This is a genomic window from Clostridium thailandense (genome assembly GCF_019207025.1).
GTDB classification, from domain to species: domain Bacteria; phylum Bacillota; class Clostridia; order Clostridiales; family Clostridiaceae; genus Clostridium_AM; species Clostridium_AM thailandense.
The window spans coordinates 57,672-115,342 of the sequence record NZ_JAEEGC010000037.1 but is presented as its reverse complement, the minus strand read 5'-3'; the positions used below and the strand labels follow the sequence as shown (position 1 = coordinate 115,342).

Sequence of the window (57,671 nt, the reverse complement as noted above, 5' to 3'; positions counted from 1 at the left end):
AGGAGAAGGTTGTGGAGTGTGTTCGAGTTTAAAGGGAGATTTTGAGATAGTTGAGGAATTAAATGCAGTTAATAATAAGGATACCTCCTTGTTATTAGCCGCGGGAGCAGAGAAGGTTTACTGGTTAAAAACCTTAAAGAATAGAATGTATGAAGCATTTGAAGCATTTGCTGCGCAAATACCTGAAAATGCTCTTATAGTATGTGAATCAAATAGCTTGCGTAAAGTTGTTAATCCAGGTGTTTTTGTTATGGTGAAAAACTCCAAAGATAGTCAAATAAAAAAATCGGCAAGTGAGGTTATAGAGAAAGCTGATATAATTATAGAAAATAAATTTTGTGATAACTTTGAAAAAGAAATAGAAGAAATAGTTAATAGGGCAAGTTTAACAGTAGTGTAAAAATTTTTGTATAAATATTTGAATTATTCTCTAGTGCATTTTTGGTTCAGAATAGAATTTTACAAATTTAGTTTAAGAAATATATATATAATTTAAGTTAATATATACTAATTTTAAAGGAATCTATAAATTCATGACGAATAATATAAATAATTACATTAAGATTAAGTAATTTATAGAAGGTTCTACAAATTATGGAGTTTTTACAAAAAAACTAGAAATATCAAAAGGTGTTACAATTTGACTATAAAACGTCATAAGCTTACAATAACTGTATATGGGTATTCATGTATGATAATAGATTTAATATAGGTTATTTGATATAGATAAACAACCTATATTCTAGATTTATACATTGTTAGCAGGTATGCAATCACTTCATTGTATGGATCTAACATTCGAATTGGATATCTATATGTACATTTGTTAATAACTTAACGTAGAATGAATTTTTATGTTAAGTTATTCTTCAAAAAGAAGAAGGGGGGAAATTATCAATGGAAAAAAAGGTATTAACAGTATGCCCTTATTGCGGCGGGGGATGTCAGTTATATTTAGTTGTTGAGGATGACAAAATAGTAAGAGCTGAGCCAGCTGATGGAAGAACTAATCAGGGAAACTTATGTCTTAAGGGACTCTATGGATGGGATTATTTAAATGATCCACAACTTCTAACGGCTAGGTTGAAGAAACCTATGATAAGAAAGAATGGAGAATTGGAAGAGGTTTCTTGGAACGAGGCTATTGGATTTGTTGCCGACAAACTAACAGCTATAAAAGAAAAGTATGGTCCAGATGCTATTATGGGAACTGGTTCTGCAAGAGGACCAGGAAATGAAGCTAATTATATAATGCAAAAATTTATGAGGGCAGTAATTGGAACTAATAATGTAGACCACTGTGCTAGAGTTTGACATGCTCCTTCAGTAGCCGGTCTGGCTTACTCATTAGGAAATGGTGCTATGTCTAATTCTATACCAGAAATAGAGGATACAGATTTATTATTCATATTTGGATACAATGGTGCGGATTCTCATCCAATTGTTGCAAGAAGAATAGTTAGAGCTAAAGAAAAAGGTGCTAAAATTATTACAACTGACCCGAGAGTAACAGAAACAGTAAGAATTTCTGATTTATGGTTACAATTAAAAGGTGGTACAAATATGGCATTAGTTAATGCTTGTGCTAATGTTTTGATAAATGAAGACCTTTACAATAAAGAATATGTTGAGAAATATACTGAAGGATTTGAGGAATATAAGGCTTTAGTGGAAAAATATACTCCAGAGTATGCAGAAAAAATAACTGGAGTTAGTGCAGCGAATATTAGAAAAGCTATGAGAGAATATGCTGCAGCTAAAAACGCTTTTATTCTTTACGGAATGGGTGTTTGTCAGTTCGGACAAGCTGTTGATGTAGTAAAAGGATTAGCTTCTTTGGCATTGTTAACTGGCAATTTTGGAAGGCCTAGTGTAGGTATTGGTCCTGTACGTGGTCAAAATAATGTTCAGGGTGCTTGTGATATGGGTGCACTTCCAAATGTATTCCCAGGATATCAAGATGTTACTAAGCCTGAAATAAGAACGAAATTTGAAAAAGCATGGGGGGTTAAACTTCCTGATAAGCCAGGATATAAGTTAACAGAAGTTCCTCATGCAGTATTACACGAAGACAAGATTAAAGCTTATTACATCTTCGGAGAGGATCCTGTTCAAAGTGATCCGAATGCTTCAGAAGTAAGAGAAACTTTAGATAAATTAGAATTTGTAGTGGTTCAGGATATTTTTATGAATAAAACTGCTCTTCATGCGGATGTAATTTTACCGGCTACTGCATGGGGGGAACATGATGGTGTTTATTCAGCTGCTGATCGTGGATTTGCAAGAATTAGAAAAGCAGTAGAACCAAAGGGAGATGTGAAACCTGATTGGCAGATTATATGTGAAGTAGCTACTGCTATGGGTTACCCAATGAGCTATAATAATACAGAAGAAATTTGGGATGAAATGAGAAGTCTTACTCCAAACTTTGCTGGAGCAAGTTATGAAATGATTGATAAGTACGGAAGCATTCAATGGCCTTGTCCTACAGAAGGCCATCTAGGAACACCATACTTATATAAAGGGAATGTGTTTAGTACCCCAAATAAAAAAGGTATCTTATTTGCTGCAGATTGGAGAGCTCCTCAAGAATTAGAAGATGAAGAGTATCCACTTAGCTTATCAACGGTAAGAGAAGTTGGACATTATTCTGTAAGAACGATGACTGGAAACTGTCGTGCTCTTCAACAATTAGCAGATGAACCAGGATATGTACAAATGAGCATAGAAGATGCTGAAGACCTTGGAATAGAAGATCAAGAATTAGTAAGAATAAGTTCGCGTAGAGGAAGTGTAATAGCAAGAGCATTAGTTACAGACAGAGTTAAAAAAGGTGCTACTTATATGACTTATCAATGGTGGATAGGTGCATGTAATGAGCTTACTCTTGATAACTTAGATCCTATTTCAAAAACACCTGAATATAAATATTGTGCTGTAAAAGTTGAAAAAATTCAGGATCAGCAATGGGCAGAACAATATGTAAAAGATGAATATGATAGAATAAGAAAGCAGATGGGTGTAAAGTTTAACAAAAAACATAAAGACAAGGCTTTAATTTAATAATTTACAATCAATATTAATTCTGTATTATTAGCTATTTGTAGAGATTCATTAAGATTGGTATATAAAGTTAGGCAAAACTTGAATCAGCTGTAAGTGAAAAATTTGGCGGGTTCAAGTCTTGCTTATAAAACAATCTAAAAATATAATGTATAGGAAATAAGAAAGGAAATAAAAATGGTTGACGTAGATAATGCACTAAATATAATTTATGAAAATACAAAGGAAGCTGATTTAGAAAAAAAGGATATATTGTCTTGCCTTAATAAAGTTTTAGCAGAGAATATATATTCTCAAGACAATCTACCTCCTTTTGATAAGTCTGCAATGGATGGATATGCTATCAAAAGTGAATATACAAGAGGCTGTGGTACAGAAAAGAGTGTGAAGCTTGAAATTAGAGGAATAATAAGAGCAGGATATTATTGTGAAGATGAGTTGGAGGTTGGCCAAGCTTTTAAAATTATGACTGGAGCACCGTTACCTAAAGGAGCAGATGCTGTTATAGAAATTGAAAAGGTAAAAGTAGAAGGCAATATATTAATTATATCTGAAGAAGTAGATAAAGGTAATAATGTTATTAAGCTTGGGGAAGAAATTAAAGTTGGTGAGTTAGCACTAACTAAAGGAAGTAACATTAGACCAGTAGAAATAGGATTACTAGCATCTCTAGGATATAGTTCTATAAAAGTCTATAAAAGCCCTACAGTTGCTTTAATTATTACTGGAGATGAATTGGTTGACATAGATAGTGAACTTGAAAAGGGGAAAATTAGGAATAGTAATGAATATTCGTTAAAGGCTCTAATTAAAAATTCAGGTGCAGAGGCTTTATCCTTAGGAGTGGTTTCTGACGACAAAGATAATCTAAAAGAAAAAGTTAAGTATGCCTTAGAAAATGCAGATATAGTAATTACTTCAGGAGGAGCATCTGTTGGAGACTATGATTTTGTAGATGATGTGTTAAAGGAAATAGGCGCAGATGTAAAGTTTACTTCAGTAGCAATTAAACCTGGAAAACCGATAACTTTTGCCACTTATAAAGAAAAATTGTTTTTTGCTTTACCAGGTAATCCATCATCAATAATAACAGTTTTTGAAGGATTTGTTAAACCTGCAATTAGAAAAATTATGGGTAAGCAAGAGGAGGATATGGAAGAATTTCCTGTTATATTGGCAGAGGACTTTGAAGCCAAAATAGGAAGAAGAAAGTATGTTTATGTTGAAATTAAAGTGGATAATGGAAAATATTATGCTTATAAAGTAGGGTCTCAATGCTCTAATCATTTAATGACTATGAGCCGAGCTAATGGAATTGTTATTATACCTGAGGAATGTGGGAATGTTAAAGTTGGAGATGTTTTAAATGGAAAATTTATATTTAGATAGAAAACAAAAAACAACTATCATTTCTGTAATTGCAACTAAATCTGGTATGGGAAAGACAACTTTGATTGAAGCATTAATTAAGATTTTTAAAAGCAGAAATTATACTGTAGGGATATTAAAATATGATGTAAAAAAATTTGAAATAGATAAAGAGGGAAAGGACAGCTATAAGTTTAGTAAAGCTGGAGCTGATAATGTAATTATTGCTTCTGCTGAAAAATTAGCAATGATTCAAGTATTAAAAGAGAAAAAGACTATAGAAGAAATTGTTGATATCTTTGGAAATTTAGACATAGTGTTAATTGAGGGATTTAAAAATAATGTTTATCCTAAGATAGAAGTTCACAGAAAAGATATAGACAATAATTTGCTTTGTAGAAGGCCTGATTTTAGTGCTTTTAATTTTAAAGCTGTAGCTAGTGACGAAAAGCTAGCCGTAGATATTCCTGTTTTAAATTTGAATGATGTAGTTTCTATAGCAGATTTTATAGAAGATAACTTAATAAAAAGCAATAGTTTTTCAAGCACGGATATACATAGAAAATGATATTTTGAGGAAAAGATAACTTTTGATAAAAGATTTCCATTATGAATTAACTTTTAGAAATAGGCAGAGCAAAAATGTTCTGCCTATATAAATTATCAACAAATAGGTAGATGTCAAAATTAAGATTAATGGGGGGAGTAGAATGAAATTTAAAAAGTTATCCAAGATTCTTAAAAGCAAATCAGTGATATTAGGCAGCCATAAACTCAGGAAAGAAAAGTTTTGTGGTTCATGTAAGCTTTGCGTAAAAATTTGTGAGGAAATGAGTATAGGTGCAATAATAATGAAAAATATAGGTGTTTTTAATAAAGCAGATATAGTAAATGATCCATCGCGACAATGCATAGGTTGTATGATGTGTGTGGATGTATGTCCTAAAAATATAATTAAAAATATAGATAATGCTGGAGAAAGAGAAATATGGAACAAAAAATTTAAATTAGCAAGATGTGAAGAATGTGGAGAATACTATGCTGCAGAAGAATATATTAGATACGTATATAATAGAGCTGGAATAATTCCAGATAAATTCATATGTAAAAAGTGCAAGAGGAAATATAGTGCGAAAAATACTAAGAAGTATGTTTGTAAATTGTAATTAGCAGTTATAGATGAATGTAGCAAGCACTTAACTTATACTATAGGAATTATTAGTAATGTTTTGAATATACAAATATATTTTATAAGTTAAGTGTTGGCCTTAGTTATCTATAACTGCTAATTGGAAGCGCCTATTGACTAAAGCTATCTAAGTCTATATTGAATTTAGCTATCTTTCTGTAGATTGTGGCTTTCCCTATTTTTAGTAGACTAGCTGCTTGGATTGCATTACCATTACAATGTAGAAGGGCATCTCTTATGCACTGTTCTTCAATAACTTCTAATGGGAGAACTTCTTTTGTGGAATCAGACTTAGGAAGTGCTTTATGTGATGAGCTCTTTGTCTGTAAGTGTTTAGAAGTTATCATAGTTTCTTCACATAAATAATAAGATCTGTCAACAATATTTCTTAATTCCCTAAGGTTTCCTGCGAAACTATAGTTTTTAAGTTTTTCTATATAGGATGGATCAATATATTTTGGATTACAAGGATTTTTAGCGTTGAGTTTATTTATAAAGTATTGAGCAAAAAGTTCTATATCTTCTTTACGTTCTTCAAGAGGAATGAGTTGAAGGCTCATCACATTAAGTCTATAATACAAGTCTCCCCTAAAATTTTTATTTTCTATTTCTTCAGTTAATGTCCTGTTAGTGGCGGCTATTACTCTAACATCTATTGATTTTTCATATGTTCCACCTACGCGAGTAATCTTAAGATTATCAAGGACTCTAAGAAGTTTAGATTGTATATCTAATGGAAGTTCGCCAATTTCATCTAAAAATATTGTTCCACCTTCAGCAAGTTCAAATTTTCCGGCATAACCACCTTTAGATGCTCCAGTGAAGGCACCTTTTTCATATCCAAAAAGCTCACTTTCAACAAGTTCTCTAGGAATTGCAGCACAGTTAACCGCTACAAAGGGACCGCTTTGTCTGGAACTAAAGTTATGAATAGATTGAGCAAATACTTCCTTTCCGGTACCACTTTTTCCCTCTATAAGTATGTTACAGTTAGTTTTGGATGCTTTTTTAGCAAGTTCTATTATGCTTTTCATTTTTTCAGTTCTTGTGAGTATATCATCAAAAGTAAAGGAAGCCTTATATCCAACAACGTTATTGACCATTTTGTGAAGGTTTTTTGTATCCCTTATAGATAGAACTAAGCCTATATTTTTTCCGCGCAATCTCACCGGTATTATGTTTGTGGTGCATCTTATTTTAGTTCCATTAATTTCAAACATACATTCTTCGTTAAATTGTTTTTCACCTGTTAATAGAACTGAATTTAAAATTTCTTCTTTAAATATGGAATTTAAGTGCGTTTCGTACAATGTGTCTTCTTTTACTTCTAGTATTTTAAGTGCAGTAATATTAACTTTTTTAATCAAAAGATTTTCATCTGTAACAATTAGGCCCTCATAAACGGAATCAAAAATAGCCTGAAGTATAAAGGCAGATATGTCATATTCTAGTATGCTGTCCATATCAATTCTACACATATCACTAACTTCATCGAAGTAATCTGTCATCATATCCATAAGTAATTCCTCCTTAAAATAGTTATTATAAGATTAAATGATAAACGAAATTAACAATATCAGCTAAAATATTTAATGTATCTAAAGTATATCATTTTTTGAGAAAAAATTAAATACAATGAGTTTCAAAGTGAAAAAAATAATTTTAGTATCATTTTGAAACTAATTCGATTATCATTATGATAAAATAAATTCAAAAATTTTGATGAAATTAAATTAATATAAATATTTAGTTAAAATAGGAAAAATATTTTTAGAAGAGTCAACTTTTTATGAAAATAGTGTTATAATAATATATGTTTTAACATATATTGTTAATTTGATATAAATTATGTGGTTAGAACTCCTCGATTAAATAAGAGTTTTAGAATTGGTCTAAGGTATATAAAGTATTACTTTAGGCTAATTTTTTTGTAAAATCAATTTCTTTCTATTGAAAGTATAAAATTATTCAATACGAAAAAGTGAATGATACTATGCAGTATTTCTATCTAAGCTGCTTGAAAACTTGAGATTTACAGTAAATTGTGTTAATATTATGGTATTACATTTATATAATTTAATATGTTATTTAGTTTTAATAATTCTATGGGAGGGAATTATGAATAATAAATACTTAATAATTGATACGATGATACTTCCAGAAGTATTTGAAAAGGTTGTAAAAGTTAAAGAATTGATTAGAACTGGAAAAGTAAAAGATATATCTGAAGGTGTAAAACTAATAGGAATAAGTAGAAGTACTTACTATAAGTATAAAGATTCTGTATTTACTCTATCGGAAGGAATAGTTGGGCATAAAGTTACGCTAGGGCTAATTTTAGCGCATGAAGCAGGTACTTTATCTAAAATATTAGACAGGATAGCCTTAGATAAAGGAAATATACTAACCATTAACCAAGATATTCCAATAAATAATGCTGCAAGTGTTACTATAACATTTGATGCATCAAAGTTGGAGACAGAAATTAATACACTTGTTGAAGAATTAAAGTCTACAGAAAATGTAATTAAGGTAGATTTAATAGCAGTGGAATAAATTATTTTAGGCATAGAACCACACTTAAGTAATGATTTACTACTTAAGTGTGGTTTTATATCTACTTTAAATTTTATATTTCAAAGTAAAAATATAGGGAGTTGCTTAAAATAAAAGGAATTTATAATTTAATGTAGAATTTAAATGTTAACATGCTTTTAGAGGTGAGGTTATGTTAGAGGTTGAACTAAGGTTTGACGACATTTATATTTCGAGTATTAAAAAAGAAAATTTACTACAAATACAAAAATGGATGACAATGCAGAAGCAATTTGTAGATGATGACATGGGGTTAAAAGAATTGGAGGAAAGGTTTTTAGAAAGCTATATAAGTGAGTGTGAATTTTTTCTGAAAATAGACAAGAAAAATGAATTAATAGGTATTATAAAAGGACGAATGGAATTCAAAAATCCTAATGAGGTATGGATATGGTCTTTTTATATTGATGATAAGTATAAAAATACTACTATTAATAGTGAAACTATAAAGCAACTTTTAAACTATTTTTCGAAAGGGTATGGAATAGACATTTTTTATACAAGAATAATAAAAAATGATAGGGATAGTTTGCTCTTTTGGAAAATTATGGGATACAAACCCGTAAGAGTAGTAAAAGATTTTTATAGTATTAATGATAAATATATGGACATGTTAATTATGAAAAAACAGTAATATATAATTAATAGTAATAAATTAACCTTCAAGTAAATATTAATATATAGTAAAACATAACTTTTACAAATTAAATTTACAATTGTGAAGGTGAGGGGAAAAATTGAAATACACACGATATGATTTAAAAAGAGGTAAGGATAACAAAACCTTTTTTACTGTTATATTTTTAGTATTGATATTAGCATTTGTTTTTGGCACTATTATTTTTAAATTATTCATAAAAAGTCCCATTTCTTCAAATGCTAATACCACCGATGTAACACAAATATCAAATAGTAAAGACAAAAGTGAACCTTCAAATTCCATGTCAAATAGTCAAAGTACAAATTTTATAGCAGTACAAGGAGGTATATACAAAAGTAAAGAAAATGCTGATGCAGAAAAGGCTCTTTTATCACAATATGGCACTCCTTTTGCAGTAACTGATGGTGATAAGGTAAGGATGTTTTTAGGAATATATGCTGAGGAACAAGGGGAGAGGATTATAAAATCTCTTACAGAACAAAAAGTTGATAATTCAAAGATGTTATTTTCAGTAAATAATAAGGATTTATGTGATGCTGAAATATTAGAAATTATAAATGCAAACGTACAAATACTAAATAAGCTTGCAGAAAAAAATGTTAAAGCGATACAAACAGAAGAATTGAAAAAGTGGTGTTCAGCTTTGAAAAAAGTTGATAAGAATAGTAAAAATATTTCAGTGTTGAATGATATTAAGGAGCATGTAAATAAGTTGCCTAAAGAATTAACTAAGGAAAATGTGGAAGAAAATTATATATATATTTATGGTATATTAAAAAAGTTGAGCTCATAATAACAAAAATAAACAGTCAAAATTCTGACTGTTTATTTTCTTGCGCCAAAAACTATGTTATAAAAAATAAAATATGTAAATTATTTTAAAAAATTTTTAAACTATATTGCTACATACTTGTTTATAATTTTATTAAATGTTAAACTATATAGGATATATTATTAAGGTAGGGGATGCTTATGAGAGGGGCAGAGAAAAGCATAAGTTTCTTGTGGTTTGTTATATTTCTTGGGGCAGTATTTGGAAGCCTTATAGGTGACATACTTGGCAGTAGCTTAGGCATTTTAAGCTTTTTGAGGAATTCCTATTCTATAGGTATGTCAACGCCTATTGTACTAAATCTAAAAATTATGGTGTTAACATTAGGTTTAAACTTTAACATCAATATAATGACTATAATTGGTATAATTATGGCTATAATACTATACAGAAGATGTTAAAGATTTATACAACTAATTTAGGAAGTGATTTGATGAAGGTTATTTTAGCGTCAGCTTCAGCTAGAAGACAGGAGCTGTTAAAAAGATTGACAAACGAGTTTGAAATAATTGTAAGTAAATTCGATGAAGGTAAGATAGCTTTTGATGGAAACTGTGGTTCTTATGTAATGAAACTTGCAGAAGGAAAGGCATTAGATGTGTATAAAGACATAAAGAATGAATCAGTTATAATAGGCTGCGATACTATTGTATCTTTTCAAGATAGAATATTAGGAAAACCTAAAGATGAAATGGAAGCTTTTAACATGTTAAGGATTTTAAGCGGCAATTGTCATCAAGTTTATTCTGGTATAGCTTTAGTAAATTCTTTATCAGGTAAAATAATAAGAGATTATGTATGCACTGACGTGAAATTTGACAAACTTTCTAATGATACAATAAAAAAATACATAGAAAAAGGGGAATATAAGGATAAAGCAGGAGCCTATGGAATACAAGGATATGGTGGAACTTTTGTTGAAGAAATTCATGGATGCTATTATAATGTCGTAGGGCTTCCTTTAAATAAACTATCAAAAATGATGGTGGAGATGGGGGTAAATTCATAAAAGGAGCATAATTTATGGAAAAATCATTAAAAATTATGGATTTGCCTACAAATGAAAGACCAAGAGAAAGGCTCTTAAGATATGGTGTGGAAGCTTTATCTAACTCTGAGCTTTTAGCTATTATCCTAAGGTCAGGTAGTAAGAAAGAAAGTATACTAAATCTTAGTAGTAGGATTATAAAGGAAAATGGAGGATTAAATGGCCTTCTGAATTGCACAATTGATGATTTTATGAGTTTGCATGGTGTTGGAAGAGCAAAAGCTACTCAGCTTATAGCATTATCAGAGCTTTCGAAAAGATTTAAATCTTATAAAGATGGAGATGAATATAGAATTGTCAAACCAGATGATGCAGCAAATCTTGTAATGGAAGATATGAGACATCTTAAACAGGAGCATTTAAAAGTAATCATGTTAAATACAAAGAATGTTGTGATATTTATAAAGGACGTTTCCGTTGGCATTCTTAATTCGTCTATAGTACATCCAAGGGAAGTATTTTGTGATGCTATTAGAAAAAATAGTGCATCTATTGTAATATGCCATAATCATCCATCTGGTGATCCTACACCAAGTAATGAAGATATAAATGTAACTCATAGATTAGAGGAATGTGGTAAACTTTTGGGTATTGATTTACTTGACCATATAGTAATTGGAAATGGAGCTTATATAAGTTTAAAGCAAAAAGGAATACTGTAAAATTGAAAGGAGAAAAAATTAAAATGGGATTTTTTGGAATATCACGTGATATGGGAATTGATTTAGGTACAGCGAATACTTTAATATATGTTAAGGGAAAAGGAATTTTACTTAGGGAGCCTTCGGTTGTTGCTATAAATAGCGATGCTAAAAAGGTTCTTGCTGTTGGTGATGAAGCAAAGCAGATGATAGGTAGAACACCAGGAAATATTGTAGCTATAAGACCTCTTAAAGATGGTGTAATAGCTGATTTTGATGTAACACAGGCAATGTTAAAGAAATTTATAGAAAAGGTAAGCCAAAAGTCAGCTTTTACTAGTCCAAGAATAGTTGTGTGTTTCCCATCAGGGGTTACTGAAGTTGAAAAGAGAGCTATAGATGAGGCTACAAAGCAGGCTGGAGCAAGAGATGTTTTACTTATGGAAGAGCCTATGGCTGCTGCTATCGGAGCTGGACTTCCTGTAAATGAGCCAACTGGAAGTATGATAGTAGACATTGGAGGAGGAACAACTGAGGTAGCTGTAATATCTCTTGGTGGGATTGTTACCAGCAAGTCTTTGAGAATTGCTGGTGATGAGCTTGATCATGCGATTATAAGTTATATAAAGAAAGAATACAATCTTGCAATTGGGGAAAGAACAGCAGAAAATGTTAAAATAGAACTAGGTTCAGCTTTTGATAATGGAGAAGAAAATGCTATGGATATTAGAGGAAGAGATTTAATATCTGGTCTTCCTAAAGTTGTAAACATTAGTGAAAGTGAAATAAGAGATGCCCTGAAAGAGCCAGTAGCAGCAATAATTGATGCTATTAAAACAACACTTGAAAAGACACCACCAGAACTTGCATCAGATATTATGGACAAAGGAATTATGCTTGCAGGTGGTGGAGCTATGCTTAGAGGATTAGACCAATTAATAAATAGAGAAACACATATGCCTGTTCATATAGCAGAATCCCCACTTGATTGTGTTGCCCTCGGTGCTGGAAAGGCATTGGATACTATTGATAAAATAGTATCTAGTAGAAAATAGAAAATAGTAATGAAATTTTTAAAGAATAAACTGGCGGTAACTATAGTAGTACTGTCAGTTACATTTTTAATTTTAATTTCACATAGCATAAAGGGAAACAATATGTCTTTTATGAGGAATGGGGTAGGTGTAACTTTTAATTCTGTACAGGGCGTAATATTTAAATTTAACAGTGGTGTAAAAAATTTTGCAGGATCTATTTTTAATTTTTCTAATATAAAAAAAGAAAACGAAGATCTAAAAAAGAAAAACAGTGAGCTTGAAAATAAAATAATTGATTACCAATCCTTGAAAAGTGAAAATGAAAGATTAAGAAAAACTCTTAATTTTAAAGAGCAAAGGGCAGAGTTTAACTATATAGGTGGAGATATAGTTGAAAAAGGTGCTAATGGAATGTTAGACCAATTTGTTATAAATAGAGGAAGTAAGGATGGAATTGGAAAAGGAATGGTAGCAGTAACTTATGAAGGATTGGTAGGACAGGTAACTTCAGTAGGAAGTAACTGGGCAATAGTTCAAACCTTAGCAAATGAAAATATAGCAGTAAGTGGAGCTGTTGAAAGTACAAATGACAATAATGGAATTGTTAAAGGATATAAGGATAGCAATAATAATTTACTTGCTAAATTATATTATCTTCCATTGGATTCAAATATTAAAAAAGGTGACGTAATTTTGACATCAGGTTTAGGAGGATTATATCCTAAAGGAATTAGGATAGGTGATGTAATTGACATTGAGGAAGATAAAGGAAAGGTTATGAAAAATGCTATAATCAAACCATATGTGGATTTTAATAAACTTGATGAAATACTTATAATTGTTCCGAAAGACAAAATGGATTATAGCGCTCAGGTGAACTGATATGAAAAAAGTATTAATTTTATTTCTTTTGTCAATTATATTTTTTATTATGGATAATGTGTTAATGCCGTTTTTTTCCATAAAAACTATTTATCCAAGTTTGCTTTTAACTTTTATGGTCTGCTATTCTGTGGCCAATGGAAAATGGGAAGGGTTGTGGCTTGGAGTTTTTGGTGGAATGTTGCAAGATATATATTTTATTAATGGATTTGGCTTAAATGCTTTAACAAACATGATTATCTGTATTATCGCTGGAGTAATAGGCGATAATATATTTAAGGAAAAAAGCCTTATACCTGTAGCTTCTTGTTTTGCTTTAAGTGTCTTTAAAGGAGTATTACTAATACTGATATTGTATTTATGTGGAATACATTCTAGTCTAAGTGATATATTTTTCACGGGAATTTACAATATGATTATTGGTGTAATAATGTATAAAAAAGTGTATAGATTTTGCCAGAAAGACTATATGCAGATAAGATGGAAGTTTTAGAGGAATGGTGGTTTTATGAAAGGTGATAATAAGAGAGAATTTACCAGATATACAGCATTAATAGTAATTATGATTATGATACTTACAGCTATTACCTCAAGATTAATTTTCCTTCAAGTGGTAAAAGGAGAAGAGTACAAAGAGCAGGCAAACAATAAATCTATAAGAGAAATACCAGATGCTGCACCTAGGGGGAAAATTATAGATAAAAATGGAGTAGCATTAGCTGAAAATATGCAAAGCTATGAGTTAGTATATAACCGTACAGACGAAAGTGATAAAGTATTTTTTGATACAATGGATAAAGTGTTTAAAATTCTAGATGATAATGGAGAAACTCAACAAGATGAACTTGAACTTAAAATAAATCCATTTAGATTTGAATTTAAGAGCAATGATGCATCAATATTAAGATCTTTAGAATTAAGATTTAAAAAAGACAGAGGATTAGATGGTGAGATTCAGCGTAATCTTGCTAAAAATAAAAAAGATAAACTATCAAAGGATGAACAAGATAAAATAGTAGATGAAGAGCTACTTAAAATGACACCAGAGGAAACCTTTAATAAGCTTGTTGATTTATATAAAATAGATAAAAAATATCCTTTAGAAAAGCAGAGAAGATTTATGTTAATAAAGGATTCATTGAAAATGCAAAGTTCTTCTCAATATAAACCTGTTGTTATTGCAAGTAACATAAAGAAGGACACTGCGTTTAAGTTTTTGCAAATGTTGAATGATCTTCCTGGAATAGATATAAACACACAACCATTAAGAACCTATCCTAATGGAGAGTTAGGTTCAGCATTTTTAGGATATATATCTAAGATTACATTAAAGGATAATACTAATGTTGAGAGAGAAAAATATGAAGCAAAAGGTTATGATATAAGTTCAGATTATATTGGCACTACAGGAATAGAGAGTGTATTTGAGGATAGACTTAAAGGATCAAAGGGTGGAAAAATTGTAAAACTTAATAAGTTAGGTAGAGTAATTGAAGAACTTGGAAGCAGAGACGCCTATCCGGGTCAGACAATTCAGCTTACAGTAGATAAAGACGTTCAAAAAGCTGCAGAGGATGCGTTAGACAAAACAATGGCAGATCTAAGAGCAAATCCTTATGCACAGACTGGTTCTAATACCACAAATGCTACAAGAGGAGCGGCTGTAGCTATAGATGTAAATACTGGAGCTGTGGTAGCTTTGGCAAGTAGGCCGGGTTATGATCCTAATTGGTTTGCAGCACCAGGAGGGTTGACTTCTGATGAATATAAGCAATTGTATCCTAATGTAGAGGAATTTGCAAAGAACTTTATTCAGCAAAGAGGGCTTACAAGTTATTATTCTGGGTTAAGTGAAGAAGACGTATTAAATAAACTTTTTCCGGTGGATAAAAGTATAAAAGACAAAACTGTAAGAAGGGATATTCATGACGTAATACCTAAACCGTTATACGATTATGCTACTCAATCACAAAGTATTCCAGGATCTACATTTAAGCCAATGACGGCTATTGCTGCACTTGAAAGCGGAGTAATAACTCCGGATTTTGGAGTAGATGATGAAGCTTACTTTGATAAGGGTACTGGTCCTGGAGGAAGAGTATATTTTACTAATGATGGACCTAATGGTTGGGTAAACTTATCAAAAGCAATAGAAAAATCAAGTAACCCTTACTTTATGACTGTAGGAAAGATGCTTAGAGAGGCCTTTGGTGATGATATATTAGCTAAATATGCATACAAGTTTGGATTAGGTGTTGATCCTAATTCAAAGGTAAAGCCATCTACAGGTATAGAAATACCAGAGTCTTTTGGACAGGTATTTAATAGCTGGTCTCTTAAAAATAGATATTCTCAAACATATTTGTGGAGTACTATGGAGAAGTTAAAATCTGGTGAAGATGATAGGGGAAATAAATATTCTTCTTTAGACTTGTATGATAATGATGCGGATTCAGACAAGATTAAAACAGCAAAAAGCGATCTAAAAAAGGCAATACAGGACTCTATAAAAGAAGGAGATAAAGCCTTTGATAAATCTAATTATAAAAAGTTGATTAGTAACTTAATACAATTAGATCCTCAATATAGTGGCAAAAATATAAGTGACAAAGAAATAAGTTCTATGATAAATACTATTTATTATACAGCAGTTTCTGATGCAAACAGCCAGATTAGAGCGCCTTTTAATATAGAAGATGCATCTATAGGGCAAGGTATAAACCAATTTACACCTGTTCAATTGGCAAACTATATTGCAACTATTGCTAATGGTGGAACAAGATATAGTGTTCATCTTGTAGATAAATTTTTGGATGCCAATGGTAAGGCAATTGAAGAGGTTAAGCCAGAGGTTGTAGAAAAGACAGACGTTAAACCTGAAACGATAGAAGCAGTTAAAGCTGGAATGGCTGCTGTTAACGAAAAAGGTACTGCAGCAGAAGCCTTTAAGGGTTTCCCGATGCAAACAGCAGGAAAAACTGGTACAGCTACTATATCTCTTGAACAAGAGAGTTTTGGAAGAACAGATACTGCGATGTATGTTGGATTTGCACCTTTAGATCAGCCGAAGATAGCAGTTTGCGTTATGATACTTGATGGTGGTCACGGAAGTGGAGCTGCTTATGTAGCAAGGGATATTTATGAAGCTTATTTCCACATTAACAATCAGCAAAGTAATACCCAAAATAGTGGTCAATAAGAATTGAAAATTAAGGGCTATTATTTAGTTCTTAATTTTCAATTTTTTAAAATTAAATAAGTTTTTAGAAGGATTTAAATTTATTATGTTGAAATATTAGATAAGGTGACTTATTGGAGGTCTAATATGTTGAACGATAGTATAGTTATTAAAGGAAATAGAGATGGAATAAATGCAATTATAAATATGAATAAGTTTAAAGATTTTGATCAAATGCTCGAAACTTTAATTGGGAGGCTATCAGCAGGAAAAAAGTTCTACAAAGGATGTACTCTAAAGATAACCACAGAATTTAAGTATATAAATGAAAGGGAATTCCGTAAATTAAAGGATGTTTTATTTGAAGAGTTTTTAATAAAAGATTGTATACTTGAAGAGAAGGGTGAAAAAACTAGTAAAGTTTTTAATGGAATTTATGAAGGACGTACAAAGTTTTTAAGAAATACTATAAGAAGTGGACAAGTAATAGATTACCCAGGGAATGTGGTTATTATTGGAGATGTTAATGCTGGTGCGGAAATATATGCAGGAGGTAACATAATAGTGCTTGGAGCTTTAAGAGGACATGTACATGCAGGGTATGGGGGAAACTCCAAAGCCATAGTTGCAGCATTTTATTTACAACCTAAAATACTGCAGATTGCAGATATAATGACCAGATCACCGGAGGATAACGTTAAACCTCCCTATCCGGAAGTTGCTAAAGTTAAAGGCGATACAATAATTGTAGAACCATATTTGCCTAATAAATTTATTTAATGTGGAGGTAATGCAAATGGGAGAAGCTATTGTAGTAACATCAGGTAAAGGTGGAGTAGGTAAAACCACTACTACAGCTAATATTGGAACAGCACTTGCAGCCATTGGTAAAAGTGTAGTAGTAGTAGATGGTGATACAGGACTCAGAAATCTAGATGTATTAATGGGTCTCGAAAATAGAATTGTTTTTACACTTTTGGATGTAGTAGAAAATAAATGTAGACTAAAACAGGCCCTTATAAGAGATAAGAGATTTTCCAATTTATATTTGTTACCAACAGCTCAAACTAGGGATAAAGATGATGTGACCGTAGAGCAAATGTTAGGTTTAGTAAGTGAGTTAAAGAAAGAATTTGACTATGTTATAATTGATTGTCCTGCAGGAATTGAGCAGGGATTTGAAAATGCTGTAACTGGAGCTGACAGAGCTTTAATTGTTGTTAATCCAGAAGTAACGTCTGTTAGAGATTCGGATAGAGTTATTGGGAAATTAGATGCCAAAGGATTAGAAAATCATCAGTTAATTGTAAATAGAATAAATTATCAAATGACCAAGAAGGGTGATATGTTAGATGTAAATGATATTCTAGATAGTTTGGCAATAAAGTTAATAGGAGTAGTACCGGATGATAGAAGTATAACGGTTGCTACTAATAAAGGTGAACCAATAGTATTGGATAACAAGGCTTTGGCAGGACAAGCATTTAGAAATATAGCAAAAAGAATAGTTGGTGAAGATGTCCCGTTTATGGATTTGGATACGGAAAGCGATGGTATATTTTCATCAATAAAGAAAATGTTTAAAATTAAATAGGGAGGTTAGAAAATGGATTTATTTAAAGTATTTTCATCTAAATCTTCCTCAAAGGATATGGCAAAAGAAAGGCTAAAGCTAATTCTTATTCATGATAGGGCTAATATATCACCAGAGTTATTAAATTCTATAAAAGAAGATATATTGCAGGTCATCTCGAAGTACTTTGAAATTGATAATGGAGAAATAGATGTAAAGATGACTAAACTGGAGGAAATTCCAGGAGAATCGCCAGCCTTAATTGCAAGTATACCTATTAAGAAAATGAAGGAAGCTAGATAGGCTATGTATAAATTATACATAGCTTTTTTTTTTCTATATGGTATAATCATATTTGTAGTGGAGGGATAAACTAGTATGCTAAATAAAATAATTATTAGTAGAAAACTTTTAAGAGAATTAGATTTTACTATTATAATATCTGTCATACTTATTGTAGCATTTGGAGCATCGAACATATACAGCGCTACTCATTCAAGATTTGGAATAAGTCTTATGAGAACTCAACTTACTTGGTTAATTATAGGTTTAGCTCTTACCTATTTTATTTTAATATTTGATTATTCAGTAATTAAGGGATATGCCCATATAATATATTGGTTCGGTGTGTTTTTACTTATATTGAACCGTTTGCCTATATTTAAATCTACTGTTAATGGAGCCTCATCTTGGATGAAGATAGGACCTTTACCTGCATTTCAACCTTCTGAGTTTGCAAAATTAGGTTTAATAATAATGCTTGCAAAGCTATTAGACGACATGGATGGAAATATAAATGATGTAAAAAACTTCTTTAAGCTTACAGCTTATGCTGTACTACCTATGCTTTTAATAGTAGTCCAACCAGATATGGGAATGACTATGGTGTGTTTTTTTATTGTACTAGGAATATTTTTTATATCAGGCTTAAATTTGAAAGTAATAGGTGGGGGGCTCTTAGGAGTTGTTGCGCTTATTGCAGTTTTTTGGAATTCGCCTTTTATGGAAGAATATTGGAAATTGAGATTAACATCATTCTTGAACCCGCAGAAAGATCAGCTTGGTGCAGGTTTGCAGCTTTTAGAATCATTAAAGGGCATAGGATCAGGTGGAATTTGGGGAAAAGGATTTTTGAAAGGTACACAAATTTCTGGTGGGTTTATTCCATTTGCAGAAACAGATTTTATTTTTTCAGTAGTAGGTGAGGAATGGGGAATGGTTGGAGCTATAGTTTTGCTAATATTATACGGATTAATTCTTTATAAATTTGTAAAAATTGCCAGTAGCTCTAAAGATAGATTTGGTTCTATAATCTGTATTGGTGTAATATCGGCAATGCTGTTTTCGATATTGCAAAATATAGGAATGACAATAGGCATAATGCCTATATCAGGTATAACACTACCTTTTATGAGTTATGGAGGTAGCTCTATGTTAACGAGTTTTATGGCTTTAGGGCTTGTGTTAAATGTAGGGATGAGAAGAAAGAAGATTAATTTTTAGGGGGGGACATATTATGAAAATTGCTTTTATAGCACATGATAAAAAGAAAGATGATATGATAGAATTTGTAAAAAGATATAAAGAAGTATTTGAAGGTCATGAATTATTTGGGACAGGTACCACTGGTGGTCTCATAACGGAGATAACTGGATTGCAGGTTCACAGATTTTTATCAGGTCCTCTAGGAGGAGATCAACAAATAGGTGCAAAGGTAGCGCAGGGAGAGATGGATTTTATAATTTTTTTAAGAGATCCACTTACTTCTCAGCCACATGAACCAGATGTTAATGCGTTATTAAGAATATGCGATGTTCATTGTGTACCACTTGCCACTAATATTGGGTCAGCCGAAGTTTTTGTAAAAGCATTAAAAAGTTATCAAAACCTTAAATAAAGACATTAAGAAAATCCTATCGGTAATTTAACTGATAGGATTTTTATATATCATAAAATTATAGATTTTAAAATATATATAATATATCAGAGCACTTATATGAAATGATAGTGTAAATAAAACTAGGGGGAAATTTTATTTATGGGAAACTACAATTCAGAATACGAAAGCTATTATAACTCTTTAAAAAAAAATAACGGTGCAAGATACACTCCTGCCTATAATAGGGGATTTAGACATAGTGCCATAGAGAGGTCTAAAGGTAATTATTGGATTTCTAGAATAACAAGGGATTTAATAGGAGTATTTATTTTATTTGTTTTTGTAATTAGTTGCAAATTAGTAGTTAATCCTAAAACACAAGAAGTATACAATTATTCGAAAGAAGTACTGAACCAAAATTATGATTACAAAGATTTAAAGATAAATTATAAAAATATAGATTTGAAAAAAATTCAAGATAAAATTACTAATACTATTGAAGAGATAAAAAGTAAAATTACAGGCAATGAAACCTTTGATAATAGGATTAAAAATGAATTTATACTTCCAGTAGTTGGAGTAGAAACATCACCTTTTGGATATAGAGAAGACCCCATATCCAAGGATAAGAAGTTTCATGCAGGAGTAGATATTGATGCTAAAGTAGACACAGATGTAAAAGCTGCTTTTGATGGCAGGGTGAAATTTTGCGGTGAAGACAAAGAGTTAGGAAAGTATATACTAATAGACCATGGAAATGGAATAGAAACTAAATATGGACATTTAAATAAAATACTTGTTGCAAAGGAAGATGCGGTTAAAAAAAGTCAGATTATAGCCAAAAGTGGCAATACAGGCAAATCTACTGGACCGCATCTTCATTTTGAGCTTTTATATATGGGAGAAAATAAAAATCCCGATGAATATTTTGATATAGCCCGAAAATAATTTATAGAGGTAGTTATGTGATTAAAGTAAATAGATATTTTATTCCTTATATAATATTTTTAATTGTTATAGGTTATAAGGGACAACTTATTTATTCTTTTTTTATTGTTCTAATTCATGAAGTTGTTCATTATTTATTTGCTAGATATTACAAATTTTCCGGCTTCGACATAGAGCTTATAATTGTTGGAGCAGTAATAAAGTTAAAGGATCTTGATGAGGCATCTCCTAAGGAAGATTTAATTATATCAGCGGCAGGTCCTATGGCAAATTTGATACTGAGTGTTCTGTTCTTTGTTTTGTATAAAAAATTTCCTTATTGGGAGTTTCTTATGCTATTTGAAGGAAATCTAGCTATAGGAGTTTTTAATCTTATTCCTGCATTTCCACTAGATGGAGGAAGAATATTAAGAGATATATTAAATTTTAAGTTTATGTATAAAAACTCTAATAGAATAATGATAAATGTAAGTATTTTTATTGGCCTTACATTTATGTTTTGTTATACAATCTTATTTTTTAAGGGAATTAATAATTTTAATATAGGAGTAATAGGTATATTTATTATAATATCATCACTTAAGGAAAGGGAAAGGGTAGCATATATAATTATGGGAGACATTATAAAAAAGAAATATAAATTTATGAGTAGAGGGTATATAGAAAACAAGAATATATCCATATATTACAAGAAGGATTTGCTGAGTGCTATGGCATTATTTGATAAAAATAAATATAATGTATTTACTGTTTTAGATGTAGAAATGAGAGTTATGGATATAATTTATGAAGGGGAAATAATAAATGCACTAAAGGTTCATGGTAATATTACTATAGAGGAATTTATGAAAATAGAAAATGATGAAACATAAAAATTATATTTTAATTTTATAATTTGTTGTGTTAGAATAAAGAAATGTGATGAACACAAGAGGAGGATTTTTGATGAATAAAGTTACTGATGATATATTATTTAAAGTAGAAAAGCCTGCCCGCTATGTTGGTGGAGAACTAAACTCTTATAATAAAGATAAAAATGAAATAGATATACGCTTTGCATTTTGCTTTCCAGATGTTTATGAGGTAGGAATGTCACATCTAGGTATGAAAATTCTTTATCATGTTCTGAATGAAAGAAAGGATACTTATTGTGAAAGAGTCTTTGCTCCATGGCCAGACATGGAAAAATTAATGAGGGAAAGTGAGATACCTCTCTATGGCTTAGAAAGCAAGGACCCCATAAAGGAGTTTGATTTTATTGCATTTACCCTTCAGTATGAAATGAGCTATACTAATATATTGAATATGTTAAATTTATCGGGTGTAGCCATTAGATCATCAGAAAGAGGAGAAAGTGATCCAATAGTAATGTGTGGAGGACCGTGCGCATATAATCCTGAACCTCTCTATGATATAGCAGATTTTTTTGCCATAGGTGAAGGTGAGGAGCAAATGGAAGAAATCATGGATCTTTATAAAAAGTATAAAGGCAGAAAGAAAGAGTTCCTAAGAGAAGTATCACATATAGAAGGTATCTATGTACCATCACTTTATTCAGTAGAATATAAAGAAGATGGTACAATAAAGGAATTCAAACCCCTATATGAGGATGTACCTTCAGTTGTTAAAAAGAGAATAATAAAGAATTTTAACGATGTAGTTTATCCTACGAATTTAATTGTTCCATATACAGAAATAGTTCACGACAGGATAACTTTAGAAACCTTCAGAGGTTGTACTAGAGGGTGTAGATTTTGTCAGGCAGGAATGATTTATAGACCTGTAAGAGAAAAAAGAACAGATAAGCTTTTAGAAACATTAGAGCAATTAATAAAAAATACAGGATATCCAGAAGTATCCCTAACATCATTAAGTATTTGTGATTATTCAGATTTACAAAGCTTAATTCATAAATTTATGGAAAAGTATGAGAAGGAAAAGGTAGGAATATCTCTTCCATCATTGAGGATAGATTCTTTTTCTGTTGAATTAATAAATGAAATACAGAAAGTTAGAAAAACAGGATTAACTTTTGCACCAGAAGCTGGTTCACAAAGAATGAGAGATGTTATTAATAAGGGTGTAACTGAACAGAATTTAATGGATTCAGTAAAAAGTGCTTTTGAATGTGGATGGTCAACAATAAAGCTATATTTTATGATAGGATTACCTTATGAAACTATTGAGGATGTAATAGGAATAGCAGATTTGGCAGAAAAAGTAAAGGATCAATATTTTAGAATTCCAAAAGACAAGAGAAAAAAAGGACTAAGAATTAATGTAAGCACTGCTATATTTGTACCTAAAGCATTCACTCCGTTTCAGTGGGTACCACAAATAAGAATGGAAAATGTAAGAGAAGAGATAAAAGCACTAAGAGGCGCTATAAAAAGCAAAAGTATCTCTTATAATTGGCATGAGACTCCTGTAAGTTACTTAGAAGCTATATTTGCAAGAGGAGATAGAAAAATTTGTGATGTTTTAATAAAGGCATTTGAAAAGGGTGCCAAATTTGATGGATGGTCAGAGTATTTCAATAATGATGCATGGATGGCTGCTTTTGAAGAATGCGGTGTAGATGGAGATTTCTATGCCTATAGAGAGAGAAGTTATGATGAAATATTTCCATGGGATTTCCTAGATATAGGAGTTTCTAAGGAATTTTTAATTAAGGAAAATGAAAGAGCAAAGAAAGCAGAGTTAACACCAGATTGTAGATTAGGTTGTACGAATTGTGGTGTAAATACTAAACTGGAAGGGAAGTGCTTTGAAGGTGCGATATCTAGTAAAATTCAGTAAAGAGGATACTATAAAATTTGTAGCTCACTTAGATCTTATGCGAACAATCCAAAGAATGCTTAAAAGATCAGGACTGCCAGTTCAGTATTCACAAGGATTTAATCCACATATAAATATGTCATTAGCACAGCCACTTGCTGTGGGGGTCTATTCTTGTGGCGATTATATGGATATAGCTTTTGAAGAGGAAGTAAATGAAGATATAATAAAAGAAAAATTAAAAGCCAGTGCACCTGCTGGGATAAAAGTTTTTGAAGTAGTAAAAATAAAGGAAGAACAAAATAAAAAAGTATTTAAGTCTATGGCGGCAATTGATGCTGCAAAATACATTATGAGAATAAAATATGAGAATGTGGAATTTTTGGAGGAAGATTTAGAAAAGCTGCTTAGTATGAAAGAATGGAATACCATAAAGAAAAGTAAAAGTGGAGAAAGTGAAGTTAATATAAAATCCATGATTAAGAACTTTAAATATGAAATAGTTGACAATGCTTTAATAATACAAACTACTGTTTCTTGTGGAAGTAAGGAAAACTTATCTGCAGAGCTTTTATCCGCATTTATCCAAGAAAACACCAGAGCAGCAAAAACTGATTCTTTTGTAGATATAAAAAGAGAAGAGATGTATGCTGCAGTGAAAAGCAAATTAATTCCTCTATATAAGTATGTTGAAATGATATAATGTGGTGATATTAGTGAAAAAAATATTTATTGAAAGAAAAAAAGAACTTTTAAGAATTGCGGTAAAGGAAAAGGATGAGTTAAAGGAATGTTTTATTGAAGAAGAAACAGGAGAGCCTTACCCAGGAGAAATATACAAAGGTATAGTTAAAAACATTGTACCAGCCATAAAATGCGCTTTTATTGATATTGGACATAAGAAAAATGTATATATGTATCTAGATGAGAAATTTAAAAACACGAAATTAAAAAAAGGTGAAGAATTGTTAGTGCAGGTAATAAAGGAAGACCTGGGATCAAAAGGTGCAAAAGTTACCAATGCAATAAGCTTACCAGGAACCTATTGTGTCTTGGAAACATTTAGTAAAGATATAAGTTTTTCGAAAAAAATAAAAGAAAGAAGTATAAAGGATTCAATAGCTGCGGAATTAATAAAACCTGAAGATGTAGGAATAAAAATAAGAACAAATGGAGCGGAAGTTTCTATAAGCAAAATAAATGATGAAATAAAAGATTTATATACACTATATAAGGATATGCTTGACAAGGCTAATTATACTACTAAGCTTGGGATTGTATTTGATGATGGAGGAATTTTAGGAAGAGTTCTAAGAGATAAACTAAGCGGAAACAATTTTAAAGTATATGTTGATAATAAAGAAGATTATAGATATATTTCAAATTTTTTAAGTGGCGTAATTAATACAAAAACAAATATGATACTCCATGAAGAAGGCAGGTCTTTATTTAGTTATTACGGAATAGAACGAGAGCTATTAAGCCTTAAAAATAATAAAGTACCATTAAAGTGTGGAGGTTATATAATTATTGATAAAACAGAAGCAATGTATGTTATCGATGTTAACTCTGGAAAGAATGTAAGAAATAGTTCTATAGAAAAAACAGCATTTTTTACAAATTATCAGGCTGCTGAAGAAATATCTAAACAAATTAGACTTAGAAATTTAAGTGGTATTATAGTAATTGATTTTATTGATATGGATAATGGTGAGAATAAGAAAAAAGTTTTATATAAACTTCAAGAAGGCTTTTTAGATGACAAGAATAAAACAGTAGTATATAACTTCACAGATTTAAATCTGGTTCAAATAGCAAGAAGAAGATCAGGAAAGTGTATATATGAATACATAGAAGAGGATTGTAAAACTTGCGAAGGTAAAGGCAAAAGAGTAAAATTTGACTACTTATGTATGCTTATAGACAATGAAATAATTCGAATAGATGAACAAAGAGACATACATGACATACATATAGAGTTAGATGAGATTTATGCAAAAGATGTTCAGGGAGATATAATAGGTTTTGTAAAAAGTATAGATGCCCTAGACAAAAATATTTATGTAACTTACAGAATCAATGAACATTTTAAGGTAGAGCCGTTAATTTTTCATAGTCAGATAGAAAGTTTAGAGAAATATAAGATATACGATAGCGGTAGTATATGATCTTTATAAAAAGTTCTTTACAAGTTATTGCATATGTGTTAGAATGGCTTTTGTAGACCGCACAGAGAAGGTTATGTAAATCATGAACAGCTTTTTTGTTTATGTACCTTAATTGGCGAGACTGGATTGAGGAGGTGTTTTGATGTACGCAGTTTTAGTTACTGGAGGAAAACAATACAGAGTTGCACAAGGAGACGTTATATACGTTGAAAAGTTGAACGCTGAAGTTGATACAACAGTTGAACTTGATAATGTTCTTGTAGTAAGCAAGGAGAGTGGAGAGTTAGTTGTTGGAAAACCTGTAGTTGAAGGAGCTAAAGTTACAGCTAAAGTTTTAGCTCAAGGAAAAGGCAAGAAAATAGTTGTTTTCAAGTATAAGAGAAAGAAAGACTACAGAAAGAAACAAGGTCACAGACAACCATACACAAAACTTCAAATAGAAGCAATTAATGCATAATTATTATGATTAGTGTAAGGTTTTTAAAAAATCAAAATGACATAGTTTTTATGGAAGCTAAAGGCCATGCCGAGTTTGATGAATACGGAAAAGATATAGTTTGTAGTGCAGTTTCTGTATTAGCGATAGCTGTGTCTAATGGGATAACAGAGGTTTTACACTTTAAACCCATAGTTTCTGTAAATGAAGATGGATTTTTAAGCATAAATATTAAAAGTTTACCTTCAGATCAGATTAAAGCATGTCAAGTTCTAATGGAGACCTTGTTGTTGGGATTAAAAGGTATTGAAAATAATTACGGTGAATATATAAAAGTAGAAGTAGAGGAGGTGTAGTAGAATGATACTAATGAACCTTCAGTTATTTGCTCATAAAAAAGGGGTAGGTAGCTCAAGAAATGGTAGAGACAGTGAATCAAAAAGACTTGGTACTAAGTGTGCTGATGGACAATTTGTTCTAGCTGGAAACATACTTGTTAGACAGAGAGGAACAAGAATCCATCCAGGAAACAACGTAGGTAAGGGTAGTGATGACACTCTTTTCGCTAAAATCGACGGAGTAGTTAAATACGAAAGAGTTGGAAAAGATAAGAAAAAAGCTAGTGTGTACCCTGTAGTTGTTGAAGAAGCAATAGCAGAATAGTTTAAAATAAAGCACCCTATTTAAGGGTGCTTTTTTAAAGCTTTCAGAGAGTGGATTAATAATGAATTTGTTGAACAAAATCCCACGTAATTTAATAATTTTAGTAAATTTTATGGTATTATATAAAAGTAGCAGAACTTGAGGTTAGCTTTTAATACTTTAATAAAATGATTGAAAATTCATATTAGATTTTTCATAAAAGATTATATTAAAAAAGTGATATTTAGCTAACAATATATTTAACGAGTAAAACATATGAACTTGAAAGAAACAGCGTAAGCGTTCATATATATTATAATTATTGATTTAATTTATACTTAATCACATAAGTATAGAAGGTTTAATAGAAACTATAGGGTTCTTATTGAAAGTTTATATCGATGAAGATAAATAAATTTTTTATGATGGAATCTCGTGTATGAAAAGGAGTGAATAATTTATGTTTGTAGATACAGCCAAGATATTTGTTAAGTCAGGCGATGGAGGAAATGGGTCAATCTCCTTCAGAAGAGAGAAGTACATACCTTTAGGTGGACCAGATGGAGGAGATGGAGGAGACGGAGGAAATGTTATTTTAGTAGCAGATCCTCACATTACAACTCTTTTAGACTTTACATATAGAAAAAAGTATGCAGCAGAAAGAGGAGGACATGGAGAAGGTTCTAAATGTTTTGGTAAAGATGGAGAGGATTTATATATAAAAGTTCCTATGGGAACAGTAGTAAGAGATATAGCTACAGACAAGATAATGACTGACATGGCACATGCAGGAGATCAGTATGTGGTAGCTAAAGGTGGAAGAGGCGGAAGAGGAAATGTAAGATTTACGACATCTACTAGACAGGCACCAGATTTTGCGGAACCTGGCATGCCTGGAGAAGAAAGATGGATATCCTTAGAACTTAAAATCCTTGCAGATGTTGGACTTTTAGGATTTCCCAATGTAGGTAAATCAACTTTGCTTTCAGTAGTAACAAAGGCGAAACCGAAGATTGCTAATTACCATTTTACTACTTTGAATCCTAATCTTGGAGTGGTTAATATTCAAGGAATTCCAAGTTTTGTAATTGCTGACATCCCTGGAATAATAGAAGGAGCTTCAGAAGGTGTAGGACTTGGAATAAAGTTCTTAAGACATATAGAAAGAACAAGAGTTTTAATACATGTTGTAGACATATCTGGAATAGAGGGAAGAGATCCCTTTGAAGATTTTCTGAAGATAAATGAAGAACTTAAGAAATACAGTATTAAACTTTGGGATAGACCACAAATAATTGCAGCAAACAAAAGTGATATGCTTTATGATGAAGAAATATTCGAAGATTTTAAGAAAAAGGTTGGAGAACTGGGATATGACAAGGTATTTAGAATATCCGCAGCAACTAAACAAGGTGTAGAAGATCTTATGAAGGAAGCTGCAAGAATACTGAGTACTATTCCTATTACTGATATAGAAATAAGCGAAGAAGATAAATTTGTACCTGAAGAAAAGAAATTTACTTATTCTATACGTGAAGAAGATGAAGGTATATTTGTTGTAGAAGGAAGCTTTGTAGATAGATTGCTAGCTAGTGTAAATGTAAATGATCCAGATGCATTAAGATATTTCCATAAGGTTTTAGCAAACAAGGGAGTTATTCAAGAGCTTGTAGATATGGGAATTCAAGATGGAGATTTGGTTAGACTTAATGATTTTGAATTTGAATTTTTATTATAATTAGGGAGGGAAAACATGATTACAAGCAAACAGAGAAGTTACTTAAGATCTCTTGCTAATACAATGAATCCTATATTTCAAGTTGGCAAAGATGGAATAGAGAAGAATTTTTTAAAGCAAATAGATGAGGCGTTAGAGGCTAGGGAACTTATAAAAATATCTATATTAAATAATAGTGACTATGGCACTAGAGAAGCTTCAGATGAGATCTGTAGCGAATTAGGCTGTGAGGGAATTCAAAGTATAGGAAATAAAATTGTACTTTATAGAAGATCAAAGAAAAATCCTAGAATAGAGTTACCATAATAAAGTTGGAGAGATTGTATATGATTAAAAAAGCTATCTTTGGTGGAACTTTTGATCCTATTCATAACGGACATCTATATATAGCCTACGAGGCCTTATATAAACTTGGATTGGATAACATAATATTTATGCCATCAGGTAATCCTCCGCACAAATTAGGAAGGAATATAACCGATGGATTTTTAAGATATGAAATGGTAAGGATGGCTATAAGAGAAGAAAAGCGATTTGAGATAAGTGATTATGAATTAAGAAATACTGATTTAAGTTATACTTATAAAACATTAAAATATTTTAATAGTATTGAACAGAATACTATGTGGTATTTTCTTACTGGTGTAGATTGTTTAATGGATATTGAAAGTTGGAAAAATTCTGAGGAAATTTTCAAACTTTGTAAATTTGTAGTATTTAACAGACCAGGCTATAGTATGAAAAATATACAAGAGAAAAAAAGCGAAATCGAAAGAAAATATTTAAATGAAATTATATTTTTAGATGTTCCTCTTTTGGATATTTCATCTACCAATATAAGGAAATCTATAAAACAAGAAAAAAATGTAAATTATCTATTGCCAGAAGGAGTTTATAATACTGTTAAGGCATTAAAACTTTATAAGTAAAAGACTATAACAAATAATAAATTTGCTATAGTATACTTATGAAATCTGTAATTATTTGTTTTGGAGTGAATTAGGGATGTGGAGTGAAGAAAAAATACAGGATTACTTAAAGAAAAACCTTAGATATAAAAGATATGAGCATAGTCTAGGTGTAAAGGACACAGCAGTAAAATTAGCAGAAACATATAAATTAAATATTGAAAAGGCGAAAATAGCGGGATTGGTACACGATTGTGCAAAAAATATGAATGATGAACAAATTTTAGAGATTGCATTGAAACATGATATAAAAATAAATGATGTGTGTAAAGAGAGTCCGCAATTACTTCATGGAGCAGTAGGCGCTGTATTAGCTAAAGAAATAATGGGAATTGATGATAAAGAAATATTAGATGCAATTACCTATCATACTACAGGAAGAAAAAATATGAGTATGATTGACAAAGTTATATATATAGCTGATTATATAGAACCTTTAAGAAACTTTCCGGGAGTAGAAGAATTAAGAGAAGTAGCTTTTAAGGATATAGATAAAGCTTTGCTAAAATCTTTTGATAATACTATAAAGTTTGTTATTGATAGAAAGCAACTGTTGCATTTTGATACTATTGAAGCAAGAAATCATTTAATTTCTATAAAATAATTAAAAAATATTATGCACAAAATGAATGGTTTTGGTATAATAATAGTGTTTGGATAAACATATAACAAAGTGGTAGTAATTTAAATTATTGCCAATATATTAGGAGGGTTTAACATTATGGAAAAGAAAATAATAAGCACAACAAATGCTCCAGGAGCAGTAGGACCTTATTCACAAGCAGTTAAAGCTGGAAATTTAATATTTACATCAGGACAAATTCCACTTGATCCAGCAACTGGAGAATTAGTTGGCGGAGACGTAAAAAAAGCTGCTGAAAGATCATTAGAAAATGTAAAAGCTATTCTTGAAGCTGCGGGATCATCACTTGATAAAGTTGTTAAAACAACTGTATTTGTAAAAAATATGAGTGACTTTGCTGCTGTCAACGAAGTTTATGCAAAATACTTCCAAAAAGATATGCCTGCAAGATCATGTGTTGAAGTAAAACTTCCAAAAGATGCTTTAGTTGAAATAGAAGTAATAGCATTAGCAGAATAGTTAGAGTGGGGCTGTTGCACCTATAGATATCCACGGCCGACACTTAACTTATTCCCCGGTATGTGTTACCAAACTTCAGCACGATAAAAATTTTTATATGTGCTTTCAGTTTTGGTAACATATCCCTGCGTATAAGTTAAATGTCTGGCTTGGTTATCTATACGGTGAAACAGCCCCATATCAATTAGTTAGGAGGCATTATGAAGGAAAATAAGCTTATTTTTAAGGTTTCAGAGGAAACAGCGGGTAAAAAGCTTAGAGAATATTTAAGGGCTGTAGAAAAGCTTTCAGGAAGGCTTATAAGTGGGGCTGCAAGAGATGGAAGGATAACTGTAAATGGAACTAGAGTAAAGTTAAACTATGTAGTTAAGTTAAATGACGAGATAGGTTTTGATGTAACAAAAGAAGAAAGTCAAAACATAGATCCAGAGCCAATTCCTATTGATGTGATTTATGAAGATAGTGATATTATTGTTGTAAATAAACAACCAGGTATAGTGGTACATCCTACCAAAAGCTATCCTAACGGTACATTGGCTAATGGGCTTCTGTATTATTTCAAAGAAAAAGATGAAAAGTGCATAGTAAGGCTTGTAAGTAGATTGGATATGGATACGTCGGGTCTTATTATAATAGCTAAAAATCAATTTTCTCATATGGCTTTAGCAAGGGACATGGGAAATGAAAATTTTGAAAAAAGCTATTTGGCAATTGTTCATGGAAACATTGACAAAAAAGAAGGAACTATAAATTTGCCTATTTATAGAGTAGGTGGCGATACTATAAAAAGAATTATAGATGAAAGAGGACAAGAAAGTATAACTCATTTCTCGGTTTTAGAAAGTTGCCGTAAAGGTGATTTGGTAAAGCTTACATTAGAAACGGGTAGGACGCATCAAATAAGAGTACACTTAACGTATTTGGGATATCCATTATATGGAGATAGTTTATATGGTATAGGAAATGAGGATGACTACATAAAAAGACAGGCGCTTCATGCGTATAAGCTAAAGTTTCCTCATCCAAGGACTGGAGAAATATTAGAATTAGAGGCAGATATGCCAGAAGATATGAAAGAACTCTTAAATAAAATAAAGAGCTGATGACAAGTAAAATGCTAAAGTCATCGGCTCTTATTGTTATAAATTTAGTTTCTACTAAATAATTTTAACTTTTTTAAAACAAATATGATTGCAGCCAAAGCTACAATGCCAGCAGGTATAATATATTGAGGTTTCGAGAAGTTACTTTGCAATGTGTTAGATTGAAATACTTGTTTCAATTCGTGGTCGGTTCCGCTGATTAACTTTAAGCTTCCAATATTTTTGTTATCCAAAGATATAGTTGCTTCATCAATTATATCCCCTTGCTTAAAAAATTTATCTGCTGAGATTTTATCATTTATATTAAATTTAGTAGTAGGGTTGCTGCCTTTTTCTTTAACATAATAGAAATCTGAAGCTGCAAGTAATGGTATATTTAAACCATTGTCTTTATAAGTTGTCACTAGATCTCCTTTAGCAAACAAACGAACTGATTGAAAGTTATTAAATCCATAGTTAAATAAAGCAGCTGCATCAGGGAAAAATGTTTTTTCTTTATCATGAACTAAAGCGACTATAAGTGTCTGTCCGTTTCTAGTAGCACAGGATACATAAGAATGCTGAGATTGTATAGTATATCCTGTCTTTCCGCCTTGACAGCCTTCATAATAATAACTAGAAGATTTTTGTATCAGCTTATTTTCATTCCATAAGGGACGTTCAGAAGAACTTTTATTTGTGGTTGGAATTTTATAAAAGCTAGTAGTGGCAATTTGGGTATACTCAGGGTGTTTAGATAGTTCTTTCATTATAAGTGCTAAATCATTAGCTGACGTTTTATGTTTTTCATCATATAAACCACTAGGGTTAACGAAATTTGTATTTTTGCATCCTAATTCTAAAGCTCTCTTATTCATTTCCCCAGCAAACTTATCTATAGAGCCACTTATATGTTCAGCAAGGGCTTCCGCGCAATCGTTACCAGAACAAAGTAATAATCCATATAATAAGTCTTTTACTTTTATTTGTTCACCTTCAAATAAATAAATTTTACTTCCATCAACAACTGGGGGGTTTTTACCTACTGTAACGACATCATCTAACTTGGTTCTTTCTAAGGTTAAAAGAGCAGTCATAAGCTTAGTAGTAGATGCAGGTGGGTATGCTCCATAAGCATTTTTTGCATACAAAATTTCACCAGATAAGGCATCCATTAGAACTACACTATCTGCAGAAACTGTTGGTGGGGCATCTTTTGCATTGACTTTATAGTTAATATTAGAAAAAATTACTATAAAACATATTAAAAACGTTATTAACTTCTTCATTTTAGCCTCCTAAAACATTGTTAATCATAATTATATCAAAAAAAGGCTTTTTATGCGACAGAATTTTTATAAAGCTGTCAATAATTTAGTATATAAAGAAAATATTGTGTAGAGGAGTGGAGACAAGAATGAGAGATAAGAAAAAAATTATTGGTTCTATTGCAATATTAGTTATATTTATAATTTTTTTATCTGTAGGCTACTATATATCAAAACCATCTAAACAATTTAACAGTAAAGAAGTATTTAATGAAACAACTTCTGTAGAGAGCAAAGATGTTAAAGATACTAAAGAAATTACCGTGTATATAAATGGAGAGATAAAAAATCCTGGAGTATATAAACTTAAGAATGATAGTAGGCTGGATGAATTAATAAAAATATCAGGTGGATTTCTGGAAAGTGCAGATAAATCAAAACTTAATTTAGCAAAAAAGTTAAAGGATGAGGACTACATATATGTAGAGAAAAAGTTAGAAGGTAATCCTAATGGTACCGCTAATACACATATAGGAACTTCAAATCAGGATGCAAAAATAAATATAAATACGGCATCCAAGGATGAATTAAAAAACATACCAGGAATAGGGGATGTTACAGCACAAAAAATTATTGACTATAGAGAAAAAAATAGTAGATTTTCAAGTATTGAGGATTTAAAAAAAGTTGGTAGAATAGGAGATAAAACATTAGAAAAAATAAAAGAAAAAGCAGATATAAGGTAAATTATATAGGAACATGTCTTTAATGTTTAAAAAGTACATAAAGTATTATATAATAAAAGTTGAGAAATTTTGGTGGGAGGTGTCAATATGGCTCAAAAAAGACTTACAGAATTAAGTAAAACTTCAGGATGAGCAGCAAAAATAGGGCCGGAGACCCTGTCAAAAATATTAGGTAAGTTACCTAAAATGGAAGATAAAAATTTAATAGTAGGAATAGAGACTTCTGATGATGCTGCTGTTTATAAATTAAATGATGAAATGGCAGTTATACAAACACTAGATTTTTTTACTCCAGTGGTTGATGATCCTTATACTTTCGGACAAATCGCCGCGGCGAATTCTATAAGTGATGTATATGCAATGGGGGGAAAACCGACAGTAGCTTTAAATATAGTATGTTTTCCTAATTGTTTATCTATAGATGTTTTAGGAGAAATATTAAGAGGCGGAGCAGATAAGGTCATTGAAGCAGGGGCAGTAGTTATTGGCGGCCATACTGTAGAAGATGATGAGCCAAAGTATGGATTATCTGTAATGGGAATAGTTCATCCAGATAAAATTCTTAAAAATTTTGGATCGAAAGTTGGAGAGGATATTATTATAACCAAACCTTTAGGAACTGGAATAATAAATACTGCTATAAAGGGTGAAATAGCATCAAAAAAGGCTTATGATGAAGCCGTGAAGGTTATGGCTACATTAAATAAATATGCAGGAGAAATAATTGTAAATTACAATATTTCAGCTTGTACTGATGTAACTGGTTTTGGACTTATGGGTCATGGATATGAAATGGCTAAAGCTTCAGGAGTTACTTTAAAATTATATAAGGATAAAATACCATATATAAAAGAAGCAAAAGAATATGCAGAAATGGGTCTTGTACCTGCTGGTGCTTATAATAATAGAAGGTACATAGATGGTAAGCTTGAATTTATAAATACTCCAGAATGGATGAAAGATATATTATTTGATCCTCAAACATCAGGAGGCCTTCTAGTAACGTGCTCAAAAGATGAAAGTTCTAAAATAATGGAGGAACTTTCTAAGTTGGAATTACCATCAGCAATTATTGGTGAGGTAATGCCTAATCAAGGAGAAATCTATATAGTAGTAGAATAAATCTAAGAGGTGGGGAAAGTGGAAAAAAGTCAGTTATTACGTAATCTTCCTAAGATAGATGAACTTCTAAAAGAACCTATAGTAAATAATGAGCTGAATTCTACAATGAGAACGATTGTTGTTGAAGCATTAAGAGAGACAATAGATAAGTATAGAGAGTTTATATTGAGTAATAATATAGAGGAGTATTCAAAAGAAGATATATTAAAAAGTTTTTTAGAACTTTTAGAGCAAAGGAATAGTTCAAGGTTTAGAAAAGTTATAAATGCTGCAGGAGTGATTATACATACTAATTTAGGAAGATCACTGCTTGCAAAAAAGGCATTAGATAATGTTGTAAATGTAGTTGATAACTATAATAACTTAGAATATGATTTGAAAAAGGGACAAAGAGGTTCAAGGTATAGTCATGTCGAAGAACTTATTAAGAAAGTAACAGGAGCAGAAGCGGCTATGGTTGTAAATAATAACGCAGCTGCGGTTATGCTAGTTCTAAATACTTTGTGTAAAGATAAGGAAGCGATTGTTTCCAGAGGGCAGCTAGTTGAAATAGGAGGTTCTTTTAGAATTCCAGACGTTATGAACTTTAGTGGAGCAAAACTTGTAGAGATTGGAACAACAAATAGAACTCATTTATACGACTATGATAATAATATAAATGAAAATACTGGTGTTTTATTAAAAGTTCATACATCTAATTTTAAAATTTTAGGATTTACAGAGGATGTGTCCTTGGAAGAGTTAGTTCAACTAGGGGGTGAAAAGAAAATACCAGTAGTTGAAGATATAGGAAGCGGCACATTAATAGATTTTTCAAAATATGGATTTACACATGAGCCCACAGTTCAAGAAAGTATTAAAAAAGGTGTAGATGTAGTTACTTTTAGTGGAGATAAGATGCTTGGAGGACCACAGGCAGGCATAGTTATAGGTAAGAAAGAATATATAGACAAAATGAAAAGAAATCAACTTACTAGGGCGTTAAGAATAGATAAGATGACACTTGCTGCATTAGAGGGAACCCTTAAGTATTATTTAGATGAAAGAGAAGCTATAGAAAATATACCTACATTGCATATGATATTAAGTCAAAAAAGCGAGCATAAGAAAAGAGCACAAAAACTTAAGAAGAAGCTTCAAGGTAGAGTAAAAAATTTTAAGTTTACCTTACAAGAAGATTATTCTATGGTAGGCGGAGGTTCAATGCCTACAGAGAAAATCCAAACATATGTTATAAAGGCAGAAAGTAATAAATTTTCTCCACAGGAATTGGAAAAAAGACTAAGAGAAAATAAAATTCCTGTAATAATTAGAATTTCAAATAATGAAGTTATTTTAGATGTAAGAACTATTTTTGATAAAGACTTTGATGTAATAGCAGATGCTTTTGGATTACTAGATTAAAAGAGAGGTGGTAAGCTTATGAAACATATTATAATTGGAACAGCAGGGCATATAGATCATGGAAAGACCACTCTTATAAAGGCCTTAACTGGTAGAGAAACAGATACTCTTAGAGAAGAAAAGGAAAGAGGAATATCTATAAATCTTGGATTTACTTTTTTTGATTTGCCATCAGGTAAGAGGGCAGGAATTATAGATGTACCAGGACATGAAAAGTTTATTAAAAACATGTTAGCAGGGATAAGTAGTATAGATATAGTTCTTTTAGTAATAGCTGCAGATGAAGGAATAATGCCTCAAACAAGAGAACATTTTGAGATTCTTCAATTACTGGACGTTAAAAAAGGAATTATTGTTCTTACTAAATCAGATCTAGTAGATGAAGAATGGTTATCAATGATAAGAGAAGAGATAAAAAATGAGTTTAAGGGAACTTTTTTAGAAAATGCCCCAATTCATTCAGTATCCTCTAAGACTGGTATTGGATTAGATGATTTGATAGAAGATATAGATAAGTTTACGGAAGAAGTAGAAGCTAAAGACATACAAGGGCACTTTAGACTCCCAGTAGATAGAGTATTTACGATAAGCGGATTTGGAACAGTAGTGACAGGGACTGTCATAAGTGGATCAGTTAAAGAAGGACAAATAATAGAAGTTTATCCAGCAAAGCTTGCATCTAAAGTAAGAGGAATTCAAGTACATGATCAGCCTGTAAAAGTTGCTGAGGCTGGACAGAGATGTGCTATAAATATAGCAAACGTAAGGGTAAATGATGTTAAAAGGGGAGATGTAATATCCGTTGAAAATTTAATGGAACCATCTCTAATGATTGATTGCAAATTATATTATTTAAAAAGCGCATCAAGGACCTTAGAAAATAGACAAAGAGTGAGGCTTTATCATGGGACAAGTGAAATTATATGCAGAGTAGTGCTGTTAAATAAAGAGCAGGTGAAGCCAGGAGAAGAAGTATATGTACAATTAAGATTAGAGAAACCATTAACTGCTCAAAGAAATGATAGATATGTAATACGAAGCTACTCACCTATGAATACCATAGGGGGTGGATCTATAATTGAGCCACTTGCTAAAAAAGCAAAACAATTTGATAAGGAGTATATTGAAGAGCTAAAGCTAAAAGAAAGTGGAAAAACTGAAAGTATACTGGAAAATACTATTAAAAACTTAAGTAAGGAATACCCAAGAACTGTAGATATATTAAAAGCATTGGGAAAAAACGAAGAAAGTATTGAGGAAAAGCTAGAGAAATTAATAAATGAAGACAAAATAGTGAAATTTGAAAGTGGAGATAAAGCAATATATGTTCATAGAGAGTTTATTAATGAAAAAATAGCTGAAATAGTGAATATACTCGATAAATACCATAAGGAAAACCCACTTAAATGGGGGATATCTAAAGAAGAAATAAAAAATAAAGTCTTTGGAAAATCCGTGAAGCAGAAAACCTATGATCAGATGATGGATTTATTAGTAAATGAACAAGTATTACTTACTCATGGTAATTTGATTTTACTTCCGGAATTTAAAATAATATATACTAAAGAACAAAAAGCAATAAGAGAAAACATTATAAAGTCTTTCAATATTGCTAAATTTTCACCTCCAAAATATAGCGAACTTCAGATAAAAGAGAAGGATACTAAGAACTTTAAAATGGTATTTGATTCTATAGTGGATGAGGGGGTTTTAGTAAAAGTATCAGAAGATTGCTTCTTTTTATTGGAAGATTATATCAAAATTAAAGAATTAGTTATAAATCTTATAACTAATAATGGAAGTATGACTTTAGCAGAATTAAGAGATGTGCTAAATACAAGTAGAAAATATGCTATGGCACTTGTAGAGCATTTTGATAGCATAAAGTTAACTAAAAGATTAGAGGATAAGAGAGTGCTTTATTAATATTAGTATCACCAAATATAATACAATCGATTACATAAGGTGATAGATGAGAGGCGCCAAAAGCGTTGACATAATAAATTATATAATTTATAATACTCTATGTAATTAGATATGGGAGTAGATAGGTGCTGGTGTGCCTGCCGGTCTTCAAAACCGTTCTGCCGTGCTAAGACCACGACGGGTGGGTTCGATTCCCACATATTCCCGCCATAGTGATATCAAGCCTTGAGAGGATTTGTATAATTTTCTCAAGGATTTTTGATGCTATGGATCAGGGAATGGTCGCTGGTGTAATGGTTGCCGATAGATGGGGCAGAAGGACAGTCGTTGAGTTTAACCTTGTGCTATATGGATTAGCTAGTGCACTATCTGGGGTTGCTCCTAACTATTTAAACTAAAGGACGGACTCTTGATGAAATTAATTTACTAAAATGATATAAAGCTTTGAAGGAATCTATATATAATTAAAAAGGGACTGTAGCACTATAAAGAAATGCACCAGAAAGTTAACTTTTGGCGGTTCTTCTCTATAGTACCACAGCCCCTTAATGTTACTATTTTTCTAAATCAGCATCTCTGAATATAAAGAATCCAAGATTTGATACATGAACATCTTTAAGTTTCTTATTCATACAAACTACTTCAGTGTATTCAAAAATTGGCATGATTGGCATATCTTCCATTAACATATCTTCAGCTTGATGAAGCATAGCAGTTCTTTTTTGAGAATCTGCTTCATGTTTTGCAGCAGTAATTAATTCATCGTATTTTGGATTGTTATATCCACAGTAATTGTTACCATTAGTAGTAGTAAAGATATCAAGGAAAGTCATAGGGTCATTGTAGTCAGCAATCCAGCCATCTCTGTTTACAACAAAGTTATGCTTGTTAGCTTCGGTTAACTGAACTTTTCTTTCAAGATTTCTTAAAGTTATGTCGATACCTAGATTTTTCTTCCACATATCCTGAACTGCCACAGCTATACTTTGATGCATTTGTAATGTGTTATATATTATTTCAAGTTTAGGGAAGCCTTTACCATCTGGGTATCCAGCTTCAGCTAGAAGCTTTTTAGCTTCTTCTACATTAGCAGTTTTATTCAAGTATTCCTTAGTCTTAAACTTAGTACCTTTTTCATCAGTTACACCACTTGGTACAAAACCTGTAGCAGGAATCTCTCCACCTTTTGAAACATCTTTAGTTATAGCTGTTCTATCTATAGCAAGTGATAAAGCTTTTCTAACTCTAACATCCTTTAAAGCTTTTGCTGCATCAGGATTAACATTTGCAGCATTTGCTGATATGTTAAAGTCATAGTAATATGTTCCAAGATAAGGATATGACTTAGCCGTACCATCCTTTAATAAATTAGGAATTTCCTGTACAGGTGGTTTATCAATCATATCGATTTGTCCTGTTTTGAATGCTGCGAAGTAGCTGCTTTCTTGGTCTAAAACCTTAAATTGAATTCCATCTAGTTTAACACTCTTTGTATTCCAATAGTTAGGGTTCTTCACAAAGTTTATGCTATCTTTCATTTTAAGCTCTTTCATCATAAAAGGACCATTAGATACGTAAGTTTCTGGTTTTGTTGCCCAGTCTTTTGGGTGACTTTCAACTATATCTTTTCTTACAGGCATATAAGTTGGAAATGCCATTAAAGATAAAAAGTAAGGTGTAGCTCCTTCAAGAGTAACATCTAATGTATAATCATCTGTTGCTTTAACACCAACCTCATCAGCAGTGGCTTTTTTTGTTGCTTTTTCATCTTTACTTTGATTGTATGCTTCTCCATTTTTTAAGTAGAAAAGTTGGAAGGCATATTCAGAAGCAGTATCAGGGTTTAGGGCTCTTTTCCAAGCGTATTCGAAGTCAGATGCTTTAACTGGTTTACCATCTGACCATTTTGCATCTTTTCTTAGATGAAAAGTGTAATGTAATCCATCCTTTGAAACATCCCATTTTTCAGCAACACCAGGAATAACTTTCTCATCTTTATCAAGGTTAGTCAAACCCTCAAAAGCATTAACTATAACATGAGATCCTTCTACAGAGTTGTTTAAACCTGGATCAATGGTTTTAGGATCAGCACCGATGTTAACTTTTATAACTTTGTTTCCGGATGCTGTTGTAGACCCGTTTGAACTGCTTGATCCACAGCCTGCAAAAACTGAAGCAGACAATGCAATAGCAGCAGCTAAAGTAATTAATTTAAATTTTTTATTTTTTAGCATTTATAAGACCCCCTTTAAATTATTTATTTAATATAATAAGCAAAAATTAAAACAATATCGGAATTAATTTTTACTTATGAGCTACTTTTAGGTTTTTAGCTTAATATAAATGACAAGCAACACAGTGGTCGCCACCTAAATCCTTTAACTCAGGTTCTGATTCCTCACATATAGGTTTTGCATATCTACATCTTCCTTTAAACCTACAGCCAGGAGGAGGATTAATTGGAGAAGGAGTTTCGCCTTCAAGCATAATTCTTTTGTTTTTTTCTGCAGCGTCTGGATCTGGAACAGGAATAGCAGAAAGTAAAGCTTGAGTATATGGATGCAATGGTTTTTTATAAAGTTCATTACTAGGTGATAATTCTACCATTTTGCCTAAATACATAACTCCAATTTTCGTAGAAATATGTTTAACCATTGATAGATCGTGAGCGATAAACAAATAAGTAAGACCCAAATCTGACTGTAAATCCTCAAGCATATTTACTACCTGTGCCTGGATAGAAACATCAAGGGCAGATATAGGCTCATCACATACAATAAATTTAGGTTCAACTGCTAATGCTCTTGCGATGCCTATTCTTTGTCTTTGACCACCAGAAAATTCATGAGGATACCTGTTTGCATGTTCTGAATTTAATCCAACTTTACTTAAAAGATATTTTACTCTTTCTTTTGATTCTTTTTTTCCCATAAGCTTATGAATATCAATAGCCTCACCAATAATATCACCTACAGTCATTCTTGCATCTAAGGATGCGTAGGGATCTTGAAATATCATTTGCATTTTTCGCCTATAGGGCATAATTTCTTTTGAATTAAGTTTTGCGATATCTTTTCCATCAAAAATTATTTCACCAGCAGTTGGCTCATATAATTTTATAATCGTTCTTCCTGTAGTGGTTTTCCCACATCCGGATTCTCCTACAAGACCTAGTGTCTCACCTTCATTTATGTTGAAAGAAACATCATCTACAGCCTTTACAAAACTATGGTTATTTCCTAAAAAGCTTTTTTGGGCGACAAAATATTTTTTTAAATTTCGTATTTCTAATAAAGGTTTATTCTGTGACATTTATTGCTACCCCTTTCATATTTGATATAGTTTTCGGTGCTTGGGGGTGGCTTAGCCAACAAGCGGAATAATGACCATCTTTAATTTCAAATTGTTGTGGTCTTTCGGTTAAACAAATTTTCATTGTATGCTCACATCTTGGAGCAAAAGGGCATCCAACAGGAGGTTTTAAAAGATCAGGAGGAGTTCCTTCAATTGGTTTCAGTCTTTCCTTAATATCTTCTTTAGGATTTGGTATACTTCTTAAGAGCCCCCAAGTATAAGGATGTTTTGGATTATAAAAGATATCTCTCGAAGCTCCACTTTCTACTACAGTTCCACCATACATTACATAAATTCTGCTACATACATTTGCTACTACACCTAAGTCGTGAGTTATAAGTATAATAGACATATCTATTTTGGACTTTAAATCTTTCATTAATTCCAAAATTTGTGCCTGAATAGTAACATCTAATGCAGTAGTTGGTTCATCAGCTATTAAAAGTTTAGGAGCGCATACAAGAGACATGGCAATCATAGCTCTTTGTCTCATACCGCCTGAAAACTCATGAGGATACTGCTTCATCCTTTTTTCAGGACTAGGAATTCCAACTAGTCTCAACATTTCTACAGCTTTATTAAAGGCTTCACCTTTACTCATTTTTTTATGTTTTATAAGTGGCTCCATTAATTGATTACCTATAGTAAAAACTGGATTTAGGGAAGTCATAGGATCTTGAAATATCATTCCAATTTCATTTCCTCTTATTTTCTCCATTTCTTTTTCATTTGCTTTAGATAAATCTTTTCCATCAAATAAAGTTTGTCCTTCTTTTATCTTACCGTTATCAGGTAAAAGCCTCATAAGAGACATCATAGTGATACTTTTACCACTGCCTGATTCTCCAACTATACCTATGGCCTCTCCTTTATTTAAATAAAGAGAGATTCCTCTAACAGATTTTACTTCACCTGCGTAAGTATAAAATGATGTTTGCAAACCATTAATTTGCAACAATTTCTCCATAGTAAAATCCTCCTATTATTTTTTCATCTTAGGATCTAGTGCATCTCTTAGACCGTCACCTAATAAATTAAATGCAAGTATTGTTATACATATAGCTAATGCTGGAAAGAATAATTGAGTAGGATATAACTGATATCCGTCTAATGCTTCCGAAGCAAGTGTTCCCCAAGATGCTTGAGGTGCTGAAACTCCAAGGCCTATGAAGCTTAAAAAAGATTCAGTAAATATAGCATCAGGAACTGACATCATTAGAGTTATAATTATTGGTCCCATACAGTTAGGAATCAAGTGCTTTAAAAGAATTCTAATAGAAGAGGCACCTAAAGTTTTGGCAGCTAATACAAATTCCTGCTGCTTCAATGCTAAAATTTGACCTCTTACAATTCTAGCCATGGTCAGCCAGTAGGATACTGCAAGAGCTATTATTATACTCTTTAAGCCAGCTCCGAAGATAACCATAAATAATATTACGTATATGGTCATAGGTATAGAATATATAACATCAACTATTCGCATCATTATTTCATCGACTTTTCCCCCAAAATAGCCAGCTATTCCTCCGTATAAAACACCTATAATTATATTAAGTAAGCTAGCGGCATAACCAACAGTTAAAGATATTCTAGCACCATAAATAAGTCTTATTAATACGTCTCTGCCAAATTTATCAGTGCCTAACCAGTGTTTACTACTTGGTGTTTGATTTGCAATTGCTAGGTCTTGTGAATAATAATTATATTTTGAAAAATATGGTCCCAATATTGCAAGTATTGTTATAAGAACGACAACAATCAATCCAATCATTGCAATCTTATTTTGCTTGAGTCGCCTCCATACATCTTGCCAATAACTCAGACTAGGTCTTACTATTTCTTCAGAATTTTTTTCGCTTTTAGAAGCTTTTTCAAATAAGTCTTTAGAAAATTCCATTATTTATCCTCCTATGCGTCAATCTTTATTCTAGGGTCTATAGCTACATAAAGTAAATCTACTATTAAGTTACATAATATAAGGAAGGTGCTGTAAAAAATAGTTACACCTAATGTAGTAGTATAATCTCTATTGCCAATGCTTTGAACAAATTCTCTGCCTAATCCAGGTATACCAAATAGAGTTTCTATAACAAAGCTACCTGTGAGTACTGAAGCAAATATAGGACCTAAATAGGTAACAATAGGAATTAAAGAATTTTTAAGAGTATGCTTATATATTATCTTGCCTTTAGACAATCCTTTAGCTTTTGCTACCTTAATATAGTCTTGTCTAATTACTTCTAATAAACTTGATCTAGAAAGTCTAGCAATAAATGCAGTTGAATATCCACCAAGTGCTATAGCTGGTAATATGTAATATTTAGGACCATCAAAACCAACAGCCGGTAGCCATCCAAGTTTGACTGCAAAAAAATAAATAAAAATAGTTGCCATAACAAAACTTGGTATAGTTACACCTAAAGTGGATATAAACATACACAGGTTGTCCTGCCACTTTCCTTGGTTAAGAGCAGCTATTAATCCCATAAATATTCCTAAGATTACTGCAAAAGCTATAGAACATAATCCAAGTTTAGCTGATGCTGGAAAAGAATAGCTTATTACTTCATTTACGGTTCTACCTTCATATTTCATTGAAGGACCAAGGTCTCCGTGAAGAGTGACATTTTTTAAGTAGGTAGTATATTGTTCGCCAAGGCTTTTATTAAGTCCGAATTTTTCTTCCAAATTAGCTTTCACACTTTCAGGAAGTTTTTTGTCTGAATCAAATGGTCCTCCAGGCATTGCGTGCATAAGAAAAAAAGTGGCAGTTATTACTACCCAAATTGTTACGATGCTAGAAAATAATCTTTTGAAAATGTACTTTAGCATTTTTTACCCCCCAATTTTTATGTTTTGCCTATGAAGTTTTTAACGTCTTAAACAAATATTAATTTACTATTTATTTTAAATATATTAAATATAAAAATAAAATATACTTATCTGTAATACAAGATGCATTAGTCAGAATATTTAGTAAAAAGAAAAAAATTTGTAGTAGTTATTCTGTTTTCAATGAGCAAATTCATACGGTTATTTTTTTAGATAATGTTATCATATAGCTAAAAGTGTGTCAATCAGTAGAGAATGATAATAAATACAAGATAGGGATTTTAAAAAAATTTTTTGACAAATTTTTTGAAAAAAGAATGAAATATGTTGAATTGATGTCTAATTTTCGAAAACAAAAAACACAAAAGGTTCTTCCTGTGCATACAGTGACACAAAAATTATTACAATTATAGTAAATAAAACTAATGATTAATATTCTACAAAAAATAAAAAAATTTAAAATTAGTAAAGTAAATACCAAATTGTTCATTTTATTTTAAAGTCTATTAATATTAAGACGAATATTAAATAGGGAGATAAATCCATATAGACATTATGGATTTATGGATTAATTTTATAATTTTTAATTATAATTATATTTTTAATATGATGTAGAAAGGTGAAAATATATGGTTCAATGGTATGGAAGTTCATGGAGTGAAATAGTAAAAAGCTTAGAAAGCAATATTTACTCTGGGTTAGATGAGGATGAAATAGATATTAAGAGAGAAAAATATGGTACAAACAAAATCATTATACCTCAAACTAGAAGTTTGCATTCCATAGTTGTTAATCAAATAAAAGAACCTTGGATGCTAATATTGATTTTATCCTTAGGAGTTTTTTTATACTTTAACCAATTCATGTTAGCTAGCATGGTTCTATTTATAATTATATTAAGTGTGGGATTTACATCTTTAGATGAACATGAAAGTGAGAAAAGCATAAAGGAATTAGAAAGTTTAAATAATGGATTAGCAAGAGTCGTAAGAGATGGTAGAACTTTAAAAGTTCCGTTTAAGGAATTAGTTGTAGGTGATATCGTTATAGTTGGCAAAGGGGAAGGTGTACCTGCTGATCTAAGAGTAATAGAAAGTGAAGAATTAAAAGTTAGTGAAATTTCTGTAACTGGTGAAAAATTTTTGGTAGAAAAATATGAAACAAAAATAGAAGATAAAGAAATATCTTTATCAGATATGAAAAATATCCTTTTTAAATCTTCAGTTGTTGTAAATGGGAGTGGTACAGGGATAGTTATAGCAACAGGAATGGACACACAGATAGCGAATGTAGTTAAAATTTTTTTTGCTCAAGTAGATACTAGCATTCCTATAGGAAAGAGAATTCATGGGATAGTAAATTATTTTAGTTTATTTTCTGTTGCAGTGGTAGTATTGAATGTGGCATTGAAGGTAGGGTCTAAAGAAAACATTAATCAAATAATTTTTTCCTCTTCTGAGTTTATATCGGGAACAATTCCGCAAGGACTTATAATTATTATAAGTATATTTTATATGTTTTTATTTAGAAAAATGAAAAAAAATTTTATTGAATTTAAGGACTTATCTGTCTTAGAAAAGTTATCTTCAGTATCGGTTATTTGTACTGATAAAGTGGGTGCATTTGCAAAAAATAAAATGGAGGTTGCAAAAATCTTTACTAATGGAAACTTTATAGAGATTGTTAGCGACACAGTAAATTCAAAGTCAAAAGAAGCCAATAGCGAAAACTTGGAAAGAATAATGCGAATTGGATTGCTTTGCAATGATACACAAATGGAGACAGGAAAGGTAAATAACCCTAAAGAAGATCTAACAGAACTAGCAATTGTTAAATTTGCTATGATAAACGGATTGGATAAGAGGAAATCGGATAAACACAATAAGAGAGTCTCATATATTCCTTTTGATAACGAGAGAAAAATAATGACTACAATAAATTCGTTAGAAGGAAATTATAGAGCAAATATTAAAGGAGCAGTAGACTCAATATTAAATAACTCTACTCATATAATGAAAAACGGTGTAGAAGTGGAGATAACGGAAGAAGAAATTAATGCAATAAGAGATGCAGGAATGAGCATGTCTGCTGAATGTCTATCGGTGGTAGGATTTGCTTATAGAAATTTCAATTATGAACCAAGTCTTAAAGAAGATATAGAGAGTCACTTGGTTTTTGTTGGTTTAGTTGGATTTGAGAATAAGCTAAAAGGTGAGGCTATAGATTCTATTGGTAGAAGTGAAAAAATGGGCATTAAGCCTGTTATTATTACAGATGATAATAAACTTACGGCATTTGCAGTAGGAAAAAAGTTGAACTTACTTTCTAAGCTTAATGAAATAATATCTGGTGTAGAAATAGACAATATGTCAAAGGATGAATTTGATAGGATAGGTGATAAAATAAAAATCTTTTCGAAGATAAGGACTAGACATAAGGTTAAGGCAATAAAGGCTTTAAAGAGTTATGGATATATTACTGCAATAACCTGCGCTAAGTTAGTTGATCTTCCTGCGCTTAGAGTATCAGATGTGGGAATTACAACTTCAACCAGTAAAATGGTTAGAAGACTATCAGACATCATACTAAAGGATATCAGTTTTATGCATATTTTAGATATTATTGAGGATTCAAGAAAGATAGTCAATCTACTGAAAAAGATTGTTATATATGTGGCGGGGTGTACTTCGGCTATGTTAACATTTAGTGTACTGTCACTTTTGTGGAAGTATAATCTGACATTAATATATATAGAAGCATTTTGGTTTCATAACATAGTAATTTTTATATCATGTTTGGCTTTAGTAGTTCAACATAAGAATGAAAAATCTTATTGTAATGGATATAAGATAGATAAAAGCATTTTAAAAGAAAATTTAGTATTTACAATCTTCAATGGATTGTTAATTGGAGGTGGAGCTTTTATACCTTTAATTTTAAATTATAATGGAGATACAAGACTTGCTCAAATTTTATCTTTTACTGTATTAAATCTATGCGCAGTGCTTTTTACATTTAGTTTTTCGCAGAAAAAGATATTCCAAAGCAAACTTTCGAACTTAGTATTAGCAATAAATTTATTTTTACAGTTAGGATTGTTGGTAATAGCTGGAGGATTAAAGGTGATATTAAATGTAGAATATTGGAAAACTGCGTCAATAATTCTAATTGTATATTTAATATTTTCTATATTTAATAAACTGAATAAAGAAGAGTATGATTAAATCGCCTATTATTTGGATAATATTATAATAGGTGGTGATATAAATGAAAAGGCCTCTTATTTATTATTTTGTTTCTGTATTTATAGGATGTCTATCTTCATTATTGCTATATGAAAATGCCTTAATAGGTGCAGTAATTACTGCATCTTTTTTTGCCGTCTTATTCTTTACTCTGAATAAAAATTTTTTTATACTCAACATGCTCTTTTTAATAGTAGGCGCATTGAGTTTCGTATTATATTTTAATATAAAGATTTATAACCCAATAGAGCTTAGGATAACTGAAAATAAAGGATACTATTGTTTAGCGGAATATAAAGGGAGAAAAATATTAGTAAATGGAAAGGTTAATAAAATTGAGGAGGGAAAATTATTAAAGGTTTATGGTAAATTTGAAAATAACAAGGATTATACTAGTGGAATTGTAGGAACTTATAAAATAGATAAGTATGAAGTTTGTAATAAGGACATGTTGTATTATCTATATGAAATAAAAAGAAATATATATTTACAGTTTAAACAAAAGCTTGGAGAAGATAAATCATCTGTAATAATGGCACTTTGTTATGGCGATGCAGGTTATTTAACTAAGAGCCAAAAAAACGATTTTAAGAAATTAGGTGTATTTCATGCTATCAGTGTATCTGGATTTCATATGGCTATTATCTATAAGGTATTAGAATTTACTATAGGATTAAAATTTGCAGTTGTAACTTCTTTTTTATATCTAATTTTTACAGGAATGCAGGCATCTACTGCAAGGGCTTTTATAATGATATTGGCATTTAAATCTTCAAAGTTGGTTTTTAAAAATTATGACAGCCTTTCATCTTTGGGATTAGCTGGGGTCATACTTCTTATAATGAAACCATACTACATAATGGATATTGGTTTTATGTTATCTTTCTTAGCTACATTAGGGATACTACTGTATTATAAAAAGACATTAAGAATATTATATAGATTGCCAAAAGCTTTGAATGAAAGTTTAAGTATAACTTTAAGCTCTCAAATATTCTCAGTGCCATATACAGCGTTTAACATACAAAACTTTAGTGGTGGTTTTATATTGGGAAATATATTGTTATTACCTATGTATTCTGCAATTGTGATACTTGGAAACCTAGCGTTATTAATGTGTTCTATACCTGTGATATTTGATATTTTTTCCAAATTACTAAATTTTGTATTAACAGCAACAGAAGGTGCGAATTACTTGATTTTAAAGATTTGTCCACCAATAACTCATTTAACATATTTAGATGGATTTGCACTCATGGCAATTTATTTAGGATTCCTATTATATGTACATGGTCATGTAAGATTTAAATATTTTCCTGTATTTGTACTAGTTCTAATGATGTGGCAAAATTATAGTTTTCTGCCATATATATATTATGTTCCTCTTTCACAGGGGGAAGGTATAATTGTAGAATATAAAATGAATAAGACTATGATATGCAATTATGATCAATCTTCAGCTAAGGAGATAATTGAATTAAAAGAAAAAATGAATATAGATAAAATTATTACTAATCCTAAGCAAAAGTTAAAAATCGATATTGGCAGCAGCTTACATTTAAATATTACACCTTACGGAGAAAGAAAATTTTTTAATATCAATATTAATGAAGGTCAAAGTGAATTTATACCTGTAAATAGTAATAATAAAGATAATTCAGCAACTAAAGCCTTAAATCAAAGGCCGGAAAATAATTTTTTTACGAACAAAGAACATAATATAGAAGAGAATTTATCATTGTATGTTATAATATTTAGAAAGATAATTAAAGTTTATTAATGATGAGGTGTATTTTAGTGATAGATATAGTAACTTTTCAAGAAAATATAAAGAAAAATATTATAAGCAATTGTTATGTATTTTGTGGAAATGATGAACAAACTATAAAGGATAGTATAATATCATTAGTAAGCAAGTTTGTAGATAAAGAATTTATAGACTTAAATTATATGCAATTTGATGGGAATTCATTGGAAAATTTTGAACCTGTAATAAATGCTTGTCAAACGCTTCCTTTCATGAGCGATAAAAAAGTAGTTTTGGTATATAGGGCGTCTTTTATAGAAGACGATAAAGGAGATAATGGCAAGATTTCTGGAGATAAAGATTTTAATAAAATTAGTGAATATATTGGAGAAGTGCCAAGTCACTGCATATTAATACTTTATGATGTTTTTAAAGGAAAAAGGGATAAGCCAGGTAAGAGAATAAATAAACTAAGCAAGAATGCATGTGTAGTGAAAGCTGATAAGCTAAGAGGACAACAGTTAGAAAATAAGATAAAAAGCTTATTTGATGTTAGAAATAAGCAAATAGGAAGAATTGAACTGAAAGCTTTTTGTAGTTTAATGGATGAAAATAACTTAAGCGTAATTGAAAACGAAGTCGAAAAACTTTGCTGTTTTACAAATGAGCAAGAAATAACTAAGGAAGATATTAAGGAGTTATTTTTAAAAAGTAATGATGATGACATTTTTGATTTAGTTAATCCTATTTCAAATAAGAGATTAAATGAGTCTCTTGAAGTCTTAAATGAGCTTATATATAGAGGAGAAAAGATAAACTATATATTGAGCATGATAGAGAGGCAATTTAATTTGTTATTTAAAGTAAAAATTGGAATAGAGGCCAGGAAGAGTAAGACGGATATTATGAAAGAAATTAATACTAGATCAGACTATGCTTATGATATGTTTGTATCTCAAAGTAAAAAATTTACATTAAAGCAACTACATCGTGCTATTGAATTATGTATAAAAGCTGAACAAAAAATGAAAAGTTCATCTGTGGATGAAAAAACAGAATTGGAATTGCTTATTATAAATGCTATAGCAGGATAAAATTAAGCAAAATAAATAACCGGTTGTAAAAACCGGTTTATTTATTAAGCGTTTATGCTGTTTAATTTTGCTGCTAATCTTGATTTAGTTCTTGCTGACTTGTTTTTATGTATTATTCCTTTTGATGCAGCCATATCTAGAGACTTAACAGCAGCTACAAAAGTAGTTTTTGCTTCATCAGCGTTTCCACTTTGTACAGCAGCTAAATATTTCTTTATAGTAGTCTTTAATGCTGATTTAATCATTTTGTTTCTAAGAGTTTTTACTTCTGTAACTTTTATTCTCTTTTGTGCTGATTTTATATTTGCCATTCTTTCACCCCCTTATAATTTTATAGGGCCTCAACAGCTTGGGGAAATTTGCTAGTGAGTCTCGTTTATTCAACAAATGATATTATACCATTAAAGTTTAAGCACTTCAAGTACTTTTTCAGAGTATACTTGACAATGATAACTGTATGGTAAGAAGTAAGAATATGAATAAAAAATAGGGATAACCTAAATAAGATAGAATTAAAATGCTTGGAGGGATGAAACGTATGTTTATTATAAGAACAGATTTAGCAGTTGAGGCAAAAGAGATATATGAAAAGCAGAATAATGGAAATATGCAGGGCGTAGAAGTAGAAGAAGATAAGAAGGGAGAGATAAAAGTAACTACTGTCAAGATAACGAATGATATTGGAGAAAGGATGATGAGAAAGCCTAAAGGTACATATATTACTATTGATATGCCAAAGCTTATTCATTATGATGCAGATACAATGGATGAAGTAAGTAAAATTCTTGGTGAAAACTTATCTGATATGGTAAAGCTTGATGATAGTATGACTGCGCTTGTAGTTGGACTAGGAAACTGGAATATAACTCCTGACGCATTAGGACCTAAAGTAGTCTCAAAGCTTATGGTGACAAGACATTTAAAGCAGCTTATACCGGATCAGATTGATGAGGGTATAAGGCCAGTATGTGCTATAGCACCAGGAGTTTTAGGACTTACGGGTATTGAAACAGGAGAAATTATAAAAGGTGTTGTAGATAAGATAAAACCTAACTTGATAATATGTATTGATGCTTTAGCATCGAGAAAATTAGAAAGAGTAAATTCAACTATCCAGCTTGGAAATACTGGAATATCGCCAGGGTCTGGAGTAGGAAATAGAAGGATGGAATTAAGTCAGCAGACTTTGGGAATACCTGTTATAGCAATAGGAGTTCCAACAGTTGTAGATGCTGCTACAATGGCAAATGATACTATAGATTTAGTATTAGATCAAATGATAAATCAGACTCAAAAGGGCGGAGAATTTTATAGTATGCTAAAGTCTATAGATAAAGAAGAAAAACAAAAGATGATTACAGAGGTTTTAGATCCTTATGTTGGGAATCTTATGGTTACTCCAAAAGAGGTGGATTTAGTCATAGATTCAGTATCAAAGGTAATAGCTAATGGAATAAATATAGCTCTTCAACCGGCTCTAGATTTAGACGATATAAATAGATTTTTAAGTTAAGTTATAAATTTTACCCCCCTCTCATATAATTTAATATCGCGAAAGCGTAAAAATTAATTTACGTGAGATGGGGGGGCTTAACTTTGAAGTTTTTTCAAAAAAGTTTAAATCTAAATTATAAAAAGATGAACGCTAAGGGTAAATTTGGGGCAAAAACTTCTGCTTTGATACTGTCGATACTTACAATTGCGATTCCAGCCTCTGTAGCAAGAGCAAATTCCTATAGCAATAATGTTAATCGAAATATGGTTTTTGTTCAAATACTGAATTATACTTTACCCGTTGTAAAATCTACATCTTTTAATGAGGAGGATATGGCTGAAAATGGAGTTACAATTCAACAGCTAGCCTTAGGAATGGCAGGGTTAAATTTGAAAAATCCTATGTCAGTAATAGGTAGAGAAGTATCTTTTATTGATACAGAAGGTTCAGAGGGTAAGGAAAACGTAAATATAGATTTTAATCATTTTAAATTGGATGATAAACAAATAGCTAAGAACACTGATAAAACGGATTCAGAATCAAATGATGATTTAAATCTAAAGAATAAAGAGGTAAGCGTACGCGATCCAAAACTTAAAAAAACTTTAAATACAAGTAAGCCTGAAGTTTTAATATATCACACTCATACCACGGAAAGCTATAAGCCGGGCAATGCGATAAGTTCTGATACTAGTCAAAATGTTTGTGCAGTAGGTGATGCTTTGGTAAGTGAGCTTCAATCAGGGTATGGAATATCAGCTATTAATGACAAGACTGTACATGATGCTGAGGCTTATACACAAAGTTATGCTAGATCTGTAGTTACGTTAGATAAGTATTTAAAGCAGTATAAAGATTTCAAACTAATAATAGATTTACATAGAGATTCGGTAGATAACAATAAAAAGATAGTTACAACTAAAATGAATGGAGAAAATGTTGCTAGAATAAGTATTGTAATGGCAAGAAAGAATCCTCATTTTGATAAAAATATGGAATTAGCAAATAAGATAAAAGAAAGTTGTGATAAGAATTTTCCAGGATTTTTTAGAGAAATGATATATTACAATTATGGAACTAGATATTTTAATCAAGATAGAAGTAATAATGCGATTTTGGTAGAAGTAGGAGCGGATGTAAACACTACTGATGAAGCGAAAGCATCTGCAAAGTATTTAGCTAGAGCGATAGCTGAAAGTATCGATAAATAATATAATAAAATATACTACAATTGAATAAAAGTGTAAAAAAGAGTACATCCTTATTGATATAGAAACATGATGAAATTATGAGTTCTTATCAGGGGGTGTCTTTTTTATGAAAGGAAAAATTAAGGGAATTATACTAATTTTATCGATATGCATAATGATAGTATTCTATGGTTTTATAGTAATAAGTGGAGATCTGCCTAAATTTATAAAGGATAGATCTGGGTTTAAGATAAATTATAGCATATCTCCCTTCGACTTTAGAATGGATATAAACGAATATTCTTTATACATCAATAGTAAAGTTGTTGATAATATGAAAAATGGTTCTATAAAATTAGTTAATGACATAGAAAATAAGGTCCATAATAATGCATCGGGGATTATAAACAAAACTTCTGAAGCATTTAAAGGTATGGAAGAAAAAATAAACAGTGCTTTGCATAATAAAGTCAAGTAATATACTTTTCACTATACTAACCTTGTGTTATAATTTACTATGATTATTTATAAGTTACCAAGGGTATAAGAAAGATTTGCAGTATGATGCAAATCTTTTAAATTGTTAATATTAGTAATGGAGGGTAAAATAGTATGCAGAGCGAAAGACAAAAGCGTATAAGAAATTTTTCTATTGTTGCTCATATAGATCATGGTAAATCAACACTTGCAGATAGATTGATTGAAAAAACAGGTACCCTTACCGAAAGAGAGATGGATGAGCAGGTACTTGACAACATGGAGTTAGAGAAAGAAAGAGGAATAACAATTAAATCGCAGGCGGTAAGACTTGTATATAAGAGAGCAGATGGAGAGGAATATGTGTTAAATCTTATAGATACCCCTGGACATGTCGATTTTAATTATGAGGTTTCTAGAAGCTTGGCAGCTTGTGAAGGAGCAATACTTGTAGTAGATGCTACACAGGGCATACAAGCACAAACTTTAGCCAATTGCTATTTAGCATTAGATCATAATCTGGAAATTGTTCCTGTAATAAATAAGATAGATTTAGCTAGTGCTAGACCAGAAGAGGTTAAAAAAGAGATAGAGGATATAATAGGTATAGAAGCAGAAGATGCACCTCTTGTTTCAGCGAAAACAGGAATTAATATAGAGGATGTGCTTGAAGCTATAGTTGAAAAAGTTCCGGCACCAGAGGGAGACGAAGAAGCTCCTCTAAAAGCTCTTATATTTGATTCATATTATGACAGTTACAAAGGAGTTGTATGTCATATAAGAGTTAAAGAAGGGACAATAAAACCAGGTACAGAAATAAAGCTTATATCAACAGATAAAGTGTATGAAGTTACAGAAACGGGTGTATTTGTTCCACGCTATATGCCAGTTACTGAACTTAGAGCTGGAGATGTTGGATATTTTACAGCATCTATAAAAAATGTCAGAGATGCTCGTGTAGGAGATACTGTGACAGAAGCTAAAAGACCAGCAGAAGAGGCGCTTGAAGGTTATAGACCAGCAGTTCCTATGGTGTTCAGTGGTATTTACCCTGTAGACGGAGCAAAATATAATGAATTAAAAGAAGCATTAGAAAAGCTCCAAGTGAATGATGCAGCTTTATCTTTTGAACCAGAAACGTCCATAGCATTGGGTTTTGGATTTAGATGTGGTTTCTTAGGTCTTCTTCATATGGATGTAATACAAGAAAGAGTAGAAAGAGAGTTTAATTTAGATATCATAACTACAGCTCCATCTGTTGTATATAAGATAATAAAGAATGATGGTACATTGATTGAACTTACAAATCCTACAAATCTTCCAGAGCCTTCAGAAATAAAGTACATGGAAGAACCAATAGTAAAGGCATCTATTATAACACCGTCGGATTATGTTGGATCAGTTATGGATTTAGCTCAAAGTAGACGGGGAACTTTTAAGGATATGCAATATCTAGATACTACAAGAGTATCTTTAAATTATGAAATTCCACTAAATGAAATAATATACGATTTCTTTGATGTATTAAAATCAAGAACAAGAGGATATGCATCACTAGATTATGAGTTAGCAGGATATGCACAAGCAAAGCTTGTAAAGCTTGATATACTTCTAAATGGAGATATTGTAGATGCATTATCAATGATAGTTCCTGAAGAAAGAGCGTATGCAAGAGGAAGAGGAATTGCAGAAAAATTAAAGGAAATTATTCCAAGACAGCTATTTGAAATACCTATTCAAGCGGCAGTTGGTGGAAAGGTTATTGCAAGAGAAACCGTTAAGGCTATGAGAAAAGACGTTTTAGCAAAATGTTATGGTGGAGACATATCAAGAAAGAAAAAGCTTCTTGAGAAACAAAAGGAAGGAAAGAAAAGAATGAGACAGGTTGGAAGTGTAGAAGTTCCACAGGAAGCATTTATGGCTGTTCTTAAAACAGAAGAATAAAATAATACATCTCAAAATTTTTATATTGTGGAGGGATTCAATAATGTTAAAAAACAAAGAAATATCATTATATATCCATATTCCCTTTTGCAAGCAAAAGTGCCTATATTGTGATTTTCCCTCATTCTGTGGCAAAGAAAAACTTATGATTGAATATTCTAAGGCTTTAGCTAAAGATATAGAAAGTATTAAAGATAGAGTGATAAAGACAATATTTATAGGTGGGGGAACTCCCACCTATTTATCTTTAGAAGGATGGTTTAATATAAAGAAATCTATTGAAAAACTTATAAAGGCTGAAGATTTAGAATTTACAGTAGAGGGTAATCCAGGAACCTTTACAGAAGAAAAATTAAGATTTTTAAGAGAAATGGGAGTTAACAGATTAAGCATAGGACTTCAAGCATGGCAAAATCATTTGTTAGATAACTTGGGAAGAATACACAATATTAATGAATTTATAGATGCATACCAGCTTTCTAGAAAGTTAGGTTTTGATAATATAAACATAGATTTAATGTTTGGAATTCCAGACCAAAATATGAAAGATTTTAAAGAAACATTGAAGAATGTTGTAAATTTAAAGCCTGAGCATATTTCTTGTTATAGTCTCATTATTGAGGAAAATACACCTTTTTGTAAAATGTATGAGGAAGAGAAAATTAATTTACCAGAGGAAGAAATTGAAAGGGAAATGTACCGATATGCAATTGATTTTTTAGGGAAAAATGGATATTACCAGTATGAAATATCTAATTTTGCAAAGATGGAAAGAGAATGTGAACATAATTTGGTATATTGGAATTTAGAAGAATATGTAGGGTGTGGAGCTGGAGCACATTCATATGCTGATGGCTTAAGGTATAGAAAAACAGAAATTATAGAAGAATATATTAATGATATTAATACTAATAGAGAGTTAAAGCTTGATGTGCATAAAAACTCTATTAAAGATGATATGGAGGAATTCATGTTTATGGGACTTAGAAAAATAGAAGGAGTCTCTAAAAATGAATTTAATAAAAGATTTAGAAAAGACATTTTTTCAGTATATGAAGGGGTTCTAAAAAAGTATATAGGTAATGGTATGATGGTTAGAGAGGGTGACAAATTATTTTTAAGTAGAAGAGGAATAGAAGTTTCTAACAGCATTATGTGTGATTTTATTTTATGATAATATAAGCTTTAAGCTTTATTTTAAAAGAAGAAATAGTACCTATATACAACAGTATATAGGTATGACTAGATATCGTAAGAAAAATGGAGAAATTATAGGGATTATCCTATAAAATTTTACTAAATTATTTTATTTGATTCTATAATGCAATTTATGCAATGTTGACAAATAAAATTATGAGTGATATTTTTTAATCATAGTGATTAGCACTCAACAGCAATGAGTGCTAATAAAGAGGTGATATTGTGGAAATGGATGAAAGAAAAATAAGAATACTCCAGGCTATAATTAATGATTATATAAGTACTGCAGAGCCTGTAGGATCCAGAACCATAGCTAAAAAGTATGACCTAGGTATAAGTTCTGCTACTATAAGGAATGAGATGGCTGATCTTGAGGAAATGGGATATCTTGAACAACCTCATAGTTCAGCTGGTAGGAAACCTTCGAATAAAGGATATAGATTATATGTGGATAAGTTAATGAAAATTCATGAGCTAACTCCAGAGGAAGAATATATTATAAAAAATCAAATTTTAGTTAATGCATTATTTGAGGTAAATACAATAATAAAACATACAACAATGCTTTTATCCGAACTCACTAACCTTACATCCATTGTAAAAACACCTTCAGTAAGTAAGAGTTATATAAAATATATACAGCTAGTAAGTATAGATTCTAGTAATATATTATTAGTAATAATTACAGATAGTGGTATAATAAAAAACAATGTTATAAGAGTTGGAAAAGTCGTAAGTGCTGACGTATTAGCTAGATTAAGTAATATATTAAATGCGAGATTAAAGAATTTAAATTGTGAGCAAATAAACTTAGAGGTT

55 protein-coding genes, 1 tRNA gene and 1 pseudogene (2 of these 57 cut by a window edge) are annotated in these 57,671 nt (G+C 31.0%); 49 read left to right on the top strand and 8 right to left on the bottom strand.

What is annotated here, in order from left to right; genetic code table 11:
• From I6U48_RS09195 to I6U48_RS09175, 5 genes are all read left to right on the top strand, one after another.
• Positions 1-400, top strand: partial view of a hypothetical protein gene (locus I6U48_RS09195; RefSeq protein ID WP_218320152.1) — the 3' portion only. 164 nt of this gene lie to the left of the window's left edge; only the last 400 of its 564 coding nucleotides appear in the window; its start codon lies off the left edge, out of view; it ends in the stop codon at positions 398-400.
• Between the two features lie 497 nt (positions 401-897).
• A complete protein-coding gene (fdhF, locus tag I6U48_RS09190; protein WP_218320114.1) occupies positions 898-3,063 on the top strand; it encodes a formate dehydrogenase subunit alpha in 2,166 nt (721 codons plus the stop codon).
• 177 nt (positions 3,064-3,240) lie between these two features.
• On the top strand, positions 3,241-4,452 hold the full coding sequence (locus I6U48_RS09185; RefSeq protein WP_218320113.1) for a molybdopterin molybdotransferase MoeA: 1,212 nt from the start codon (positions 3,241-3,243) through the stop codon (positions 4,450-4,452).
• Entirely contained in the window at positions 4,430-4,999 is a 570-nt protein-coding gene (gene mobB, locus I6U48_RS09180; protein ID WP_218320112.1) for a molybdopterin-guanine dinucleotide biosynthesis protein B, read from the top strand. The genes I6U48_RS09185 and mobB overlap by 23 nt, the downstream gene beginning before the upstream one ends.
• A gap of 142 nt (positions 5,000-5,141) precedes the next feature.
• On the top strand, positions 5,142-5,597 hold the full coding sequence (locus tag I6U48_RS09175) for a 4Fe-4S dicluster domain-containing protein (RefSeq protein ID WP_218320111.1): 456 nt from the start codon (positions 5,142-5,144) through the stop codon (positions 5,595-5,597).
• A 133-nt stretch (positions 5,598-5,730) separates the two neighbouring features.
• Here I6U48_RS09175 and I6U48_RS09170 read toward each other — a convergent pair whose 3' ends face one another.
• The gene (locus tag I6U48_RS09170) at positions 5,731-7,098 is read right to left on the bottom strand and encodes a sigma-54 interaction domain-containing protein (protein ID WP_246615270.1); all 1,368 of its coding nucleotides are present in this window, start codon (positions 7,096-7,098) and stop codon (positions 5,731-5,733) included.
• A 640-nt stretch (positions 7,099-7,738) separates the two neighbouring features.
• Between I6U48_RS09170 and I6U48_RS09165 the strand changes: the two genes are divergently transcribed.
• The 29 genes from I6U48_RS09165 to I6U48_RS09025 all read left to right on the top strand — a co-directional run bounded on the left by I6U48_RS09165 (position 7,739) and on the right by I6U48_RS09025 (position 31,829).
• Positions 7,739-8,176: an ACT domain-containing protein gene (locus I6U48_RS09165; RefSeq protein WP_218320110.1), complete on the top strand. Its 438-nt coding sequence runs from the start codon at positions 7,739-7,741 to the stop codon at positions 8,174-8,176.
• 172 nt (positions 8,177-8,348) lie between these two features.
• Positions 8,349-8,849: a GNAT family N-acetyltransferase gene (locus tag I6U48_RS09160; RefSeq protein ID WP_218320109.1), complete on the top strand. Its 501-nt coding sequence runs from the start codon at positions 8,349-8,351 to the stop codon at positions 8,847-8,849.
• Between the two features lie 103 nt (positions 8,850-8,952).
• Positions 8,953-9,669, top strand: coding sequence for a hypothetical protein (locus tag I6U48_RS09155; RefSeq protein WP_218320108.1), 717 nt, complete (start codon positions 8,953-8,955; stop codon positions 9,667-9,669).
• 179 nt (positions 9,670-9,848) lie between these two features.
• The gene (locus I6U48_RS09150; protein ID WP_218320107.1) at positions 9,849-10,109 is read left to right on the top strand and encodes a DUF4321 domain-containing protein; all 261 of its coding nucleotides are present in this window, start codon (positions 9,849-9,851) and stop codon (positions 10,107-10,109) included.
• A gap of 32 nt (positions 10,110-10,141) precedes the next feature.
• Entirely contained in the window at positions 10,142-10,717 is a 576-nt protein-coding gene (locus I6U48_RS09145; RefSeq protein WP_218320106.1) for a Maf-like protein, read from the top strand.
• 14 nt (positions 10,718-10,731) lie between these two features.
• Positions 10,732-11,418, top strand: a complete 687-nt coding sequence (gene radC, locus I6U48_RS09140) for a RadC family protein (protein WP_218320105.1) — start codon at positions 10,732-10,734, stop codon at positions 11,416-11,418.
• A 23-nt stretch (positions 11,419-11,441) separates the two neighbouring features.
• Positions 11,442-12,452, top strand: coding sequence for a rod shape-determining protein (locus tag I6U48_RS09135; RefSeq protein ID WP_246615265.1), 1,011 nt, complete (start codon positions 11,442-11,444; stop codon positions 12,450-12,452).
• Positions 12,453-12,461: 9 nt separating this feature from the next.
• Positions 12,462-13,316: a rod shape-determining protein MreC gene (gene mreC / locus I6U48_RS09130; RefSeq protein ID WP_218320104.1), complete on the top strand. Its 855-nt coding sequence runs from the start codon at positions 12,462-12,464 to the stop codon at positions 13,314-13,316.
• A gap of 1 nt (position 13,317) precedes the next feature.
• Complete coding sequence (mreD, locus tag I6U48_RS09125) at positions 13,318-13,809, top strand: rod shape-determining protein MreD (protein ID WP_218320103.1); 492 nt, start codon at positions 13,318-13,320, stop codon at positions 13,807-13,809.
• A 15-nt stretch (positions 13,810-13,824) separates the two neighbouring features.
• Positions 13,825-16,515 carry a penicillin-binding transpeptidase domain-containing protein gene (locus tag I6U48_RS09120; RefSeq protein WP_218320102.1) on the top strand — a complete coding sequence of 897 codons (2,691 nt, stop codon included), beginning with the start codon at positions 13,825-13,827 and terminating at the stop codon, positions 16,513-16,515.
• A gap of 126 nt (positions 16,516-16,641) precedes the next feature.
• Positions 16,642-17,274: a septum site-determining protein MinC gene (minC, locus tag I6U48_RS09115; protein ID WP_218320101.1), complete on the top strand. Its 633-nt coding sequence runs from the start codon at positions 16,642-16,644 to the stop codon at positions 17,272-17,274.
• A gap of 16 nt (positions 17,275-17,290) precedes the next feature.
• Positions 17,291-18,088: a septum site-determining protein MinD gene (minD, locus tag I6U48_RS09110; protein ID WP_218320100.1), complete on the top strand. Its 798-nt coding sequence runs from the start codon at positions 17,291-17,293 to the stop codon at positions 18,086-18,088.
• A gap of 12 nt (positions 18,089-18,100) precedes the next feature.
• Entirely contained in the window at positions 18,101-18,370 is a 270-nt protein-coding gene (minE, locus tag I6U48_RS09105) for a cell division topological specificity factor MinE (RefSeq protein WP_218320099.1), read from the top strand.
• Between the two features lie 75 nt (positions 18,371-18,445).
• Complete coding sequence (gene rodA / locus I6U48_RS09100) at positions 18,446-19,570, top strand: rod shape-determining protein RodA (protein ID WP_218320098.1); 1,125 nt, start codon at positions 18,446-18,448, stop codon at positions 19,568-19,570.
• Positions 19,571-19,583: 13 nt separating this feature from the next.
• Positions 19,584-19,964 (top strand): methylglyoxal synthase, encoded by a 381-nt coding sequence (mgsA, locus tag I6U48_RS09095; RefSeq protein WP_218320097.1) that lies wholly within the window; start codon positions 19,584-19,586, stop codon positions 19,962-19,964.
• A 141-nt stretch (positions 19,965-20,105) separates the two neighbouring features.
• Positions 20,106-20,894, top strand: a complete 789-nt coding sequence (locus I6U48_RS09090; RefSeq protein WP_218320096.1) for a M23 family metallopeptidase — start codon at positions 20,106-20,108, stop codon at positions 20,892-20,894.
• A gap of 17 nt (positions 20,895-20,911) precedes the next feature.
• Positions 20,912-21,766, top strand: coding sequence for a M50 family metallopeptidase (locus tag I6U48_RS09085; RefSeq protein WP_218320095.1), 855 nt, complete (start codon positions 20,912-20,914; stop codon positions 21,764-21,766).
• 73 nt (positions 21,767-21,839) lie between these two features.
• Positions 21,840-23,693 (top strand): TIGR03960 family B12-binding radical SAM protein, encoded by a 1,854-nt coding sequence (locus tag I6U48_RS09080; RefSeq protein WP_218320094.1) that lies wholly within the window; start codon positions 21,840-21,842, stop codon positions 23,691-23,693.
• Positions 23,662-24,375: a TIGR03936 family radical SAM-associated protein gene (locus I6U48_RS09075; RefSeq protein ID WP_218320093.1), complete on the top strand. Its 714-nt coding sequence runs from the start codon at positions 23,662-23,664 to the stop codon at positions 24,373-24,375. The genes I6U48_RS09080 and I6U48_RS09075 overlap by 32 nt, the downstream gene beginning before the upstream one ends.
• Before the next feature lie 13 nt (positions 24,376-24,388).
• Positions 24,389-25,840, top strand: a complete 1,452-nt coding sequence (locus I6U48_RS09070) for an Rne/Rng family ribonuclease (RefSeq protein ID WP_218320092.1) — start codon at positions 24,389-24,391, stop codon at positions 25,838-25,840.
• 142 nt (positions 25,841-25,982) lie between these two features.
• Entirely contained in the window at positions 25,983-26,297 is a 315-nt protein-coding gene (gene rplU, locus I6U48_RS09065) for a 50S ribosomal protein L21 (protein ID WP_218320091.1), read from the top strand.
• A 5-nt stretch (positions 26,298-26,302) separates the two neighbouring features.
• A complete protein-coding gene (locus I6U48_RS09060) occupies positions 26,303-26,632 on the top strand; it encodes a ribosomal-processing cysteine protease Prp (protein WP_218320090.1) in 330 nt (109 codons plus the stop codon).
• A 4-nt stretch (positions 26,633-26,636) separates the two neighbouring features.
• Positions 26,637-26,939, top strand: coding sequence for a 50S ribosomal protein L27 (rpmA, locus tag I6U48_RS09055; protein WP_218320089.1), 303 nt, complete (start codon positions 26,637-26,639; stop codon positions 26,937-26,939).
• Between the two features lie 439 nt (positions 26,940-27,378).
• The gene (gene obgE / locus I6U48_RS09050; protein WP_218320088.1) at positions 27,379-28,656 is read left to right on the top strand and encodes a GTPase ObgE; all 1,278 of its coding nucleotides are present in this window, start codon (positions 27,379-27,381) and stop codon (positions 28,654-28,656) included.
• Positions 28,657-28,671: 15 nt separating this feature from the next.
• Positions 28,672-28,962: a ribosome assembly RNA-binding protein YhbY gene (gene yhbY, locus I6U48_RS09045; protein ID WP_218320087.1), complete on the top strand. Its 291-nt coding sequence runs from the start codon at positions 28,672-28,674 to the stop codon at positions 28,960-28,962.
• 20 nt (positions 28,963-28,982) lie between these two features.
• On the top strand, positions 28,983-29,585 hold the full coding sequence (nadD, locus tag I6U48_RS09040) for a nicotinate-nucleotide adenylyltransferase (protein ID WP_218320086.1): 603 nt from the start codon (positions 28,983-28,985) through the stop codon (positions 29,583-29,585).
• A gap of 76 nt (positions 29,586-29,661) precedes the next feature.
• Entirely contained in the window at positions 29,662-30,228 is a 567-nt protein-coding gene (gene yqeK, locus I6U48_RS09035) for a bis(5'-nucleosyl)-tetraphosphatase (symmetrical) YqeK (RefSeq protein WP_218320085.1), read from the top strand.
• Between the two features lie 117 nt (positions 30,229-30,345).
• Positions 30,346-30,726 (top strand): RidA family protein, encoded by a 381-nt coding sequence (locus I6U48_RS09030; RefSeq protein ID WP_218320084.1) that lies wholly within the window; start codon positions 30,346-30,348, stop codon positions 30,724-30,726.
• A gap of 200 nt (positions 30,727-30,926) precedes the next feature.
• Positions 30,927-31,829, top strand: coding sequence for an RluA family pseudouridine synthase (locus I6U48_RS09025; protein ID WP_218320083.1), 903 nt, complete (start codon positions 30,927-30,929; stop codon positions 31,827-31,829).
• 44 nt (positions 31,830-31,873) lie between these two features.
• Here I6U48_RS09025 and I6U48_RS09020 read toward each other — a convergent pair whose 3' ends face one another.
• Complete coding sequence (locus tag I6U48_RS09020; protein WP_218320082.1) at positions 31,874-33,097, bottom strand: D-alanyl-D-alanine carboxypeptidase family protein; 1,224 nt, start codon at positions 33,095-33,097, stop codon at positions 31,874-31,876.
• A 128-nt stretch (positions 33,098-33,225) separates the two neighbouring features.
• Here I6U48_RS09020 and I6U48_RS09015 point away from each other — a divergent pair, with 128 nt between their 5' ends.
• The 6 genes and pseudogenes from I6U48_RS09015 to I6U48_RS30465 all read left to right on the top strand — a co-directional run.
• Complete coding sequence (locus I6U48_RS09015; RefSeq protein WP_218320081.1) at positions 33,226-33,822, top strand: helix-hairpin-helix domain-containing protein; 597 nt, start codon at positions 33,226-33,228, stop codon at positions 33,820-33,822.
• 87 nt (positions 33,823-33,909) lie between these two features.
• Entirely contained in the window at positions 33,910-34,944 is a 1,035-nt protein-coding gene (gene selD, locus I6U48_RS09010) for a selenide, water dikinase SelD (protein ID WP_218320080.1), read from the top strand.
• 18 nt (positions 34,945-34,962) lie between these two features.
• A complete protein-coding gene (gene selA / locus I6U48_RS09005) occupies positions 34,963-36,348 on the top strand; it encodes an L-seryl-tRNA(Sec) selenium transferase (RefSeq protein WP_218320079.1) in 1,386 nt (461 codons plus the stop codon).
• A gap of 18 nt (positions 36,349-36,366) precedes the next feature.
• Complete coding sequence (gene selB, locus I6U48_RS09000) at positions 36,367-38,274, top strand: selenocysteine-specific translation elongation factor (protein WP_218320078.1); 1,908 nt, start codon at positions 36,367-36,369, stop codon at positions 38,272-38,274.
• 113 nt (positions 38,275-38,387) lie between these two features.
• Positions 38,388-38,484: transfer RNA gene (locus I6U48_RS08995), tRNA-Sec, on the top strand.
• 44 nt (positions 38,485-38,528) lie between these two features.
• Positions 38,529-38,663: pseudogene (locus tag I6U48_RS30465) on the top strand (MFS transporter); the annotation flags it as partial.
• A 165-nt stretch (positions 38,664-38,828) separates the two neighbouring features.
• Here the strand turns inward: I6U48_RS30465 and I6U48_RS08990 are convergent.
• The 5 genes from I6U48_RS08990 to I6U48_RS08970 all read right to left on the bottom strand — a co-directional run bounded on the left by I6U48_RS08990 (position 38,829) and on the right by I6U48_RS08970 (position 44,460).
• Positions 38,829-40,508 (bottom strand): peptide ABC transporter substrate-binding protein, encoded by a 1,680-nt coding sequence (locus tag I6U48_RS08990; protein WP_218320077.1) that lies wholly within the window; start codon positions 40,506-40,508, stop codon positions 38,829-38,831.
• 100 nt (positions 40,509-40,608) lie between these two features.
• Complete coding sequence (locus I6U48_RS08985) at positions 40,609-41,586, bottom strand: ABC transporter ATP-binding protein (protein ID WP_218320076.1); 978 nt, start codon at positions 41,584-41,586, stop codon at positions 40,609-40,611.
• A complete protein-coding gene (locus tag I6U48_RS08980; protein WP_218320075.1) occupies positions 41,573-42,595 on the bottom strand; it encodes an ABC transporter ATP-binding protein in 1,023 nt (340 codons plus the stop codon). The genes I6U48_RS08985 and I6U48_RS08980 overlap by 14 nt, the downstream gene beginning before the upstream one ends.
• A gap of 15 nt (positions 42,596-42,610) precedes the next feature.
• Entirely contained in the window at positions 42,611-43,525 is a 915-nt protein-coding gene (locus tag I6U48_RS08975) for an ABC transporter permease (RefSeq protein ID WP_218320074.1), read from the bottom strand.
• An 11-nt stretch (positions 43,526-43,536) separates the two neighbouring features.
• Positions 43,537-44,460 carry an ABC transporter permease gene (locus tag I6U48_RS08970; RefSeq protein ID WP_218320073.1) on the bottom strand — a complete coding sequence of 308 codons (924 nt, stop codon included), beginning with the start codon at positions 44,458-44,460 and terminating at the stop codon, positions 43,537-43,539.
• A 629-nt stretch (positions 44,461-45,089) separates the two neighbouring features.
• On the opposite strand from I6U48_RS08970, the gene I6U48_RS08965 reads away from it, so the two are divergent.
• From I6U48_RS08965 to holA, 3 genes are read left to right on the top strand one after another with little or no spacing between them, the layout of a single operon-like run.
• Positions 45,090-47,684, top strand: a complete 2,595-nt coding sequence (locus tag I6U48_RS08965) for a cation-translocating P-type ATPase (RefSeq protein WP_218320072.1) — start codon at positions 45,090-45,092, stop codon at positions 47,682-47,684.
• A 43-nt stretch (positions 47,685-47,727) separates the two neighbouring features.
• A complete protein-coding gene (locus I6U48_RS08960; protein ID WP_218320071.1) occupies positions 47,728-49,485 on the top strand; it encodes a ComEC/Rec2 family competence protein in 1,758 nt (585 codons plus the stop codon).
• A 17-nt stretch (positions 49,486-49,502) separates the two neighbouring features.
• Complete coding sequence (holA, locus tag I6U48_RS08955; RefSeq protein WP_218320070.1) at positions 49,503-50,546, top strand: DNA polymerase III subunit delta; 1,044 nt, start codon at positions 49,503-49,505, stop codon at positions 50,544-50,546.
• Positions 50,547-50,590: 44 nt separating this feature from the next.
• On the opposite strand, the gene rpsT is transcribed toward holA, so the two are convergent.
• Entirely contained in the window at positions 50,591-50,857 is a 267-nt protein-coding gene (gene rpsT, locus I6U48_RS08950; protein WP_218320069.1) for a 30S ribosomal protein S20, read from the bottom strand.
• A 227-nt stretch (positions 50,858-51,084) separates the two neighbouring features.
• On the opposite strand from rpsT, the gene gpr reads away from it, so the two are divergent.
• The 6 genes from gpr to hrcA all read left to right on the top strand — a co-directional run.
• A complete protein-coding gene (gene gpr, locus I6U48_RS08945) occupies positions 51,085-52,059 on the top strand; it encodes a GPR endopeptidase (RefSeq protein WP_218320068.1) in 975 nt (324 codons plus the stop codon).
• A gap of 125 nt (positions 52,060-52,184) precedes the next feature.
• A complete protein-coding gene (locus I6U48_RS08940; RefSeq protein WP_218320149.1) occupies positions 52,185-53,252 on the top strand; it encodes a stage II sporulation protein P in 1,068 nt (355 codons plus the stop codon).
• A 106-nt stretch (positions 53,253-53,358) separates the two neighbouring features.
• Positions 53,359-53,709: a hypothetical protein gene (locus I6U48_RS08935; protein WP_246615263.1), complete on the top strand. Its 351-nt coding sequence runs from the start codon at positions 53,359-53,361 to the stop codon at positions 53,707-53,709.
• A gap of 134 nt (positions 53,710-53,843) precedes the next feature.
• Positions 53,844-55,652: a translation elongation factor 4 gene (lepA, locus tag I6U48_RS08930; RefSeq protein WP_218320067.1), complete on the top strand. Its 1,809-nt coding sequence runs from the start codon at positions 53,844-53,846 to the stop codon at positions 55,650-55,652.
• A gap of 43 nt (positions 55,653-55,695) precedes the next feature.
• Positions 55,696-56,826, top strand: a complete 1,131-nt coding sequence (gene hemW / locus I6U48_RS08925) for a radical SAM family heme chaperone HemW (protein WP_218320066.1) — start codon at positions 55,696-55,698, stop codon at positions 56,824-56,826.
• Positions 56,827-57,074: 248 nt separating this feature from the next.
• On the top strand, positions 57,075-57,671 hold the 5' portion of the coding sequence (gene hrcA / locus I6U48_RS08920) for a heat-inducible transcriptional repressor HrcA (RefSeq protein WP_218320065.1). Its footprint extends 441 nt past the window's final position; only the first 597 of its 1,038 coding nucleotides appear in the window; its start codon is at positions 57,075-57,077; its stop codon lies off the right edge, out of view.

Coding starts and splice junctions, on each gene's coding strand:
- I6U48_RS09185 (WP_218320113.1), top strand. CDS start 3,241: ATGGTTGACGTAGATAATGCACTAAATATAATTTATGAAAATACAAAG.
- mobB (WP_218320112.1), top strand. CDS start 4,430: ATGGAAAATTTATATTTAGATAGAAAACAAAAAACAACTATCATTTCT.
- I6U48_RS09175 (WP_218320111.1), top strand. CDS start 5,142: ATGAAATTTAAAAAGTTATCCAAGATTCTTAAAAGCAAATCAGTGATA.
- I6U48_RS09170 (WP_246615270.1), bottom strand. CDS start 7,098: ATGTGTAGAATTGATATGGACAGCATACTAGAATATGACATATCTGCC.
- I6U48_RS09165 (WP_218320110.1), top strand. CDS start 7,739: ATGAATAATAAATACTTAATAATTGATACGATGATACTTCCAGAAGTA.
- I6U48_RS09160 (WP_218320109.1), top strand. CDS start 8,349: ATGTTAGAGGTTGAACTAAGGTTTGACGACATTTATATTTCGAGTATT.
- I6U48_RS09150 (WP_218320107.1), top strand. CDS start 9,849: ATGAGAGGGGCAGAGAAAAGCATAAGTTTCTTGTGGTTTGTTATATTT.
- I6U48_RS09145 (WP_218320106.1), top strand. CDS start 10,142: ATGAAGGTTATTTTAGCGTCAGCTTCAGCTAGAAGACAGGAGCTGTTA.
- radC (WP_218320105.1), top strand. CDS start 10,732: ATGGAAAAATCATTAAAAATTATGGATTTGCCTACAAATGAAAGACCA.
- I6U48_RS09135 (WP_246615265.1), top strand. CDS start 11,442: ATGGGATTTTTTGGAATATCACGTGATATGGGAATTGATTTAGGTACA.
- mreC (WP_218320104.1), top strand. CDS start 12,462: ATGAAATTTTTAAAGAATAAACTGGCGGTAACTATAGTAGTACTGTCA.
- mreD (WP_218320103.1), top strand. CDS start 13,318: ATGAAAAAAGTATTAATTTTATTTCTTTTGTCAATTATATTTTTTATT.
- I6U48_RS09120 (WP_218320102.1), top strand. CDS start 13,825: ATGAAAGGTGATAATAAGAGAGAATTTACCAGATATACAGCATTAATA.
- minC (WP_218320101.1), top strand. CDS start 16,642: ATGTTGAACGATAGTATAGTTATTAAAGGAAATAGAGATGGAATAAAT.
- minD (WP_218320100.1), top strand. CDS start 17,291: ATGGGAGAAGCTATTGTAGTAACATCAGGTAAAGGTGGAGTAGGTAAA.
- minE (WP_218320099.1), top strand. CDS start 18,101: ATGGATTTATTTAAAGTATTTTCATCTAAATCTTCCTCAAAGGATATG.
- rodA (WP_218320098.1), top strand. CDS start 18,446: ATGCTAAATAAAATAATTATTAGTAGAAAACTTTTAAGAGAATTAGAT.
- mgsA (WP_218320097.1), top strand. CDS start 19,584: ATGAAAATTGCTTTTATAGCACATGATAAAAAGAAAGATGATATGATA.
- I6U48_RS09090 (WP_218320096.1), top strand. CDS start 20,106: ATGGGAAACTACAATTCAGAATACGAAAGCTATTATAACTCTTTAAAA.
- I6U48_RS09080 (WP_218320094.1), top strand. CDS start 21,840: ATGAATAAAGTTACTGATGATATATTATTTAAAGTAGAAAAGCCTGCC.
- rplU (WP_218320091.1), top strand. CDS start 25,983: ATGTACGCAGTTTTAGTTACTGGAGGAAAACAATACAGAGTTGCACAA.
- I6U48_RS09060 (WP_218320090.1), top strand. CDS start 26,303: ATGATTAGTGTAAGGTTTTTAAAAAATCAAAATGACATAGTTTTTATG.
- rpmA (WP_218320089.1), top strand. CDS start 26,637: ATGATACTAATGAACCTTCAGTTATTTGCTCATAAAAAAGGGGTAGGT.
- obgE (WP_218320088.1), top strand. CDS start 27,379: ATGTTTGTAGATACAGCCAAGATATTTGTTAAGTCAGGCGATGGAGGA.
- yhbY (WP_218320087.1), top strand. CDS start 28,672: ATGATTACAAGCAAACAGAGAAGTTACTTAAGATCTCTTGCTAATACA.
- nadD (WP_218320086.1), top strand. CDS start 28,983: ATGATTAAAAAAGCTATCTTTGGTGGAACTTTTGATCCTATTCATAAC.
- yqeK (WP_218320085.1), top strand. CDS start 29,662: ATGTGGAGTGAAGAAAAAATACAGGATTACTTAAAGAAAAACCTTAGA.
- I6U48_RS09030 (WP_218320084.1), top strand. CDS start 30,346: ATGGAAAAGAAAATAATAAGCACAACAAATGCTCCAGGAGCAGTAGGA.
- I6U48_RS09025 (WP_218320083.1), top strand. CDS start 30,927: ATGAAGGAAAATAAGCTTATTTTTAAGGTTTCAGAGGAAACAGCGGGT.
- I6U48_RS09020 (WP_218320082.1), bottom strand. CDS start 33,097: ATGAAGAAGTTAATAACGTTTTTAATATGTTTTATAGTAATTTTTTCT.
- I6U48_RS09015 (WP_218320081.1), top strand. CDS start 33,226: ATGAGAGATAAGAAAAAAATTATTGGTTCTATTGCAATATTAGTTATA.
- selB (WP_218320078.1), top strand. CDS start 36,367: ATGAAACATATTATAATTGGAACAGCAGGGCATATAGATCATGGAAAG.
- I6U48_RS08990 (WP_218320077.1), bottom strand. CDS start 40,508: ATGCTAAAAAATAAAAAATTTAAATTAATTACTTTAGCTGCTGCTATT.
- I6U48_RS08985 (WP_218320076.1), bottom strand. CDS start 41,586: ATGTCACAGAATAAACCTTTATTAGAAATACGAAATTTAAAAAAATAT.
- I6U48_RS08980 (WP_218320075.1), bottom strand. CDS start 42,595: ATGGAGAAATTGTTGCAAATTAATGGTTTGCAAACATCATTTTATACT.
- I6U48_RS08975 (WP_218320074.1), bottom strand. CDS start 43,525: ATGGAATTTTCTAAAGACTTATTTGAAAAAGCTTCTAAAAGCGAAAAA.
- I6U48_RS08970 (WP_218320073.1), bottom strand. CDS start 44,460: ATGCTAAAGTACATTTTCAAAAGATTATTTTCTAGCATCGTAACAATT.
- I6U48_RS08965 (WP_218320072.1), top strand. CDS start 45,090: ATGGTTCAATGGTATGGAAGTTCATGGAGTGAAATAGTAAAAAGCTTA.
- I6U48_RS08960 (WP_218320071.1), top strand. CDS start 47,728: ATGAAAAGGCCTCTTATTTATTATTTTGTTTCTGTATTTATAGGATGT.
- rpsT (WP_218320069.1), bottom strand. CDS start 50,857: ATGGCAAATATAAAATCAGCACAAAAGAGAATAAAAGTTACAGAAGTA.
- gpr (WP_218320068.1), top strand. CDS start 51,085: ATGTTTATTATAAGAACAGATTTAGCAGTTGAGGCAAAAGAGATATAT.
- I6U48_RS08940 (WP_218320149.1), top strand. CDS start 52,185: ATGAACGCTAAGGGTAAATTTGGGGCAAAAACTTCTGCTTTGATACTG.
- I6U48_RS08935 (WP_246615263.1), top strand. CDS start 53,359: ATGAAAGGAAAAATTAAGGGAATTATACTAATTTTATCGATATGCATA.
- lepA (WP_218320067.1), top strand. CDS start 53,844: ATGCAGAGCGAAAGACAAAAGCGTATAAGAAATTTTTCTATTGTTGCT.
- hemW (WP_218320066.1), top strand. CDS start 55,696: ATGTTAAAAAACAAAGAAATATCATTATATATCCATATTCCCTTTTGC.